This window comes from uncultured Cytophaga sp., from assembly GCF_937863595.1.
Taxonomy (GTDB): domain Bacteria; phylum Bacteroidota; class Bacteroidia; order Cytophagales; family Cytophagaceae; genus Cytophaga.
Map to the genome: position 1 here is coordinate 1 of NZ_CALMGQ010000146.1, position 52,200 is coordinate 52,200.

The 52,200-nt window shown below is 35.3% G+C and carries 47 protein-coding genes; 9 read left to right on the forward strand and 38 right to left on the reverse strand.

Going from position 1 to position 52,200, the window contains the following annotated elements; all coding sequences use genetic code 11:
• Positions 1–142 precede the first annotated feature (142 nt).
• From Q0543_RS12605 to gldC, 5 genes are all read right to left on the reverse strand, one after another.
• Positions 143–772 carry a TetR/AcrR family transcriptional regulator gene (locus Q0543_RS12605; protein WP_299253572.1) on the reverse strand — a complete coding sequence of 210 codons (630 nt, stop codon included), beginning with the start codon at positions 770–772 and terminating at the stop codon, positions 143–145.
• 49 nt (positions 773–821) lie between these two features.
• Complete coding sequence (locus Q0543_RS12610) at positions 822–3,977, reverse strand: multidrug efflux RND transporter permease subunit (protein WP_299253575.1); 3,156 nt, start codon at positions 3,975–3,977, stop codon at positions 822–824.
• Positions 3,978–3,991: 14 nt separating this feature from the next.
• A complete protein-coding gene (locus Q0543_RS12615; protein ID WP_299253578.1) occupies positions 3,992–5,161 on the reverse strand; it encodes an efflux RND transporter periplasmic adaptor subunit in 1,170 nt (389 codons plus the stop codon).
• Entirely contained in the window at positions 5,130–6,500 is a 1,371-nt protein-coding gene (locus tag Q0543_RS12620; RefSeq protein WP_299253581.1) for a TolC family protein, read from the reverse strand. The genes Q0543_RS12615 and Q0543_RS12620 overlap by 32 nt, the downstream gene beginning before the upstream one ends.
• A 206-nt stretch (positions 6,501–6,706) precedes the next feature.
• Complete coding sequence (gene gldC / locus Q0543_RS12625; RefSeq protein WP_299253584.1) at positions 6,707–7,042, reverse strand: gliding motility protein GldC; 336 nt, start codon at positions 7,040–7,042, stop codon at positions 6,707–6,709.
• Positions 7,043–7,116: 74 nt separating this feature from the next.
• On the opposite strand from gldC, the gene Q0543_RS12630 reads away from it, so the two are divergent.
• Positions 7,117–8,172 carry a hypothetical protein gene (locus Q0543_RS12630; protein ID WP_299253587.1) on the forward strand — a complete coding sequence of 352 codons (1,056 nt, stop codon included), beginning with the start codon at positions 7,117–7,119 and terminating at the stop codon, positions 8,170–8,172.
• 1 nt (position 8,173) lies between these two features.
• Here the strand turns inward: Q0543_RS12630 and Q0543_RS12635 are convergent, their stop codons facing one another.
• From Q0543_RS12635 to Q0543_RS12680, 10 genes are all read right to left on the reverse strand, one after another.
• On the reverse strand, positions 8,174–9,103 hold the full coding sequence (locus Q0543_RS12635) for a bifunctional riboflavin kinase/FAD synthetase (protein ID WP_299253590.1): 930 nt from the start codon (positions 9,101–9,103) through the stop codon (positions 8,174–8,176).
• Positions 9,100–9,780, reverse strand: a complete 681-nt coding sequence (truB, locus tag Q0543_RS12640; protein WP_299253593.1) for a tRNA pseudouridine(55) synthase TruB — start codon at positions 9,778–9,780, stop codon at positions 9,100–9,102. Before truB ends, Q0543_RS12635 begins: the two co-directional genes overlap by 4 nt.
• A gap of 30 nt (positions 9,781–9,810) precedes the next feature.
• Positions 9,811–10,602, reverse strand: a complete 792-nt coding sequence (locus Q0543_RS12645) for an undecaprenyl-diphosphate phosphatase (protein WP_299253596.1) — start codon at positions 10,600–10,602, stop codon at positions 9,811–9,813.
• Positions 10,603–10,604: 2 nt separating this feature from the next.
• A complete protein-coding gene (locus Q0543_RS12650) occupies positions 10,605–10,817 on the reverse strand; it encodes a DUF3098 domain-containing protein (RefSeq protein ID WP_299253599.1) in 213 nt (70 codons plus the stop codon).
• A gap of 6 nt (positions 10,818–10,823) precedes the next feature.
• Entirely contained in the window at positions 10,824–11,726 is a 903-nt protein-coding gene (locus Q0543_RS12655; RefSeq protein ID WP_299253602.1) for a permease-like cell division protein FtsX, read from the reverse strand.
• 79 nt (positions 11,727–11,805) lie between these two features.
• Complete coding sequence (locus Q0543_RS12660) at positions 11,806–12,732, reverse strand: hypothetical protein (protein ID WP_299253605.1); 927 nt, start codon at positions 12,730–12,732, stop codon at positions 11,806–11,808.
• A gap of 4 nt (positions 12,733–12,736) precedes the next feature.
• Positions 12,737–13,276 carry a sigma-70 family RNA polymerase sigma factor gene (locus Q0543_RS12665; protein ID WP_299253608.1) on the reverse strand — a complete coding sequence of 180 codons (540 nt, stop codon included), beginning with the start codon at positions 13,274–13,276 and terminating at the stop codon, positions 12,737–12,739.
• Positions 13,277–13,363: 87 nt separating this feature from the next.
• Positions 13,364–13,816, reverse strand: a complete 453-nt coding sequence (locus tag Q0543_RS12670; RefSeq protein ID WP_299253611.1) for a MarR family transcriptional regulator — start codon at positions 13,814–13,816, stop codon at positions 13,364–13,366.
• A gap of 4 nt (positions 13,817–13,820) precedes the next feature.
• A complete protein-coding gene (gene folE / locus Q0543_RS12675; RefSeq protein ID WP_299253614.1) occupies positions 13,821–14,507 on the reverse strand; it encodes a GTP cyclohydrolase I FolE in 687 nt (228 codons plus the stop codon).
• On the reverse strand, positions 14,470–14,877 hold the full coding sequence (locus tag Q0543_RS12680; protein ID WP_299253617.1) for a 6-carboxytetrahydropterin synthase: 408 nt from the start codon (positions 14,875–14,877) through the stop codon (positions 14,470–14,472). Before Q0543_RS12680 ends, folE begins: the two co-directional genes overlap by 38 nt.
• 227 nt (positions 14,878–15,104) lie before the next feature.
• On the opposite strand from Q0543_RS12680, the gene Q0543_RS12685 reads away from it, so the two are divergent.
• The 4 genes from Q0543_RS12685 (at position 15,105) to Q0543_RS12700 (ending at position 19,616) form a co-directional block, all read left to right on the forward strand.
• The gene (locus tag Q0543_RS12685) at positions 15,105–15,764 is read left to right on the forward strand and encodes a phosphoadenylyl-sulfate reductase (RefSeq protein WP_299253620.1); all 660 of its coding nucleotides are present in this window, start codon (positions 15,105–15,107) and stop codon (positions 15,762–15,764) included.
• Between the two features lie 16 nt (positions 15,765–15,780).
• The gene (locus Q0543_RS12690) at positions 15,781–16,716 is read left to right on the forward strand and encodes an NAD(P)-dependent oxidoreductase (RefSeq protein ID WP_299253623.1); all 936 of its coding nucleotides are present in this window, start codon (positions 15,781–15,783) and stop codon (positions 16,714–16,716) included.
• Positions 16,717–16,749: 33 nt separating this feature from the next.
• Positions 16,750–18,315, forward strand: a complete 1,566-nt coding sequence (locus Q0543_RS12695) for an alpha-amylase family glycosyl hydrolase (RefSeq protein ID WP_299253626.1) — start codon at positions 16,750–16,752, stop codon at positions 18,313–18,315.
• A 92-nt stretch (positions 18,316–18,407) separates the two neighbouring features.
• A complete protein-coding gene (locus Q0543_RS12700) occupies positions 18,408–19,616 on the forward strand; it encodes an MFS transporter (RefSeq protein ID WP_299253705.1) in 1,209 nt (402 codons plus the stop codon).
• A 140-nt stretch (positions 19,617–19,756) separates the two neighbouring features.
• Here Q0543_RS12700 and Q0543_RS12705 read toward each other — a convergent pair whose 3' ends face one another.
• From Q0543_RS12705 to Q0543_RS12725, 5 genes are all read right to left on the reverse strand, one after another.
• Positions 19,757–20,212: a cold-shock protein gene (locus Q0543_RS12705; protein WP_299253629.1), complete on the reverse strand. Its 456-nt coding sequence runs from the start codon at positions 20,210–20,212 to the stop codon at positions 19,757–19,759.
• A gap of 230 nt (positions 20,213–20,442) precedes the next feature.
• Positions 20,443–21,162 carry a class I SAM-dependent methyltransferase gene (locus Q0543_RS12710; RefSeq protein WP_299253632.1) on the reverse strand — a complete coding sequence of 240 codons (720 nt, stop codon included), beginning with the start codon at positions 21,160–21,162 and terminating at the stop codon, positions 20,443–20,445.
• 31 nt (positions 21,163–21,193) lie between these two features.
• Positions 21,194–22,237 (reverse strand): porin, encoded by a 1,044-nt coding sequence (locus Q0543_RS12715; protein ID WP_299253635.1) that lies wholly within the window; start codon positions 22,235–22,237, stop codon positions 21,194–21,196.
• A 112-nt stretch (positions 22,238–22,349) separates the two neighbouring features.
• Positions 22,350–23,432 (reverse strand): PAS domain-containing sensor histidine kinase, encoded by a 1,083-nt coding sequence (locus Q0543_RS12720; protein WP_299253638.1) that lies wholly within the window; start codon positions 23,430–23,432, stop codon positions 22,350–22,352.
• Between the two features lie 52 nt (positions 23,433–23,484).
• A complete protein-coding gene (locus Q0543_RS12725) occupies positions 23,485–23,700 on the reverse strand; it encodes a hypothetical protein (RefSeq protein ID WP_299253641.1) in 216 nt (71 codons plus the stop codon).
• Between the two features lie 321 nt (positions 23,701–24,021).
• On the opposite strand from Q0543_RS12725, the gene Q0543_RS12730 reads away from it, so the two are divergent.
• Positions 24,022–24,771 carry a TylF/MycF/NovP-related O-methyltransferase gene (locus tag Q0543_RS12730; protein ID WP_299253644.1) on the forward strand — a complete coding sequence of 250 codons (750 nt, stop codon included), beginning with the start codon at positions 24,022–24,024 and terminating at the stop codon, positions 24,769–24,771.
• Positions 24,772–24,806: 35 nt separating this feature from the next.
• Here Q0543_RS12730 and Q0543_RS12735 read toward each other — a convergent pair whose 3' ends face one another.
• The 11 genes from Q0543_RS12735 to Q0543_RS12785 form a co-directional block, all read right to left on the reverse strand.
• Positions 24,807–25,397, reverse strand: a complete 591-nt coding sequence (locus Q0543_RS12735; RefSeq protein ID WP_299253647.1) for a 2OG-Fe(II) oxygenase — start codon at positions 25,395–25,397, stop codon at positions 24,807–24,809.
• Positions 25,398–25,595: 198 nt separating this feature from the next.
• Positions 25,596–26,213 carry a hypothetical protein gene (locus tag Q0543_RS12740; RefSeq protein ID WP_299253649.1) on the reverse strand — a complete coding sequence of 206 codons (618 nt, stop codon included), beginning with the start codon at positions 26,211–26,213 and terminating at the stop codon, positions 25,596–25,598.
• 209 nt (positions 26,214–26,422) lie between these two features.
• Positions 26,423–26,830: a BrxA/BrxB family bacilliredoxin gene (locus Q0543_RS12745; protein WP_299253651.1), complete on the reverse strand. Its 408-nt coding sequence runs from the start codon at positions 26,828–26,830 to the stop codon at positions 26,423–26,425.
• 148 nt (positions 26,831–26,978) lie between these two features.
• The gene (locus Q0543_RS12750) at positions 26,979–27,305 is read right to left on the reverse strand and encodes an SUF system Fe-S cluster assembly protein (protein ID WP_299253653.1); all 327 of its coding nucleotides are present in this window, start codon (positions 27,303–27,305) and stop codon (positions 26,979–26,981) included.
• A 12-nt stretch (positions 27,306–27,317) separates the two neighbouring features.
• Positions 27,318–27,743, reverse strand: a complete 426-nt coding sequence (locus tag Q0543_RS12755; protein ID WP_299253656.1) for a SufE family protein — start codon at positions 27,741–27,743, stop codon at positions 27,318–27,320.
• A 3-nt stretch (positions 27,744–27,746) separates the two neighbouring features.
• Positions 27,747–29,006 (reverse strand): cysteine desulfurase, encoded by a 1,260-nt coding sequence (locus Q0543_RS12760; RefSeq protein ID WP_299253659.1) that lies wholly within the window; start codon positions 29,004–29,006, stop codon positions 27,747–27,749.
• Positions 29,007–29,174: 168 nt separating this feature from the next.
• Complete coding sequence (gene sufD, locus Q0543_RS12765) at positions 29,175–30,452, reverse strand: Fe-S cluster assembly protein SufD (RefSeq protein WP_299253662.1); 1,278 nt, start codon at positions 30,450–30,452, stop codon at positions 29,175–29,177.
• Positions 30,453–30,466: 14 nt separating this feature from the next.
• Complete coding sequence (gene sufC, locus Q0543_RS12770) at positions 30,467–31,228, reverse strand: Fe-S cluster assembly ATPase SufC (protein WP_299253665.1); 762 nt, start codon at positions 31,226–31,228, stop codon at positions 30,467–30,469.
• Positions 31,229–31,392: 164 nt separating this feature from the next.
• Positions 31,393–32,838, reverse strand: a complete 1,446-nt coding sequence (gene sufB / locus Q0543_RS12775; protein ID WP_299253670.1) for a Fe-S cluster assembly protein SufB — start codon at positions 32,836–32,838, stop codon at positions 31,393–31,395.
• Between the two features lie 199 nt (positions 32,839–33,037).
• A complete protein-coding gene (locus Q0543_RS12780; protein WP_299253673.1) occupies positions 33,038–33,505 on the reverse strand; it encodes an Lrp/AsnC ligand binding domain-containing protein in 468 nt (155 codons plus the stop codon).
• Between the two features lie 762 nt (positions 33,506–34,267).
• On the reverse strand, positions 34,268–34,594 hold the full coding sequence (locus Q0543_RS12785) for a T9SS type A sorting domain-containing protein (protein ID WP_366800174.1): 327 nt from the start codon (positions 34,592–34,594) through the stop codon (positions 34,268–34,270).
• Positions 34,595–35,062: 468 nt separating this feature from the next.
• Between Q0543_RS12785 and Q0543_RS12790 the strand changes: the two genes are divergently transcribed.
• Positions 35,063–35,653 carry a helix-turn-helix transcriptional regulator gene (locus tag Q0543_RS12790; RefSeq protein WP_366800173.1) on the forward strand — a complete coding sequence of 197 codons (591 nt, stop codon included), beginning with the start codon at positions 35,063–35,065 and terminating at the stop codon, positions 35,651–35,653.
• Positions 35,654–35,852: 199 nt separating this feature from the next.
• Here Q0543_RS12790 and Q0543_RS12795 read toward each other — a convergent pair whose 3' ends face one another.
• The 7 genes from Q0543_RS12795 to Q0543_RS12825 all read right to left on the reverse strand — a co-directional run bounded on the left by Q0543_RS12795 (position 35,853) and on the right by Q0543_RS12825 (position 47,411).
• Positions 35,853–36,506, reverse strand: coding sequence for a glycoside hydrolase family 16 protein (locus Q0543_RS12795; RefSeq protein WP_299253679.1), 654 nt, complete (start codon positions 36,504–36,506; stop codon positions 35,853–35,855).
• 600 nt (positions 36,507–37,106) lie between these two features.
• Positions 37,107–40,070 carry a DUF4132 domain-containing protein gene (locus tag Q0543_RS12800; RefSeq protein ID WP_299253682.1) on the reverse strand — a complete coding sequence of 988 codons (2,964 nt, stop codon included), beginning with the start codon at positions 40,068–40,070 and terminating at the stop codon, positions 37,107–37,109.
• 4 nt (positions 40,071–40,074) lie between these two features.
• On the reverse strand, positions 40,075–41,214 hold the full coding sequence (locus Q0543_RS12805) for a VWA domain-containing protein (RefSeq protein WP_299253685.1): 1,140 nt from the start codon (positions 41,212–41,214) through the stop codon (positions 40,075–40,077).
• Positions 41,211–43,502, reverse strand: coding sequence for a DUF5682 family protein (locus Q0543_RS12810; RefSeq protein WP_299253687.1), 2,292 nt, complete (start codon positions 43,500–43,502; stop codon positions 41,211–41,213). The genes Q0543_RS12805 and Q0543_RS12810 overlap by 4 nt, the downstream gene beginning before the upstream one ends.
• A gap of 27 nt (positions 43,503–43,529) precedes the next feature.
• Positions 43,530–44,606 carry an AAA family ATPase gene (locus Q0543_RS12815; protein WP_299253690.1) on the reverse strand — a complete coding sequence of 359 codons (1,077 nt, stop codon included), beginning with the start codon at positions 44,604–44,606 and terminating at the stop codon, positions 43,530–43,532.
• Between the two features lie 9 nt (positions 44,607–44,615).
• On the reverse strand, positions 44,616–46,091 hold the full coding sequence (locus Q0543_RS12820; RefSeq protein WP_299253693.1) for a DUF5691 domain-containing protein: 1,476 nt from the start codon (positions 46,089–46,091) through the stop codon (positions 44,616–44,618).
• 15 nt (positions 46,092–46,106) lie between these two features.
• Complete coding sequence (locus tag Q0543_RS12825) at positions 46,107–47,411, reverse strand: SWIM zinc finger family protein (RefSeq protein ID WP_299253696.1); 1,305 nt, start codon at positions 47,409–47,411, stop codon at positions 46,107–46,109.
• Positions 47,412–47,852: 441 nt separating this feature from the next.
• Here Q0543_RS12825 and Q0543_RS12830 point away from each other — a divergent pair, with 441 nt between their 5' ends.
• Together Q0543_RS12830 and Q0543_RS12835 are read left to right on the forward strand one after the other, a co-directional pair.
• Positions 47,853–48,821, forward strand: a complete 969-nt coding sequence (locus tag Q0543_RS12830; RefSeq protein WP_299253699.1) for a tail fiber protein — start codon at positions 47,853–47,855, stop codon at positions 48,819–48,821.
• 17 nt (positions 48,822–48,838) lie between these two features.
• The coding region (locus Q0543_RS12835; protein ID WP_299253702.1) for a LamG-like jellyroll fold domain-containing protein at positions 48,839–52,200 on the forward strand (3,362 nt) is incomplete at its 3' end.

A 52,200-nucleotide genomic window follows, 5' to 3' on the forward strand; every position in this document is an offset into this window, starting at 1 on the left:
CCCTAATAAATCTATTCCCTAGATTTGAAAAAGTGGCTTTTTAAGGGACGACTAAGTAGGCATATAATCCAAACCTTATTGGTTATAAAAAAAACCTCCGAGATTTAATCTTGGAGGTTTTTTTATGACCAATAAAGGATTTTTATTTCACGCTTTCAGATTGTATTTCTTTTAAAAACATGCCGGCAACTTTGCAACATTTTTTTTCTAGTTCTTCGTAATCCGATTCTACAAATGCATTGATATCTGTATATTTCAACTTTACCATTCGTACGCCAAGTAATAACTCTACAAGAAATTCTGCATATTCAGTTTTGTTTATGCGCTTAAATTCTTTTGTCGATATGCCATGCTGAATGATAATTGAAACCATTTCAATTTCACTTTTATTAAAAGTGTCAAACGCTTTTGCAAAAACGGGTCTGCCATTTTGGAAAAAATCAGATCGTAGGTTGGAAAGATTTAATAAATGCCTGAAGTGTTGACTCCTTAATTTAACGTACTTTTTGAGTTGTAGCGTAGCCTCCATATTGGTATTGATGAATTTGTACATTTCATCAAAAAAGACCTGTTGTTCTTTCGTAATTACAGATTCAAACAACGTTTCTTTGTCTGGGAAATAATAGTACAAAGAGGCTTTACCCATGCCAACATCGGATGCAATTTCATTCATGGTTGTTTTAATCAAACCATAATGCGCAAATCTTTTCTGAGCGGCATTAATGATGGATTCTAATTTCCCATCTTCATTTTTATTTTTTAGTTCACTCATAGTAATGAAAGAATGCCCTATAGGTATACTATAGGGCAAGGGTTAAATTTTACGAGTGCTTTGGTAAATTGATATCCGTAGTTTGTTTTTTCTTGTATGCAATTTTTGAAATGTCTACATATAATACTGGAACGAAGAAAATGGCTAAGCCAGTTGCTGCTAGCATACCGCCAAATACGGTCCATCCAATTGTTTGTCTGGATACAGCACCTGCTCCTGAAGAGAATACCAATGGCAATACACCTAAAATAAATGCCAGAGAAGTCATTAATATAGGTCTCAATCGTAATTGCACTGCTTCAATTGTAGCTGGAATTATTTCCATGCCTTTATCTACACGTTCTTTTGCAAACTCTACTATTAGAATTGCATTTTTAGCAGCTAATCCGATAAGTGTAATCAAACCTATTTGTGCGTACACGTTATTACTTAATTTGGGTAAGAAGTATAACGTTAAAATTGCTCCGAATGCGCCTAAAGGTACTGCAAGCATGACAGAGAATGGGACAGACCAACTTTCATACAATGCAGCAAGAAATAGGAATACAAATAGAATGGATAGACCAAATATATATATGGCACTTGAGCCAGATTTTATTTCCTCTCTACTTAAACCAGAAAATTCATATCCATATCCTGCAGGTAACACTTCTGCAGCAACTTCCATCAATGCTTTGTTTGCATCACCACTACTGTAACCTGGTTTAGGAGTACCGTTAAATTCAGCAGACCTAAATAAATTATAGTGCGAAATTAATGGAGCGTTTTCTATTGGTTCATAACTAATCAATGAACTTAAAGGTATCATGCTTCCACTTACATTTCGAACATAGAATTTAGTCATGTTTGAAATGTCTTTTCTAAATGCAGTATCAGCTTGTGTAACTACTCTAAAATTTCTACCATAAATAGAGAAGTCATTTATATATCTACTACCCATTAATGTTTGAATCGTACCAAACACATCTGCTGTGGATACACCCATGCGTTCACATTTTACACGATCTACATTGATTTTATAACCAGGTGCGCGAGCTGTAAAGAATGTAAATGCGCGTGCAATTTCTGGTCGTTTATTTGCTTCCATCATGAATTTTTTAACAACAGCTTCAAATCCTTTAATGTCATCGTTGCTCTGTTGTTGTTCAAGTACAAAGCTAAATCCAGAAGCTGTACCCATACCAGGAATTGGAGGAGGAGGTATTACAATAATATTTGCTTCTTTGATACTAGAAAATGCTTTTTGGAATTGAGCGACGATTGAATCTACTTGCATGGATGCAGCTTTTCGTTCCGCCCATGGTTTTAATTGACAAAATATGGTGCCACTGTTTGATTTAGATGTGAACGTAATCGCATTCAATCCGCCTAGTGCGGCAAAATGACCAACGGATGGATTCGCTTTTACAGTAGCCATCATTTTCTCCATCACTTCTAATGTTCGTGTGGTTGAAGCTCCATCAGGTAATTCAAATGCGATAATCAATCTTCCTTCATCTTCCGTTGGAATAAAGCCCGTAGGTTTTGCTTTAAACAATCCAAATGTTGCTACAAAAATACAGATCAATATAATTACAACCATTGGTGTTTTACGAATACAGTATTGTACACCTTTAGAATAGGAAGCAGTAACTCGAGCAAACCAAGCATTAAACTTGAAAAAGAATTTATTTATCCCTTTAGATTTTTCATCCAAATGCATGGGTTTTAATAGCAATGCACATAATGCGGGAGTTAAGGATAATGCTATGAATGCAGATAACAATACAGAAATTGCGATGGTGATTGCAAATTGTTGGTATAGTCTACCAACGATGCCAGGTATAAATCCTACTGGAACAAATACGGCAGCTAATATAAGTGCAATCGCAATTACAGGACCTGATATATCTTTCATCGCTTTTATAGTAGCTTCTTTCGCGGAAAGTTTTTCATGGTCAATATAATGTTGCGTTGCTTCAACAACAACAATAGCGTCATCTACAACAATACCAATGGCTAATACAAATCCAAACAAGGTTAAGGTATTCACAGTGAAACCAAGAGGGATAAAGAATATAAATGTACCAATAATGGATACAGGAATTGCTAAAATAGGGATTAAGGTTGCTCTCCAACTCTGTAAGAATAGGAATACAACTACAATTACAAGAAGTAGTGCTTCTATAAGTGTGTGCAATACTTCATTGATGGATACACTTACAACTGAAACGGATTCAAATGGAACAACATATTCAATATCTGCAGGGAACGATTTTTTTAATTCATCCATTGCTTTGTAAATACCTTCGGCAGTTTCTAGTGCGTTACTTCCGGGTGATTGATATACCAATAAATACGAAGACCGTTTTCCATCTACAAAGTTGTTACTTGCATAATTGAATTTACCAAGTTCTACTCGTGCTATGTCTTTTAAGTATACAATAGAGCCTTCATCTGGCTTCGTACGAACAACGATATTCTCAAAATCAGTAACTGTTTCAAGCATACCATTTACCTGTAAGGAATATTCAAATGCTTGATCCGGTGTTTGTGGAGACGAGCCTATAGAGCCAGCTGCTACTTGTACATTTTGCTGTTGTAATTTTGTTACTACTTCGGTAGCTGTCATTCCGTATTGTGCAAGCTTATCTGGATTCATCCAAATACGCATACTAAAGTTATCTGCACGTGTGAAAATATCACCCACACCTTTGACACGCAACAAAGCATCCTTGATATAGATGTTTGTATAGTTGTCCATGAATTTTATATCGTGTGTACTTTTGGGCGAATATATTGCCACCAACATTAATATTGTTGGGTTTCTCTTACGTACTGTTAAGCCTGTTTTCTTTACATCGTCTGGTAGTTGAGGTGTTGCGACACTTACTCTGTTTTGTATATCCAGCGTTGCAATATCGATATTTGTTCCTACGTCAAATGTAACATTCATCGTCATGGTACCATCATTGGTACTATTCGATTGTAAGAATGACATTCCAGGGCTACCATTTACTTGCGATTCAATCGGAGTTGCAATCGTACGCTCAACTGTTTGTGCGTCCGCTCCTGCAAAATTACCTGTTACTTGTACAATTGGTGGAGTGATATCCGGGTATTGACTTACTGGTAAATTCATCAACGAAAGTAAACCTACCAATGTTATTACAACCGATACTACTATCGCAGTAACAGGTCTTTTAATAAATATATCTGCAATCATAATGTTTTAGATGTTTATTTTTTTGGATTGCCGACCTGAACAGGAACGCCATCTCTTAATTTTTGAATTCCTTCTGTAACGATATGTTCGCCTTCTTTCAAGCCTGAAAGTATAATGATGTTTTTACCAACCACTTTACCAGGATGCACTTTGTGTTGTCTTGCAGTATCTTGATCTACCACATATACAAAATACTCACCCATCTGTTCCGTCATTGCTTTGTTTGGTATTACGATTACTTTCTCTGTGTATTTATTTTCTACACGCACATTGCAACTCATACCATCTTTAAGAGAACGATTTGGATTTGGAAATTCAAGTCTTACTTTTAACGTTCCTGTTTGCATATCAACTGCTCTGTCTAAGAATAATATTTTACCAGGGTAGGGGAACGTAGTCTTATTTGGTAGTGCTAACGTAAATAATGAATCTGTTTTTGTTTGTTTTTTATTTTCTAATTCTACAAATCGAGCAATCTCTTTTTCATTAATAACAAAGTCAATTGCTATCGGATTGTTGGATGATACTGTATTTAATTTTGTTTGTCCGGCTGTTACAAAAGCACCTTGTTTTACTTGTGATATCCCGATTGTTCCATCAAATGGAGCGGTTATTGTTGCATGTTGTAAATCTATTTGTGCTTTTTGAAGATTTGCTTTTGCAACGGCTACTTGGCTTTCAGCAGATTCTAAATCAGCTTCAGAATATTCAAGCTTTTGTTGGGTTGTCATACCTTTATCGCCAAGTTGTTTATAACGCTCTGCATCTTTACGTGTTATTCCATATTTGGATTGAGCCATTTTTAAAGAAGCTTCAGCGCTTGCATACGCTGCTTGATATTTGCTTTGTTCAATTTCGTACAGCTTTTGACCTTTACGAACCAGTTGTCCTTCTTGAAAATAAATTGCGCTAATGAAACCGCTCACTTCACAATTGAGATCAACCGTATTTAAAGCAATTACATTACCAGGATAGATATCATAATATGTAGGGTTTTGAAGTTTTACTGTATCTATTACTACGCCTGCAATAGGGGGCATGTTATTTTGTTTCGGTCCTCCGCATGATGTTACAAGGATTGGAAATAGTAAAGTGAAAATTCCTAATTGGATTAATCGATTCATATATGTAACTGTTAATTTCTTTTTATACTTATTTATTGATACTTCCAATTGCTTTTTCATAATCTGCTTTTGAAATTAAGGCTGTATATACAGCACGGTAATAATTTGTTTGCGCTTCAATTAAATCGGATTCTGCTGTTGTTACTTCTACGTTCAACGCAATGCCTGCTTGGTACTCCGCTCTTAGTACAGCTAGATTTTGTTTTGCAAGTGTCAAGTTTTCTCTTTGTATATTAAAGGATTGAATGCTGTTATGTAGATTTATAAGTGCTTGCTCAACTTCCAAGTTAATTTCATTGACCAATGACTTCTGGTTGTTTTCTGTGATTTTTAATTGAATCTGTTTTTGTTGTACTTTATAGTTTGTCGCAAAGCCAGAAAATATAGGAACTTGTATTCGAAGACCTAATGTTGAATAACTATACCAACGATCGGATTGTGTTAAATTAGAAAAATTACTTGCAGAAGGGTTATAACCAAAACTACCAATAGCCATTAAGCGAGGATAGTGTCCTGCTTTTGCACTTTTCAATAAATAGGTATTGTATTTTTGTTGACTTTGAATGATTGAATATTCAATTCTGTTAGAATAACTAGCTTCTTTTTTATCTACTAACAGTTTTTGAATATCATCCATCATAGTTGGATATAAACTATCTGTTAAAATGAGCGGATTTTTTTCTGATATATTCATTTGGTATCTTAATACAGAACGACTCATTGCAACCATTCGTATTATTTCTTGTTGCTGTTCTCTTACATTATTTAAACTTACTAAGGTTCTGCTAACATCTATATTTCTTGCCAAACCAGATTCGTAACGGGCAACCGTTTCTCTATAGGTAGAATCTAGACTGGTTAAATTTGCTTCTATAGATTGAAGTTGTTTTTCATTTACCAAAACCCCATAATAGGCTTTTGTTATATTGACTGTAACATCTATTTTACTTCGAACAATATTTTTTTGTGATATTTCCTCATTGGCTTTTGCAGCTCCCTGTGCAGCAAAAAAAGATTGATCATATAATACTTGCGATCCAAATACGTTTGGTGTGAAGACGTTTCGTAAGCCCAATTGAAATGCAATAGGTGTACCTTTTGGAAGTGTTGAGTTTTGTTGAAAACCAATACCACTTTCCGTAATGTTTTTCTGAACATCAAAACTATGCACTAAATCTGCATTAGCAGATATTTGAGGGAGTAAATTTGATCGAGCCTCTCCTTTTTGTGCGGTAGTTAGTTCACTTTGTAAGCTTGAATTTTTAATGCTGAAATTTTCAATTAAACCGTAATCGATTGCTTGATTTAATGAAAAATTGGTTGGTTCAGCATTTTGATCTTGCCCTTTAGCGCCAGAGCAAAAGATAATAAGGCAGAAAATAATACTTAATCGTTTCATCGTATTTTTTTATTTTTAACATGCAATAAGGTTTTGTAAGTCTTATTGTACTATCAAAAATAAACAAACTTTTCGACCAGAAAGTATTATTAGTCGAAAACTTTTAAAATAAATTAGCCCTTTATATTATTTTAGGAATAAATTTGATTATTCAAAGAAGGGTATTTGAAAAAAAAAACTCTTAGAGTATATCTAAGAGTTTTAACTTATTTTGAAGTGTTGTCTTTTACGTGAATTACAAGTTTTTTACATAGGTCTCGTATCATTTCTGCCATTTTGATATCTCCTGTTGCATTTTCAATTGAATCTGCCATTCCACCAATACCTTCTATAGCGAAACGTTTCATTTCTTCAACAGGCATTTCTTTTGTCCAAATATTAATTTGCATGGTATTCATTTGAGAATGATCCCACAAAGACAATGCGATCGCATCTGTTGGTAAAGGCTTATCAGACGGGCCGTCTGTTGCTTCCCATAGAATTGATTCTGGAACGTTTTTATCGTCAAGTTTAATGCTAAACTTTATTTCTGAATTTTTCATCTCTATTTAAAATATTTCTGCTAATTTCTTGATGATTTAACTCTAAAGCAAGTTATAAATTGTAATTTATCCGTATGAAAGGTCTTAATTTATTGTGCGTATTAAAACGTTTGAATTTCAATAACATAGCAGTTGTTATACTTGTAGTGTGTAATTTTTCCTGTTCTGTACCTTCTGAACGCATTCACAAACCCCATAAAACGAATGTATCTGTATGTAGAATCGGTTTTTATAATGCAGAAAACCTATTTGATACAGAAGATGATAAACATATAAATGACAATGATTTTCTTCCTGAAGGGAAACTTAAATGGACAGATGTGCGCTATAAACAAAAGTTAGAACATACGTATAGCGTTATTCAAGGCTTAAATGAAACTCAATCGCTTGCCTTGCTTGGATTGGCAGAAGTTGAAAATAAACAGGTATTAGAAGACTTATTACATACAGATTCTACGTTTGAAATCGTACATTTTAACTCTTCCGATACCCGTGGAATAGATGTAGCTTTATTATATAATCCTCAATTTTTCACTCCACTCACAACGTATTTATCAAGTGATAAAAAAACGGATGTTTTTTTACGCGAAGTACTTGTTGTAAAAGGTGTTTTGTGGAAAGATACTGTTCATATATTAGTCAATCATTGGCCTTCGCGCAGAGAAGGTGAACGTGAATCTGAACACAAACGTCTTGCGGCGGCAATATTAAATGTACGTTTAATGGATTCAATTTTAGCGATTAATCCAGACGCAGCAATTTTTGTAATGGGCGACTTTAACGATCAACCTAGTAATAAAAGTGTGGAAATGTTAACAAAACAACCTGTGATGAAATCGAAACAAAAGGATTCTGTATCTGCAATGATGAACCCTTTTAAAGCCTTACAACAAGATGGGGAGGGTACGTGTAAATATAAAAAAGATTGGCTCTTATTTGATCAAATAGTGGTTAGTAATTCTGTAATGGATAAAAAAGGTGTCCAATTTGTTACAGCTGAAATTTATGATCCTATTTGGTTGTATTATAAACAAGATTTAAATTCAGGACCGTTCAGAACATATGTAGGCAATAAATACGTAGGCGGTTACAGCGATCATTTTCCTGTATTTATTGAACTAAAAAAATAATTTATTTCAACAATAACCTACTCGTTATTTCATCTTTCTTTAATTGCTCAACGAGCGCTTCTAATCCATTGAATTTTTCCTCCTCGCGCATGAACGTATGTAATTCAAGACGAAGGGTTTTTCCATAGATTTCTTTATCGAAATCAAATATGTGCACTTCAATGGTTTTGCGTTTGTCGTTATTGATGGTTGGGCGCACACCAATATTTAGCATACCCTTGTAGCGTTCCCCTTCAAGATATACATGTACCGCATACACGCCATTTTTAGGTATGAGTTTATCTTGATCTTCAATAAATATATTGGCAGTTGGAAATCCAATTGTTCTGCCCAATCTATTGCCTTCAATTACAAATCCTCTAAGTAAATACGGGTAACCTAAATTTTGATTTGCTGTTTTGCTATCACCGTTTAATAAGGCTTTGCGAATTAGGGTAGAGGATATTGTTAACGATTCTATTTCTTGTTTGGGAATTTCAATGGCTTCAATGCCGAAACGATCTTTATGCGCATTCAAATAATCAATGCCACCTTCTCTGTTATTTCCAAAGCGATGATCATATCCTAATACCAAATACTTTGTACCAATCGCTTTGATTAAAATATTATCAATAAACGAATCTGCCGTTAATTTTGAAAATTCTTCATTGAAATTTAAAATCAATAAATGATCGATGTTGTAGGTATCGAGTAAATGAATTTTTTCTTCTAATGTATTTAAAAGACCAATGGGCTCAGCATCTTTTTTTAATACAAATCTTGGGTGAGGCCAAAAGGTAATTAAAACACTTTCGCCATTTACCAAATTAGATAATTCTGTTAAACGGTTTAATATTTTTTTGTGCCCAATATGAACACCATCAAAAGCGCCTATCGTTACAACAGCTTTTTTAACTGCCTGAAATTCCTTTATGTTTCTATAGATTTTCATTGAATATTAAAAGTAGCTTCGAGTTCTTCAGGTGTTTGTGCATTCAATACCGAATACATTCCAATACGTTCTCTTCTGAGTGCGTGAAGATGTGCACCGCAATGCAAGTATGCTCCAAAGTCATGTGCTATGGTACGTATGTAGGTGCCTTTACTACAAACAATATTGAAGTAAACCAGAGGCAATTCTATTCTATCAATCGTAAAGGATTTAACAAAAACGTTTCGTTTCTTTAATACTACTTCATTTCCTTTTCTGGCTTCATCATAAGCTCTTTTACCATCTACTTTAATAGCGGAATAGATAGGAGGCGTTTGTGTAATGGTACCTAAAAATTGTAATACTGTTTTTCGTATTTCGATTTCTGTTAAATGAGAAATGTCTGTTATGTTTTCTAAGGGTAATTCAAGATCGTAGGATGCCGTTGTTGCGCCCAAGCTTATAGCACCTGAATATTCTTTTTCGTCATCCATTAATGATTCAATAGTCTTCGTTTTTTTTCCACTACATACAATGAGTAAGCCTGTTGCTAATGGGTCTAGCGTGCCTGCATGTCCCACCTTTTTCATTTGTAATACTCTACGTACTTTTCTGACAACGTCAAAGGAAGTCCATTGATATGGCTTGTCAATACACAAAACCAGATCGTGTTGTATTTTTTCTATTTCGGAAGGCATAGTGGTAGTAAATTTCAGAAGGAGGTACTTTTAAACGACAGCTAAATCTACATTCATAAGTAGTAGTGTCAATAATAAGAGGCCAAGTACAATTCTGTAATAACCAAATACTTTAAAGCCATATTTGGTTAGAATGTTAATGAAGAATTTTATGGCAAGCATTGCTACAATAAAGGCTATTACATTTCCGAATATAAGTAATGGGATTTTATCTGCAGATTCAAGTATGAGATCTTTTTCATCGTACAGACTTTTTGCTGTAGCAGCAAACATAGTTGGAACAGCTAAGAAGAAAGAAAATTCAGCAGCAGCTTTGCGTGTTAGTTTTTGCGTTAAGCCACCAATTATAGTAGCAGCAGATCTAGACATGCCTGGTATCATTGCAAGGCATTGGAAACATCCGATTAAGAATCCTGTTTTGTATGAAACTTCTTCGATGCCTTCTGTTTCATTTTTTTCAAACCACTTGTCTACAAAGATTAATACAATGCCACCAAGAAGTAAGGTCGTCGCTACTACCCAAACGTTTTCGAGTAATGCATCAATATGACTTTTTAAAAGCAGCCCAACAATTGCCGTTGGAAGAAATGCTACAAATAGTTTATAATAAAAATCTAAGCCTTTGAAGAAGCGTTTAAAGTATAACACAACTACCGAAAGGATTGCTCCAAATTGTATAGCTACTTCAAAAACTTTTGTGAATGGGTCGTTTATTATTCCCATAAAGGCAGAAGCAATAATCATGTGTCCAGTAGAGGATACAGGTAAAAACTCTGTGATGCCTTCAATGATTGCCAATATTAATGCTTCAATCCAAGTCATTATTAAACGTTCTTTTTAAAAGAATAAAATATGGCTACAAATTCTATGATTAAACCAAGTAATACAATCAATGGGCCTACTGTTAATCCTCTTGTTCCGAAACCATATTGTTCAGTATCTGAAGCCATAACGAAATAGCCGAGTACCATTAATAATACTCCAGCAACCATAATGATGTAATTGATATTTCCGAAAACTAATTTTCCTTTGCTCATTTTATTTTAATATAAATCGTCTAAAGATAAGTACATGTATTTACGTACAGAAAGGTACGAACTAATTAAGCCAATTATTGCTCCTGTAATAATAAGTGCTCCATATAAATAATAGGTTAATTCAGGAGCATAAATTTTTCTCAAATCTTCTATAACAGTAAATGCATATTCTTGTAACACAAATAATAGGATGGATGCTAACAGTCCGCTAACCATACCTTGTACCATGGCTCTGTAAATAAAGGGCTTTTGTATAAAGAAAGGTCTAGCGCCAACCAATTGCATGCTACGTATTAAAAAGCGTTGAGAATAGAGTGCAAGTTTGATTGTGTTATTAATTAAAAAGAAGGTTACAATTGTTAGGAGCAATGCAAAGGCGCCTAAAACAATACCTGCATTCTGAATGTTTTTAGTTACTTTTTTTAATAGTGCTTCTTCGTAAATTACTTCGTAAACGGCTGGTTGTGCATTTAAATCTTGAACGATAAAATTCATCGATGCTGAATCTGTATTGTTTTCGGATATATGTAGTGTATAGGATGCACGCAGTGGATTTTCCTCAATGATTTTAGTGAAATCTTGCCCAGTTTGTTTGATATAATCTGCTTTGGCTTCTTCTTTTGAAATAAAGGTTATTTCAGGAACACCTTTTGAATCTTTAGCTAAGTAATTTTTTTTGTATAACGTGTTTTTAAAATCAAGCATCATGGAATCATTGATGTGATTATGTACATATATCTGTACTTCACCAACTTGGTTGTTGATGATTTTTTTGATGGATTGCGCATTAATTAAAATTAATCCAAATACACCAATCACACTTAATGATAACGTAATGCTAAAAATAACGGTAGCATACGGAAAGCTACCAAGTATTTTTTTTCTCTTTTTTGTTGTTGTCTCTGCCACGTATTGATTTAAAAAACGAATAGGTCAAATTTACCGAAGAAATTTGACCTATCCAATTTGAAAGCATTATCTTATCCGATTAATGTGCTCTCAATTGATTTAATTGTAATAATACAGTAGAATCTTTAATAGGGGACAATGGAGTCGTTTTAGTTTTACCCTGAACGAGTTCATAATAATTGTTTTCAAAGTATAAAAACAATTGTTTAGACGGTTTATTGTTGAGTTCTAATAACTCATACGTGCTATTAGAGAAATTACCGTGCAAGAATAATTGGTTGTTGAAGAATTGGTAGCCCAAATTGTTTTCTTTAACAATGTTTACTTTGATTTGAGGTGATGATACAGAAGAAGAGTTTACATCTGTATTCATGCTAGGCATTTCAAAGTTATCGTTAATGCCGTTAATCATGTTATCTGATTCCATTTGTGGATCAGAATAATCTGTTTTAACACTCGATTGCGTATTTGATTCAAACGCTTTGGTGGAAGTCGTAACGGGTTTCTTTTTTGAATCTATACCATTGGCAGGTGTTACAATGCTGTTTCCTTGCGTAGACTTAGTTGTGTTGGATACCTTATTCAGGTTTTCAGTGGTTTGTATTGGTACAACTTCTGTAACAGTTGTCTTATCTGAATTTGAAGAATTATTGGCTATTGTTTCACTAGATGGATTCTTTAAAACAACATCTTTTGTTTTGCTTGTAACGTTATCATAAATAGCATAGCTTCCTAACAAAATAACTACTGCGGTAATAGAAGCTGCAATTTTTGCGTAATTTGAACCCAACAGTGACACACCTATAGGTTTAACTGCAATAGCGTTTAATCTACTTTTTAACTGTTGATGACGGAATTGGTTTATAGAACCGACAATTTCTTTCTGAAACGATACCTGTTGTTGCAATTGTGGGTCTGCAGCTACAGAGTTGTTAAAAGCATCTAATTCTGATCCTTTTAACTCCCCACGCACAAACGAATCAATTATTTCTTCTGAGATATTCATACTATTAATCTAGAAAATCACTTTCTTTATATAATGACTTAACAAGGAGGTCTAACTCCTTTTTACACTTGTATTTTTTTGTTTTTGAGGTATCCGAGTTAGCAAAACCCATTTTTTCTGCTATTTCAACCATCGATAATCGATCGAAATAATAGTACGTAAGTATGTCTCTACACGTTTCTCCCAATTTTTGAATACAGCTATTGATGATTTGAATGCGCTCATCTTTATCTATATCCATTATTTCAGTACCTTCTTTCATTTCATGCGAAAAACGTTTTTTTCGCTCTAATTCTTTTCTCCAAAGATTTAAACAAATACTGTATAGGTAAGTGCTTATTTTTGAAGATAGTACAAAGTTTGGATCATGGGATTTTTGCCACAATACAATTAATGACTCTTGGTAAATGTCCTTCGCTTCTTCTTCACTACCACTATTTTTGATGATTAATTTTACCATCATTCGATAATGTTGCTTATAAAGTAAGTCCAAGGTATTCTCATCGCCCTGTTTTAGTCGCACTAAAATCTCTTGGTCATTCATGTTTTATATACTTTTGCAATCCTATTGGTAACCCTTTTTAATTCGATTAGATATGGGAAACGGTCATTTTGTGGATAAGTTGGTGGATTACCCTCTTAATTTGTCCAATAACGAATTCAATATAACTACTTCATCATCTGTTAATGTTTTAAATATATCTTCAAAAAAAGGCATTTTAAGATCAATCTTACTTAATAGTTTCTCTCCTTTAGGGGAAATGTAAATATCAACAGCACGTTTATCTGTAGATGCTTTTGTTCGTTCAACCAATCCTTTTATCAGTAAACGTTCAATCAATCTAGAAGCATCGCTCATTTTATCGAGCATTCGTTCTTTTAATAAATTAATGGTCGAAGGCTGAGGGTGTTGTCCTCGTAAGATTCGTAAAACATTGAATTGTTGTGAAGTAATATCAAACTCTTTAAAAAAATCTTTCGAGTGTGAATCAAACCAATTATATGTAAAAATTAGATTTACTATTGCTTTGCTGTATTCACTTCTAAACGCTTTTACTTGCTTTATTTCGTCTTCTAATTTCATTTTTTTATTTTTTAATAAAAGCTAGAAATTCATTTTTAGTTTGATCTTCTTTAAACTTACCCGAATAGTATGCTGTTATGGTAGTGCTTGCAGTGTCTTTGATGCCTCTTGAAGATACACATAAATGTGCGGAGTCAATTACGATAGCAATATCTTCTGTTTGTATTGCTTCTTTTAATGCTTCTGCTATTTGTACAGTAAGCCGCTCTTGCACTTGGGGTCTTTTCGAGTAATATTCTACCAATCTATTAATTTTAGAAAGACCAATAACTTTTCCTGCAGAAATATAGGCTACGTGTGCTTTACCAATGATGGGTACAAAGTGATGTTCGCAATATGAATAGAGTGTAATGTCTTTCTCTATGAGCATTTCATTGTACTGATATTTATTTTCGAATAATCGTACTTTTGGTTTATTCGCAGGATTTAAACCGCTGAATATTTCTTTTACATACATTTTTGCAACTCTATTGGGAGTGCCCTTTAAGCTATCGTCTGTTAAGTCTAAGCCAAGTATATGCATGATTTCTTTAAAGTGTTTTTGAATCAACTCAATTTTCAAGTTGTCATCTTGTTCAAAAGCATCTTTTCTAAGGGGTGTTTCAATTGAAGAAGAAACGTGATCATCACCTAATTCGTCCATTATCATTTTTTTATGCCGGGTATTCAACGAAATTTCGTTCTGTTTCATATAATATTACTTTCAAGTCAATTGATGGCTCAATTAACGCGCGTAATGTGATGTATATTTGTTGCGCTATATTTTCGGCAGTAGGATTAAGGTTTTTGAATTCTTCACAATCCAAGTTTAAATTTTTGTGATCGTACCGATTTAAAATATGTTGTTTAATTAAATCACTCAATAATTTTGTATCGTAGACGTAACCTGTAACCGGATCAATATCACCTGTTAATTTAACAATCAATTCGTAATTATGACCGTGATAATTTGGGTTGTTACACTTGCCAAATATTTCATCATTTTTTTCATCACTCCAATTCGGATTAAATAACCGGTGCGCAGCATTGAAATGTTCTTTCCTAAATATAGCCGTTTTCAAAATATAGCAAATTTGAAGTTTATCTGTATTATTCAAAATTACACTTTCAAATACTTGAATCCTTTTCTTTTTGCAGAATTTATATTCGACTTTTTAATAAATATTCCTTCTTTGGCGTGAGAAACATTTTTTTTCGAAATATTATTTCTTATTTGGAACTAGTTAGCTTTAAAATTTTGTTGAGAGGTACTAATTTACTAATTTGCAAAATTAAATTTTGTTTGGAGATGATTAAAGAAGAAATATATCAAAAACTAGATGCGTATAAAGAAAAGGGCTTAACGCTTTTTACGTCCTCTTCTTTTCAAACACATAGCATCGTATTATTACACTTATTAAGTGAATACGATGCATCTATTCCAGTATATTTTTTAAATACAGGATATCATTTTCCTGAAACATTAGCATACAGAGATCAAATTGCAGACTTATATAAGTTAGATGTGCGCGTTATTTCTTCATCTATACCAAGAAATATGCAAAAAGATGCTGAAGGGAGATTGTTGTTTACCTCAGATCCGGATCATTGTTGCTATATCAATAAGGTGCAACCATTAGATGCTGTATTGACAGAATATGACATATGGATTAATGGTGTACGTGCTGATCAAAGTGCCGTTCGTAAAGGGTTTAATATAGAACAAGACGCACCTCACAATACAACACGTTTCCATCCTATGTTGGATTGGGATGTACGCATGATTGAAAAGTATATTAAAGAACATAATATTCCGCGCCACCCCTTAGAGGCAAAAGGATATTTAAGTATTGGATGTGAGCCGTGCACACGTAAATTTGATATTGATTCATACAACCGTCAAGGACGTTGGTTTGGATTGAATAAAACAGAGTGTGGCTTGAATACAGAATTGATTACAAAAAAATAATAATAAGTTTATTTATATGAATGTATTAGTTACAGGTGGTGCGGGATATGTGGGGACAGAGTTGGTACTTAAGTTAGCAGAGAATCCTATTGTATCAAAAGTTATCGTTTATGATAACTTATCTAGAGAGAACTACAACTTATTTATAAACGCTACCAAACAAATCCGAACAGATAAAATTCAGTTTGAGTTCGGTGATTTGTTGGACACCCGAAAAATTAAAAAAGTACTTAAAGATATTGATGTCGTTTATCACTTGGCCGCTCGTGCGTCTACTCCTTTTGCGAATAACGATAGTCATTTGTTTGAACAAGTGAATCACTGGGGTACTGCAGAATTGGTGTATGCAATTGAAGAATTAAAAACGGTTAAAAAGTTAATTTATGTAAGCAGTTGTTCTGTTTATGGCTCGGGAAAAGAAATGATTGATGAAAATACAGTTGTGAATCCTAAGACGATTTATGGTATTTCAAAAATGCGTGGTGAAGAGCATGTAGCGCGCTTGGGATCTAAGATGAATGCGATTATTATTCGTTTAGGAAATATATATGGCTATTCTGCTTCTATGCGTTTTGATGCTGTTATAAATAAATTTATGTTTGAATCGCATTATAAAAATAGAATTTCAATACATGGAAATGGAAGACAAAGTCGTTCATTTATTCATGTTGATAAAGCGGTAGATTCGTTACAAGCAATTTTAACAAAAGATATTCCTTCTGACATTTATAATTTAACTGAACGTAATTTAGAAATATATGATTTGATAGATGAAGTGAAAGATTTATATCCTTCCTTAGAATTTATCTTTATCAATCAACATTTAGAATTACGAGAACAAAAAGTGAATCCAGAAACGAAGTTACTGAAATATATACCCCTGCAACTAACGAATTTCACAGAAGAGTTGGCAGCATTTAAGACAAAATTTACGTTTCAATCTTCTAAATAAGTAAAAAATTATAAGCCCTAAGGGGCTTTTTTTATGGAGTCTATAAAAGATATTCAGTTAGCTGCGATTACTAATGATAAAATCTATTGGAACTGCTCTAGACCAATACAAGAGGAGTGTATGTATTTTTTACTCATTGATCGATTTCATGATGGTAAAGAACGTACTACCACTACTTCTCAAGTAGGATATGGATCAGCAGAAGAATTGCAACGTAGATGCAAGGGTACTCTTAGAGGAATAATAAAACAATTGGAGTATATCTCAGAAATGGGAATGACTTCTATTTGGCTTAATCCTTTTCAACAAAATAACTTTGAATCGTATCACGGTTATGCAATTGAAAATTTTTTAGAGGTAGATAAAGAATGGGGAACTAAAGATGATTTAATAGAATTAGTAACAAAAGCTCATGCATTAAACATGCGTGTATTTTTTGATGTAGTTTTAAATCATACGGGCGACAATTGGTCTTATATAAAAAATCAACCCGTTTATCAAAAAGGGAAAACCTACACAACCAAATCTTGGCGTTATAGCGATAAGCCTATTCCTTCAGAATTAAGAAACTTTAATTGCTACAACCGTAAAGGTAGAATTAAAGATTGGGAAGCAATACCCGAAACATGGGAAGGCGATATTTATGAATTGAAAGATTTGATTCAAGATGCATCCTCACAAGGTGATTCAAACTTAGAAGTAATGGTTGCAATCTATTCTTATTGGTTTGCATTGACAGATTGTGATGGTTTTAGAATTGATGCGGCAAAGCATATACCGCCAAATTGGTTGAATACATTTATTGAAGAAATTAAAAGACTAGCCTTAGGTGTGGGTAAAAAAAATTTTTTCATTTTTGCAGAAATTATTTCGAATCTATCTGTAGTGGAGAAGTATAAGGCGATTGATGGGTATTTAGATTTCGACTTTTACTTTACATCCGTTGATCGTTTACTTCATAAAAATGAAAAACAAATAGGTATCCATCAAACGTCTCTAGATGCAATTCCAATTCGTTTTTTGGATAATCACGATCAAATAGGGCAAAAGATTAAAAGACGAATCGCCTCAAATACCAACAAATCTCAGTTTTTGAATTTATTAAAAGTTTTTTTGATGATGCCAGGTGTTCCGTGTATTTATTATGGAACAGAGCAAGGATTGAAGGGAAAGGGGAAGAATGATAGCGCCATTCGAGAGTGTATGTTTGATCCATTTGGTTCAACGGATGTTTTTAATAAAGAGTCTGTTTTTTATAAAACTATAAAACAGTTTTCAAAATTTCGAGAAGAATGGGGAATGCAATTGGGGATTGTTGAAAGTTGTATCGTGGAGCATTTATATAAAGGCGATTGTATTGCCTTACAAATAAGCAACTTAACTCAATCGAAGCTTGTTTTGTACAATTTAAATTCTGAAAATGAGTTAGTTAACGTTAAACTTGCGCGCCCAATGTCACGTAATAATAAATTAGTTGTATATTTATCTGCCGATTCTAAATGTTTAATTGCAGATTTGAAGGTAGAGGGTGATACGATCACTCGTATACCAATTGCTCCAAACGACTTTATTGTGTTAGATATTGGAATGTTGGCTTAAATGAAAATAAGAATAATAAAATAATAATAGTTTAAATGAAAGAAATAACACTTCATATCAGTACAAAACAAAGATTCGTATTGATATTTGTTATGGCTGTACTTTTTTTTATGTGGGGTCTTCTAACAAATCTAAATTTGTTTTTATACCATCACTTTAAATTCATTTTTGAACTAAATTATTCAGTTGCAACATTTATAAATTTAACTTTTTTCTGCACCTATCTTGTCGTTTCCCTTCAAGCAGGTAGGATGATTAAAAAAATTGGCTACAAAAAAGGCATATTGGTTGGGTGGTTGTTGGCTTGTGCAGGGTGCTTTTTGTTTCTGCTCGCTGTAAGCTATAAACTATATTATGTGTTTTTAGGAGCCTTGTTTTGTATGGCTGCAGGCATTACGATTTTACAAGTGGGTGCTAATTTGTACGTTGTGCTTTTAGGCGGAGTGGAAAAAGCTGCAAGTCGGTTGGTATTTGTTCAAGCCTTTAATTCTCTCGGTGCTGTTGTAGGTCCAATTATATCAATGGCATTATTAGGACACTATATTGATTTGCCGATCGAATACTTAGAAACATTGCCATTGGTTGATAAAGTTTTAATCGAGGCTGCTTACATTAATTATTTGTATTTGTTCTTTGGAATATTAATGGTCTTGTTTGCAATTTTTTTAATGTTAACATATTTACCAGAATTGAATACTCAAAATTTAGAACCACTTAACAAAGTTACTTCCAAACGTCGTCGACATGTATTGCACTTTTCTCAATTACGTTTAGGTGCTTTTGCTATTTTTGCATATGTGGGCGCAGAAGTATCCTTAGCCAATTATTTAGAAGACTTTGCTCCATTAATGGTTAGTACTTATTGGGAACTCGCTATGGTTGGGCGCTTTGTAGGGGCGTTATTATTACTCTATGTACCTACAAATAAAGCCTTAGGTGTTGCAGGGGCAATTTCTACGGCATTGATTTGCGTTGCCATTCTAATGCCAAAAGAGCATATAGAGATGAATTATTACTTGATCATGTCTGTTGGTTTGTTTAACTCTATTATGTTCCCAAGTATATTTACCTTAGGTGTAAATGGATTGGGTAAGTTCTCCTTAGATGGTTCAGCAGTACTGATTATGTTTATTGTTGGCGGAGCAGTATTGCCATTCAATGTCCGTAATTTTGCCTATGCGAATTATGATTTTGCCTTACTTATTGTAATTATTTGTTATTTGTATATATCGGTTTACGGCTTTAAATTATCAAGATATGTGAAACGTAAAGATTTAAGAGATGATGAAATGTTGGCATAACATCAATCTTTGTTTTTAATTAAGCTGAAAAAACTAAAAAGGAGTGTATTGGTTTAATGTAAATCAAAAACTCTTCTATAACTCATAAAAAAAGTCCCAATATAATTGGGACTTTTTTTATATAAGAGTAATGAATGATATTACTTTGATTGTTTCACATTTACTGCGTTAGGGCCTTTGGGTCCCATTTCTACCTCAAATGTTACTTTGTTATTTTCTTTGATAGCGTCAACTAAGCCGTTCACGTGTACAAAAATACTTTCCTGTGTTTCCATATCCTTAATAAAGCCGTATCCTTTTGAATCATTGAAGAATGTTACAATCCCTTTACGAATCAAATCAACTGGCGCCATGTCTGCTAACTTAGGAATTGCAATCTGAATATCTTCTTCTTTGATAACAATTTTCTTAAGTGGATCTGGTGGAGTAGAAGTGATGTTGCCATATTCATCAACATAAGCAAGCATATCTTCAAAACTACTTCCTTCTTTGGCATTTGCTTTGCGATCTTCTTTCTTTTGTTCTTTATCTTGCTTTTTCTTTGCTCTTTTTTTCTCTGCCTCTTTTTTGTTCCAGGTCTCTTGTGATTTACTCATAGTGTGCTAATGCGATTGATTCTAATAGTTTTTAATGGCTTGATATAAAATTGAACTGGTAGAATTTCGCTGCCACTTCTGGATTTATATGATACTTGTGCAATGTACGACAAAATTCATTAGTAAGTAAATCTAATCCTTGATATGTAAGTACATAGGTTAAAATAGAACAAATGAAATAATATTTAATAATTTATAACTGCAACTTTCATTAAAGTTGCAGTTATAAATTATGATTTGAGCTGAAAACAGATCATAAAATCGTCGTCACTTCCATGTTTAATCTCTTTTAATTGAAATCCGGATTGGTCTGCACAATCTGTAAGTAAATCAGAAGATATATAAAGCCATGGAAACCAATCACCAACAGTATTTTTGTAGGTCATTTTATAGGTCATTTCTCCATAGTAAACACCATTGATATCTATTGCGCAAGATCCATCATCTTCTTCAAATAAATATAAGATATCTGCAGATTCTCCAATGATGATTCCATTCGGCTTAAGCAATGATTTACATTTAAGAAATAGAGGTTCTAAGTTCTCTAGTGTACCTGCGATCCCGAACCCATTCATTAAAAAAAGAATGGTGTCAAATTTTTCTGTGTCCTGATATTCGAAAAAATCAACGCATGCAGTATATTTAATTCCTTGTATTTTCATTGCATCAACGCATAATTCTGAGATGTCAATAGCTACTACTTCATGTCCTTGTGCTTGCAGTAATAAGCTATGTGTGCCAGATCCTGCTCCAACATCTAAAATTCTACCCTGTACGTTTTGAAGTGCAAATAATTCTTTTTCGGGCAAGTCATTTTCTTTTCGAAATAGATAGGATACAGGAATTTCTTCATCTTCTGTTAAATTACTTTCAACGGTAATTTTTGCATCGGATTTGTTGGAAAGATATTCTATTACGGCGTTGCCAAAAGGATCTGATGTTGGTTTCATTTTTATAAGAATGTAATTTTTAGCAAATAAATTAAAAAGCAACTTCAAGTGAAGTTGTAATGAAGTAATTGTGATTGCTGCTTTTATGATTTAATTCAAAGATTTGATCTTTGCTTGACAAGGTGCGTGCTTCAATTCTCCATAAAGCATACTTTGTAATAGGTATATCGGTGTTGATCGAATAGCCGATTGTTTGAAATCCATATGCCGTTCCTGTTTGAATGATTACCTGATTTCTATCCTTGTAATATTCCACTCGACCAGCTAGAGTTAATTTTGGTGAAACATTGTATCTCACTTGCAAAAAAGGCGAATACCATACGTTATATGAATCACTGCCTTTACTTTTTTGTTCTGCTCCAATGTCAAACCCTGCAATTAGACCAACAGATTTATTTACTTTATATATGGTATATAAATCATGGAAATAGCGCATTCGTCTCACTGAATCTGGTTTGTCGTTTCCGATAAAAGAACTGCTGTTAATAGTTAATTTTGATGATGGTGTATAGGTGATTTGATGCCCTAAGGCGATGGTATTGTTGCCATCAATTCGTTGTATTCGTTGCCATCCATTTAATATGAGTGCACTGATTAACCATTTTGAATTGTCACTTATGTACGTTCCTTTAATACCAGATTCATAGTAGGGGGAATTGTCTGCAGCAATACTTCGCGTTAGGTTCCAGCAATCTTTACCTATAGCACCTTCTACACCAATATGCGAAGCAAAAATACCCGCATCTATCCAAATATTTTTGGTCTTATGTATTTTTACGCCAGCATTCGCTTCGAAAATATTTTTCAGTACACCCGGCTCTGATGCTAATGTTGCGTTAGCATACGTACCAGTCATGATTGACAAATTTGCGCGTACATTGGTATGTTCAAACGCAGCTTTTATAAAACCGATGTTTAAGTTTACTTCGTTACTTCGATTGAATGCATAGATGAAGGCTGGTCTGTTATGGTCTGCAGGTTTCCCAAAATCATAACAATAATACGTTTCTAAGTATCCGCTAATTTTAAAACTTGGTTTCAATGTGTCTTCTTGAGCGAATGTATGAATGCTCATGAATAGGGAAAGTATATAAATTAGTATTCGTGTTTTTTTTTCGAGATACATATTTATTATAAAATAGAATTAATTAAATCAGAAACTTTTATTTCAATGAACATAAATAGAATTATAAATTATTTATGAAGCTAATTGTAAAAGTTGTTCCAATATTTACTTCACTTTCTATTTCAATTTTCCCTCCCATACTATGTATGTGGTTATACACTAAATACAAGCCAATCCCATTGCTATCTGGGTGATCGTGAAATTTTTTATTGAAGCCAAAAAGTTCATCCTTCATTTCAGATAGATTAAAACCTAAGCCATTGTCTTGAATAATAAGTTGATCTATATTATGCTGTTTTCTTGATGAAATATGGATAGTAGGGGTGTGGTCCTTTCTTGAATATTTTATTGCATTCGTAATTAGATTTAAAAAAATACTTTCTAAATAAATTTTATTGAATTGTATGATTTCTGTTTCCGAAAAGTCTATATGGATTTTTGTATTTGAACTTGTAATGAATGTATCTATCGAAGTTAATACTTCATTTAATGACTGCGTTAAATTTAATTCCGTACATGTATTTTGAATGGATTTGTTAGAATTTAAATTGTCAATATAATTTTCTACCGTATCTTTTAAATGTGTACTGCTTTTTTTTAACATTGAAAAGGATTCTTGCGTTTGCTCGTCATTTATTTTTTCTATGTTAATAAAATCTACGATGCTAATTAGATTATTTATGGGAGAACGGAGGTCATGCGAAATGGTATATGAAAAGTGCTTGAAATTGTTGTTTTCATTTGTGTATTTTATTATCAAAGATTTTTTATTCTCTTCTTCAATTTTTTTGTGGGTAATATTTTTTGCAACGGCATAGACTAATTGCTCTTCATCTGAAGGCATTGACGTCCAAAGTAGCCAAACAATAGAACCTTTTTTTGTTAGATATCTATTTTCGAAATTTAATAAGGGTTTGTTTTGATGTACGTGCAATCTACTTGCAATGGTGGCAATCTTATCTTCAGGGTGAACAAAGTCATTGATGGGTTTTGAATACAACTCCGATTCTGAATATCCCAAATGCTTCGTTACAGCAGGATTTATTTTTTTGAAGAATCCATCATACCCAGCAATGCACATCAAATCCATTGATAAATCAAAGTGCTTGTCTGTATTATAGGACTTGTTTCGGATGTTTTCCATATGCTTTATTGTAACGAGTAGTGGGTAATGTTTTTATCTTTATAAATCAGTGTTATTTTTTTGTTCGATGTGTTTCAATATGATGCTCTAATAGAACCTTTAAGGTTGATAAATAATCTGAAAAAAGTCTTTTATTTAAATCTGGGTGATTTTCAGTTGGTATTGTTATAGGATTCTCATCTAAATAGACGTACAATTCAGGATATTCTTTTTCAATTTTATATGTCAATTGTGTAATTTCTTTTAAAAGATCTAATGACTTTTTCATAATGTTGCTATTAATTAATGGCTGTGTTTAAAGCTATTACTATATATAAAGGTTTTACTTGCTTGAAGACGTATATATTGTTGTGTAAATCCTATAATTGGAGAAAGTAAATGAAAATATACAAATGAAGAAGTATTCATTTGTGGTTATCTGTATGAAATTACAAAAAAGGCTTTAATTATTTCAATTTGAATGTATTATATTCTGTTATTCAATGAACTCTCTTGTAAAACCATAGTTTTTTAGCTTTATTTCGTCTTTAATATTTAATGCATACATATTCTATTTATATTCGTTCTTATTCCATTCAGTACTATTTCTATGATATTAGCCGTTTCAACCGTTCAATTTATAAGCTTAGCGTTAATTTTGATATTATTTTTACTTGGCTTTAAATTTTTAGAAACAAATTGGTCGTATAAAATTAGCAAACCCTATAAATGGGAAGCAGCCGTTAAGGAAGGAATTGTTTCAAAAGAACTGATTAAGATTGAGCGTAATTATAGAGATAAAGTTCGATTTTATAATTTTTGGTTTCAAGTAGATCGATTAAAACGAATGAATGTAAAAGGCGCATTTGCTGAACTTGGAGTATATCAAGGTGAAACGGCAATGATGTTGCATCAAATGGATGAAAAAAGAACACTACACCTTTTTGATACATTTGTAGGGTTTAATGATGCAGATTTGAAACAGGAAAAAAAGATTGACGATCGCTATACAACTACGAATTTTGCAGATACAAACATTGATTCTGTAAAAGGTTTATTTAGCAATGTAAAAAATGTTCATTTTTACCCAGGGTATTTCCCTGATACAACCAAAACATTGACAGAAAAAACGTTTGCACTTGTTCATATAGATGCAGATTTATATTTGCCGACGATAGAAGCCTTGAAATTCTTTTACCCTAAAGTTTCTGCGGGAGGTGTATTAATCATTCATGATTACAATCATACCTGGGAGGGAATCAAACAAGCACTCGATGAGTTTTTACCAACGATTCCAGAATCCTTAATTGAAATAATTGATTGGCAAGGAAGTGTTATGATTATAAAAAACTCAAAATAAAATATTTTTTTTGTCCCGATAAAGATGGGGTTTAATTATGTTTTCAACCATCCAGTAATACTTAAACGGGTTGCATGTGTGGGTAATACTTCATGTTCCAATTCATTACTTTTAAAAAATACCGTCTTTCTATTTGTGGGTTCTATGCGTTGTTCGCTAGAGGGGTGATAGATGCTTAATTCTCCACCATCAGATTGTTTCCAATCTACATTGAGATAGGTGATAATTGAAAAAGCTCTGTTGTTGCTATTTTGAAACTGATCTAAATGTCTTTTATAAAAAGTGCCAGGTTCGTAAAGGGTGTAGTGAAATTCATAGCTTTTTATTCCTGTATAGCATTGTTCATTTAGATACGCGACAAATGTATCGATTCGGTCAAAAAAATCATTCTCGTCTTTATTGTTGTGTGACCGATCCAACCATAAAATAGCATCACCTCTATTTTTTTTATCGTGTAAAACTTGACCTGCACTGCCTGTTCCCGCAGGGCGCATTTTATTTTGATTGTGAAGGCTTATTATATTAGATGCTAAATTTTTAGCTAAGTCTGCAGATAAAAAATTGTTTGCAATCCCTACTTTTGTTTCAAGATAGCTATTAATAAGGTCCTCAAAGGATGATTCCATTGGTACACGTTTAAAGGTAATTAACCTTAGAAGTACACACTTCTAATTGATGAATTAATTACCCAAACCTGTTTTTAACCTTGGGGGTATAATGCGTGGCCGATTTGTCAGATAAACAAATGTAGTATTTTAGTTTGGAATTATAATGTTTGAGTGATGTTGGGATAAGATTTTATTTATAGGTTTAAATAAGGTTATTTAATTTCCACAATTAGCATTATAAAAAGAAACAATCTGTTCTATATCACCTCTTTTGTAAATTTTGTCTTGAATCAGTTTTACCAATGCAGGGCATTTTCTGACAAATACGGGCATGTCATTTTTAAAATTCATTTTGCCATAACGAACTAAATCGCCTATGCCTTTTTGTAATACATATTTTTCATATGTCGTGCTCATCATTATTGGTGAGGCACCGGGAGCTCCACCCATACCAGAGCCTGTAACTGCAGTATTTTTTACATAATATGAAAACAATTTCATTGGACCATCTATTATGAGTTCTAGGAAAATTTTTGTTGATCCATCGGAATAAGATGAAAGGTTGTCATATCTCGATAGCATTCGAACAGGTTGTCCATTGTATTCAAAACGAATTTCCTTGGCATCTTCTGGCTTAAGTTTGCATTTATTGTCTAAGCTGTCAACATATTTAACTCCTCTTTGAAGCATGGTGAAATCAATTCCGGTAAAAGGTACTACAAAGCGTACATGCAACGTGTCTTTTTTAGTTATGATGATACCATCTATTTGCGAAGCTTGAAGAGCATGAACGCTCAAACATAAAATAGTAATAAACAGAATTCTATATTTCATTTTTTAATTGAGTATAATGTGGGGGTTGTTAAAATTTACGTAGTATAAGGTACTGCAATTTTCAAAGTTAAATATAAGAATTCACTAAATCCATAGATTTTAATTTACTAGATAGAGCTACAAAAAATAAGTCCTCTGTTAAAATATAGCAGAGGACTTATTTGTTAATTTATTTTCTAGCAACTAGTGCCTAGAAACTAACAACTATCTTATAATTCGTCGTAAACCATTTTAAGATGTGTTGCAATCATATCTGCAGAGCGACCTTCAATGTGATGACGTTCTACAAAATGAACTAGATTGCCATCTTTAAAAATAGCAATAGCAGGAGAGGATGGAGGGTAAGGAGCAGTATACTCACGCGCTTTACTTACGGCTTCTTTATCTACACCTGCAAATACAGTACCTAGGTTAACAGGTAATATTGCGTTTGCAAGTGATTTTACAACACCTGGTCTAGCTGTGCCAGCAGCACAACCACAAACAGAGTTAATAACAATCATTGCTGTACCTGGCTTCTTCATGAAAGCTTCTACTGCATCTGCGGTTGTTAATTCTGCGAAACCTGCACTTGAAAGCTCCGCTTTCATTGGTGCTACTAATTGATCTGGATACATATATTTAGGCTTAATGCAGAAGGCTTAAGGCCTAATGCTTTTTTCTTTGTTAATTTATTCTTCTTTTCTTATTTAATTATTCAATGAGTGAAATAAGTTTTATAATTAAGGAATCGATAAGCTTTAGGCCTTAAGCCTTCGGCTTAAATTACATGAATCCCAACTCCAATTTCGCTGCTTCGCTCATCATTTCTTGACTCCATGATGGATCGAATGTAATTTCAACCGTTACTTCGTTTACGCCTTCAATCGCTTTGATTTTGGTTTCAACTTCAGCGGGCATAGATTGTGCTGCAGGGCAGTTTGGAGAAGTTAATGTCATCTGAACAAATATATTGTTGACAGGGAAAACACTAACTTCATATATTAAACCCAATTCAAAGATATTAACGGGTATCTCTGGATCGTAAACGGTTTGTATTGCCTCAAGTGCTTTGTTTTTTAATTCTGTTTGATCTATCTCTACTTCGCTCATAATTTAATTCATTTATGCTTGTGTGCTTTGATATGCTAGTGCGTGCATTTTCATTTGTTTTACCATTGATGCCAAGCCGTTAGAGCGTGTCATTGATAAATGTTGTTGCATGCCAATTTTATCAATGAAGTACATATCGCTTTTTGCGATATCTTCTGCCGGTTGATCGCTTAATACTTTTAATAAAAGTGCAACCAATCCTTTTACAATAATTGCGTCACTTTCGCCTTGGTAGTGAACAATGCCATCTTGATAGTTGCTAGTCATCCATACTAAAGACTGACAGCCTTTAATGATATTTTCTTCAATTTTATATTTTGGATCAATTCCTTGAAGTTTCTTTCCTAGGTCAATGATGTAGGCATACTTTTCGTCCCACTCATCAAATAGGTTAAAATCATCAATAATTTGATCTTGAATTTCATTAATTGTTGCCATGTATTATCTAAATAATTTTATTGCCTTGTAAATTGCGGCAATGAATTGATCGATTTCTTCTTTTGTATTATAGAATGCAAAAGAAGCGCGAGAAGTTCCCGTAAGGCCTAATCTTCCCATGAGCGGTTGCGTACAATGATGACCCGTGCGTATTGCAACACCTTCTTTATCTAAAATAATAGCTAAATCTTGATGATGTATATCAGAAAACACAAAAGACTGTACGCTTACTTTATTTTTTGCTGTACCAATTAAACGAATGCCTTCAATGTCTTTTAATTTTGAAACGGCATAGTCAAGCAATTCGTGTTCGTAAGCACGAATTGTAGGTTTGCCAATAGAATGTACATAATCGATTGCTGCTTTGAAAGCAACCACATCCGCAATGTTCGGTGTTCCTGCTTCAAATTTATAGGGTAATTCGTTGTAGGTGCAGCTTTCATAACTTACGTCACTAATCATTTCGCCGCCGCCTTGGTAAGGTGGCATTGCTTCTAACAGTGCACGTTTGCCATACAAGACACCAACACCTGTTGGTCCATATAATTTATGTGCAGAGAATGCATAGAAGTCAGCATTCAAATCTTGCACGTCAATATCTAAGTGCGAAACAGCTTGCGCTCCATCGATCATTGCTACAGCACCTACAGCATGTGCCTTAGCAATTAATTCTTTTACAGGGTTGATGCTTCCAAGTGTATTGGAAACATGTACACACGAAACAAGTTTTGTTTTGGGAGTAATGATGGTATCGAATGCTTCGGTAAGTAATTCGCCGGCATCATTCATGGGCAATATTTTCACAACCGCTTTTGTGCGTTGCGCCAACATATGCCAAGGTACCATGTTGGAGTGGTGTTCCATTGCTGAAAGAACAATTTCATCACCTTCTTTTAAATTCGTTGCACCCCAAGTAGCAGCAACTAAATTAATACCTTCTGTAGTACCGCGTGTGAAAATAATTTCTTCACGTTCATTGGCATTGATAAATGTTTTTACTGCATCGCGCGTTGCTTCAAAACCTGCAGTAGCACGTTCTGCGAGTGTATGTATACCGCGATGTATATTTGCGTTGTCGTTTAAATAATAAGCCGTCAGTGCTTCAACAACTTGTAAGGGCTTTTGGGTAGTAGCAGCATTGTCAAAATATACCAAGGGCTTGCCATTCACTTCTTGATATAAAATAGGAAAGTCTTCTCGGATACGTTCGATGTTTAACGTTCCATCTAAGTTGAATAGGTCGGTGTTTATAGCGTTAGTCATTTGAGAACAAAGTATAGAGTACTGAGTACATAGTACAAAGTACTGGGTGAATGAATTATCTAGTCTCAACTAAACAATTTTAAATAAAATAAAGATTCCATTTTGAATGAAATCTTTATTAAAATATTTTGTACTTAGTACTATGTACTCGAACTCGATACTCAGTACTTATTTCAAACGTGCTTCAATTTCTTGTTCTAAGTACGCACGTAATTCGTCGTGTTTTACTTTTTCCAATACATCAAATGCGATTGCATGCACCAACATTTTTTTAGCAGTATCTTCACCAACGCCACGTGCGCGTAGGTAGAACATTGCTTCAGGATCTAATTGTCCTGTAGTTGCTCCGTGCGAACATTTTACATCATCTGCATAGATTTCTAATTGAGGCTTTGTATTAACGGAAGCATCTTTCGAAAGCAATATGTTTTTATTTGATTGGAAGGCATTGGTTTTCTGCGCGTCTTTACGTACCCAAATTTTACCATTGAATACGCCTGTAGATTTGCCGTCTAAAATACCTTTGTATAACTCGTTGCTATAGCAATTTGGCATTGCGTGATCCACAAGTGTGTGGTTATCGACATGCTGTGAACCTTTTTCAAGGTATAATCCATTTAAATATGCTTCGCAATATTCAGCCGCTAACGTTACGTTTAAGTTGTTACGAACCAAGCCACCATTTAATGTTATAGTTGTTGTATACGAATTGCTTTTACCTTCATGTACAAGTTGAGAATTGTGAACGAAGTTGCTGTTATCAATATCGTTTTGAATTTTGTATTGTTCTAGGTATGCATCTTTTTTTAAGATAGCATGTGTGAAAGCATTGGTAAATGCAGTGTTAGAACCTAAACTACGATTCAATTCAACAACAATTGCATTAGCAGCTTCTTCTACAACAATCAGTACACTTGGTTGTGCAAATACATTTGCATTGCGAACATCCGCTAGATAAAAACAAACAATCGGTTTGTCAACCTGTTGTTTCGCTTTTACATGAATTAGAGTTCCTGTTGTTGCAAATGCTATATTCAAGGCAACCATACTATCGTTGTATGGAAGATTTTTTCCAAAGTACTTCTGTACTAATTCTTGATTGCTTGTTTGAAAGGATTCAATCGTAACTCCTGCAGCATCTATAGTAGATAGGGAAGGAGAGAAGATTCCATTAACAAATATTATTTTATAACAATCAATTGGTAAAGCTGTAAGTGCTTTAAGATCTTCTGCAGAAAAAGTTGCAGCAGATTCAATTGCATATGGTTTTGCAAGGGTAGTCTTCAAGTTGGTGTATTTCCATTCTTCATGCTTCGTGGTAGGGAAGCCTAATTGTTGAAATGCACTTATTGCTTCTTTGCGTGTATCTGCCAATAAAGAAGCAGAGGTCGTTTTTTCAAGCGTATTAAATTGCTGTATCAGCGATTCTTTCAATTCTGTAGTCATGTGTATAGGCGGTATTATACCGTTTGTGCATCTGCTTCAGCTTTGATCCAGTCGTAGCCTTTTTCTTCTAATTCCATTGCTAATTCTTTTGTGCCAGATTTAACAATACGTCCTTTGTATAAAACGTGTACAAAATCAGGAACAATATAGTCAAGCAAACGTTGGTAGTGTGTAACTACGATTGTTGCATTGTTAGCAGTCTTTAATTTATTTACTCCATTGGCAACAATACGTAATGCATCAATATCCAAACCTGAATCTGTTTCATCTAAAATTGCTAACATGGGTTCAAGCATTGCCATCTGGAAGATTTCATTGCGTTTCTTCTCGCCACCAGAGAATCCTTCGTTCAATGCACGTTTCAATAAAGATTCGTCGATTTCAACCAACTTCATTTTTTCTTTCATCAATTTCAAGAAAGAAACTGCATCCATCGGCTCTTGACCTCTGTATTCGCGAACTTCGTTCACAGCTGTTTTCATGAAATTGATGGTGCTTACACCAGGAATTTCAATTGGATATTGGAAAGCAAGAAACACACCTTCACGAGCGCGATCTTCTGGAGACAAATCCAATAAATCTTTGCCATTTAATTGAACCGTTCCACTTGTTACTTCATAATCCGAACGACCTGCTAACACAGAAGCGAGTGTACTTTTACCAGAACCATTGGGTCCCATGATTGCATGCACTTCACCTGCTTTTACTTCCAAGTTGATGCCACGAAGAATTTCTTTTTCTTCAATGCGTGCGTGTAGATTTTTTATAGATAACATAATTTTTGCTTAACGCTTAAGGCGGAAAGCCTAAGGCTGTCCACTATTATTATATGATTAAATTATTGAGGTCTGCTATTAATATATTTGACTTTATTATTAAATAGCTAACGTTTATTTAATGCTTGAAAGCTTTAGGCCTTAAGCCTTCGGCTTTAAGCTTTTTAGCCTACGCTTCCTTCCAAGGAAATTGCAAGAAGTTTTTGTGCTTCTACTGCGAATTCCATTGGTAATTGTTTCAACACTTCTTTGCAATACCCATTCACGATTAAGGCTACCGCTTTTTCAGTAGCAATACCACGCTGGTTGCAATAAAATATTTGATCTTCTCCAATTTTAGAAGTCGTTGCTTCGTGTTCTACCGTAGCGGTATTGTTGTCTACTTCGATGTATGGGAAGGTATGTGCACCACATTGGTCGCCCATTAATAGGGAATCACATTGTGAGTAGTTACGTGCGCCTTCTGCACGCTTCATTATTTTTACCAAACCTCTATAACTATTATGGCTTTTACCAGCTGAGATACCTTTAGAAACGATACGCGACTTGGTGTTTTTGCCAATGTGTATCATTTTTGTGCCGGTATCTGCTTGTTGGTAATTATTTGTTACTGCAACGGAGTAGAACTCTCCAATAGAGTTGTCGCCTTTTAAGATGCAACTTGGATATTTCCATGTAATGGCAGATCCTGTTTCAACTTGTGTCCAAGAGATTTTAGCATAGTCACCCGCACAAATACCGCGTTTTGTTACAAAGTTTAAAATACCACCAACTCCGTTTTTATCACCTGGATACCAGTTTTGAACGGTAGAATATTTAATCTCTGCTCTTTCCATCGCTACAAGTTCCACAACGGCAGCATGCAATTGATTTTCATCGCGCATAGGAGCAGTACAGCCTTCAAGATAACTAACATAGCCACCTTCGTCAGCAATAAGCAAAGTGCGTTCAAATTGACCTGTGTTTGCTGCATTGATACGGAAGTAGGTAGACAATTCCATTGGGCTACGAACACCTTTCGGAATGTAGCAGAAAGATCCATCACTGAATACGGCAGAGTTTAATGCCGCATAGTAGTTGTCTGTTACCGGAACAACACTACCCAAATATTTACGAACCAATTCAGGGTGTTCCTGAACAGCTTCACTCATAGAGCAGAAAATAATTCCGAGTTCTGACAATTTACCTTTAAAGGTAGTCGTGATCGAAACGCTGTCAATAACAGCATCAACTGCTACACCTGTCATACGTTTTTGTTCATCCAAAGAAATACCAAGTTTCTCGAACGTTGCACGTAGTTCTGGATCTATATCATCCAAACTATCTAATGTAACTTTTTGCTTTGGCGCGGAGTAGTAAATAATATCCTGAAAATCAATTTTTGGAAATTTTACATTAGACCATTCAGGCTCATCCATTGCCAACCATTTACGGAAAGCATCCAAGCGCCATTCAAGTAACCATTCTGGTTCATTCTTTTTTGCAGAAATGAAACGTACGGTATCTTCCGATAAACCTTTCGGTAAGGAATCGTTTTCAATGTCCGTTACAAATCCCCATTTATATTCTGATGAGGTTATGTCTTCAAGTATTTTATTACTATCACTCATATTTTCCTTTATCTATGTTTAGACTAATTCTATACTATATATACAAAAATAGCACAAATTTGCTAAGTATGGCTTCTTTTACATACAAATATTAATATAATATGAGTTAAATCAATACATACATGTATGTTCTTGATTATCTTATATAAAAAGAGACAAAATTGTCCTTTATTATGAAAAATAATTGTTTTTTATCATTTTAATGACCCAATTCTAGGGTTCTGTTTATCGATTCTTCTAAAGAAATACTCGTTTCGGTACGTTGAATGCCGTATACTTTTTGAATTTTATCGTGTAGTACTTCCCTTAAGTGTTGGGTATCTCGACAAATAATTTTAACAAACATACTAAAGTTGCCTGTGGTATAATGAACATTTACTACTTCTGGGATTTTGCGCAAATCATCCACTGCTTTGTCGTAGAACTCACTTTTGTCAAGATAGATACCTAAGAATGCGGTGATGTCGTAACCCAAACGGGTATAGTTAATGTCGAGGTGGGAGCCTTTTACGATTCCCAGATCCATCATTTTTTTCATCCGCACGTGAATGGTTCCGCCAGATACACCAATGTTTTTTGCAATTTCTGTATAAGGAATGGAGGCATCTAGCACCAATTGACTTAAAATGTTTAAATCAACGCTATCAATTTCGGAATGTATGGCCATAATCTTAGGTATTTATTATTGAATTATTAATAATATGTCTAATTTATTGATAAAATGATAAATATTAAAATATTTTATAACAATATTTGCAATAAATGATTCAATCTAGTACATTTGTCTTGTTGTCAGTCGGACAATTATACTGTAGGGTGTTGAAATTGGCAGACATGCCCTCCTGTCTCGGGGGTGGAGATTTCAAAATAAACGTAGTGTAAAGCACCAAAGCTAGGGTTGACCACTTATTGTTATGCATTATGGCTAATTGCTCCGTGGGTTGGTTCGAATCCCCCTCCTACAGCTTCAAGTCTAAAAGGCCTTTTATCGAAAGATAGAAGGCCTTTTTTTGTTTAAAATGGAAATTGATCTATATTTTTTTATTCTAAGTTGGCGATATACACGCTTGTCCAACCACCCCCTCAACCAGTCCTTGTTTCTTTTGTGGTTAACAACTTACAGACTCTAATGTTATAGTTGTGGGTCATATAATTGCTTTCATAATCACCACATTTTTGCCACATCCATTCTAAGAGCAAATAGGATTGATAATATTATTTTTTTTACCTGACTTGTTTCCTTTTTTTTATTTAATGTGAATGATCATTTCTCCTAAATACACCAAATGTTAAAACCCAATTTCATACACTCCTCATACACTAGCCATACAGTTCCCATACACTAGCCATACATTTTCCATTCAGTACCTATTCAATATCCGAAGAAAGCATAGTCGTATTTTATAGGATAAATGTAACTGAAATACGGTTACTTTTTAATGATTTGAGAACAATATGAATTGCGTTCACCTTGAAGTTTCATTATATATATGCCAGGTGTCAAAAAGGTTAAATCGTTTAAAAGTATTTCTTGATTTGAAGAATTGACGTCACTTATTGAGTAAACTACTTTTCCTTGAGAATCGTAAATGCGCAATGTGTATTCATCTTTTTCAATTTGCCCTAAGGATATTGTCATCTTATCATTAAATGGGTTTAGATAAATTTGTGTCTTTAAATTGTTGGTTAAAGATGTAACCGACAGTACGGATGATATATTACCGCGGCAGTTTATTACATAGAATTTTGTAGTTATTCGTTACTAATAAATACTCTTACCTAGTCAACATGCATGGTGCTGGTTACAAACGTTCATGGGGTTAGTATTATTAAATAAGTACCGCCAACAGCAAGGTTTAATACAATATTTTGATTTTTACTAAACATGCCTTTTACTGACTTAAATGTTTATAAATAAAATGTTAAAAAAGTATTTTAACTTGTTTCGTTCAATTGATTAGATTTACTATGGTTAATGGTATTTTATATTGAGATTATAAGCTTTATTGAGGAATTATGAAGAAAGAGATGGTGTCCTTTGTTGGCTTTGAACTGAATTTGAAAAAAACTATTTGACAAAAAGAATTTACAATCATTAAACAGTCACAAACCAACATTTTTAAGGGATGTAGATGCCTTATTCAATAGCTTGCCAGTAGCGGTCAGTATATTTGACCATAAAGAATTAAGTTGTACGTATTGTAACGAAAATCTTTCTAGTCTCATGGGATATTCAAGGGCGTTATTTATGGGCGAAAATGGAATGCAAACAATATACAATACTTTCCACCCCGCTCACATGGCAATTTATAATGCCTATATATATCCCAAAATAAGTGAAACAATGGCAGAAGCTTTGGCCAATAATGAAGATGTTAAAAGCTATAAGTTCAGCACTACCTTCAAAGCAGTTCGGTCAAACAAACAAGAATTTTGGTGTCATATCCAGCTAGCAGTTATTGAAACGTATTCAGATGGAATCCCCATGTTTACGTTGTCTTTATTGAGTGATGTAAGCCATATAAAAAAAGACAACAACATCGATTTCTTAATCTATAAAACGGCAAGTGACGAAATTCAACAAACCATATCTTATACTTCTTTTAATGAAGATAATTCTCAATTGAAATTATCAAAAAGAGAAATAGAAGTACTAGCTCTAGTAAAAAAAGGTCATACAAGTAAAGAAATTGCTACTAAGTTGTTTTTGAGCGAACATACTGTTCACACTCATCGCAAAAACATGTTGCATAAAACCAATACTAAAAACATGGCTGAATTGATCCAATTTGCACATTTGAAAAATATATTCTAGTAAATTTGTTTCCAAGTGGGTGGGTTAGTATCCACTATTTATTTCCAGTTAAAAAATTAAACGTTGTCGATCTCAGAGAGAGTTTTTTTATGGAATATCTCAGATGGAAAAAATAGTAGGGTTTGAGAATAATGAATTTAAAAAAAGCACCGGAATTGTTTTTTACAATGCCGGTGCTTACATGGAATTTTTTTAGTTATTAGTCGTTTGTAAATACTCTAACCCAATCTACTTGCATCGATCCTGTTACAATTGTGGCGGGATCGGGATTGTTAAAGTAATCGCCGCCAACTGCAAGGTTCAAAACAATATTTTGTGTTTTGCCAAACATGCTGCTAACGTATTCTCCATATTGGCTTGTATTGGCTAGTGTTCGAATCACTTTCCCATCGAGCATAAAGGTCAATGAATTTTCTTCCCATATTACTTCATATACATGCCAGTATTCTGTTAAGCTTTTTGTTCCGACGTAATTTATTCCACTTTGCCAAGGAACATCGCTTGTTCCAGCTTTAGCACCATAAAAGTAATTGGTTCCAAATTGTAATGGTAAATTACCCTTCGCTTCCATTACATCAATTTCTCCGTTAGTAGGCCAATCTGCTCCCGCACTCCAAAATGCTGGCCACATGCCAAAACCTGCAGGTAATTTAATGCGTGCTGCATATCGAATTTTGGGAGTAGAGCTATTTGCCGAAATGGTTGATATGGTTTCCATTCTGCCTGATGTAAAATCAAATGTTTTTTGTGCAGAATTATAGGGGTCTGTATTTCCTGTAACGGCTTCTTTAATTGCAGTAATTACTAGAATTCCATTTTCTAAATGAATATTTTTTACCCATGTTGGCGTCACGCATTCTTGCCTCACCACAACCCTTTGTTGGCCTCCGCCGCGGCGGAGGCCAACAAACAGCTTCTGTAAGATGTTAAATCAATATTATCTTTACAGTAAGAAACATAAACAGAAATTTAGTAGTCATGATTCTTTCGAAAATACATTACACTATTCGGGAGCGCGTGTATGTTTTGGTGTTTTTGTTATGCTATAAATAGTTGACTACTACCGGAGTCAGTGCGGGGATAGAGGCAGTAGTTGGTAATTTATTTTATAAAAAATAGCGCACAACATTATACTAGCTATGGTTGTTGAAGAGGCTGCCTGTTAGGATACTGTTTTGCCTAAATCATACTTTGTTTTAAAAAAACATATATAGCAAAAAGTACTAATGAAGTCAAAATAATGAACAGCATTATAGTAATATCCGTCGATAATTGAATGTTTTTTTTATCTAACAACTTACATATTCTTTTTAGTGAAAAATATATAAGTATTGGAATTGAAACAATAACTAGAATTAAGAGAATGATATATGTTAGTACAACCATTTTTTTTATTTTAATAATATTAACAGGCCTTGCATGCGCACACACAAGACCTGTTAATACCATTGCTTCACCCAACCAATTCTTTTATTTTTATTGCATGCAGATCCGAAAGGATTTCTGAATACAACACCGGTGGTACAGATCCGAAAGCAACCAAACGTTCATCCGTTTCATTTTTTGGAGACATCAACCACATCGGTTTATTTTTGTATTTCAAGGATAAGAAATAGAAGCGACCAACGGTCGGTTCGTGGTCGTAGTCAAAGCCTGCTACGCTAACGCCTGAAACCTCTACCATTGCACGAACTCCGGATTCTATATCTTCTTTGTAGAAGCATTCAATCATGCCACCTTCTGTATCGCCGCATTTTCCCCAACCTCTTTTTTCAAGGCTTGAACGGATGGCGCCACTTTCTGCTTTGTTGCCTTCAACCTCCGTACCGATTTTTGTTTGTTTATTTTTTTCTTCAATCGTATACAGCGTTCTTCCCAATTGCGGAAATATTTCTTCCATCTCTTGATCGAAGTACCAACGTTTCCATTGTTCCAATTCAGTGGCATCTATGCAATAGGGGTGAGCCATGACTACAGAGTCGCCAGCCTCAAATTGAATTTCTTCTTCAGACTTATTTAGCAGCGTTGTATCTTCCTGGCAAATGAATCGCAATGCAGATCCATCAGCGCGACGCACTTCCCAAAGCAGTCGGGTTGCGTATGTAAACATGATTGGGTTTTGTAGGAAGAAACCAGACCATGCTTCTGCATCCCAAACACGTTGGCTCACCAAGTAATGTTCCAAACGCATGGATTGCGACTTAACCACATCTCTCAATTCTTTTGCGATGTCTTTGAATGTTTCTTTTAATTCTGCAGACGCAGCACTTGGTAAGGATTTTAATTTTTTATTGTCTTCGTTGAAAAATGCAATTTTGAATTTATTATCAATGAACGCACGATACTCTTCGCCATTGATTTCAATTTGTTTGAACAAACCTTCAAAACCAAAGTCAGGAACAATACGATCGCCTAGTTCATTGCGACTGATGTTTAATTCAGCAGCGGCTGCATCCAAGGCCAATAAAGCTGTTTCTCCAACAAATGCTTTTTTGCTTTTATATTTACGTGAATACCATTCCACCCAACGCAAGGCTTTGTTGCTTCCTTGAATAGCTAAGGCAAGAATTCCATATTCGGCCATTGCTTTGCGTCCACCGTCTATCCAAAGATTGATTGCAGACCGAAGTTGGTCCACTAGATCATCTCCACCAATCAAGGCAGCGATGGTCATTACATATTTCTGCTTTACATCACAGCCTTTATCTGCATACGTTTTAAATAACTTTTGCGCAAACGCATCCGACTTTTCTGTGTCGATTAATCGCAACATCGGCCGTGCTTCCGGATCTGAACGCATTTCTTTGCTTCGAGACATGCGATAAAATAAGAAGCGTGTTTCCTCTTGTGTAGCTGTTCTGCCAGATGTGAAATAAATAGGCGGTAAGCCAACTTCTTCGGTCCATGCAATTACGGCATCTTTTAATTTGCCTCTGTTGCGCGTGGCTTCAATAAGTTGCGATAAAAGTTGTTCGTCGTTTTCTGTAATTTCTTCGCCTTCTAAGCTATGCATCATGGCATCGCGCGTATCGTCGTTTTTCTCTTGATTTAGACCTTGGCGGATTGCTTCGATTGCTTCTTCTGTACCCACACTTCGCAAGAGTTGTACGGCAACCAAACGCATGTCGGCTTTTTTGTGATTTAATAATAGTAAAGCTTCTTTAATTGGGTTTGGATCGTGTTGGATGAGATGTTGAACAATTAAATTTCGAACAGGCTTTGATGTGTATTGTTCAAATTTGAATAATTCATCTTTGTAGCTTTCGAACGGATATGTTTCAATAAGTTCTAGAATATATCTGTAAACACTTCCTTTGTAGCTTGTGTCTGTTGATAAGCGTGTAAGTGCTGTTAGGAGGGTTGGTAATGTGCTTTCTGGAATGAATTGATACAAGAGTTCAATATGGTACGGATTAATTGCTTGTCCCAATCCATTTATTTTTTGTACCCATTCAAATCCTGTCTGTTTATTGTCTAAAAAAATATGATAAAGTGCAATCGTACTTAGTTGATAATACATGTAATTACCAATAATCGGTGAACTTAAATAGAAAGACTGTTCGTATGCATCTCTAAATGCTTTTTTTGTAAATATTTGTAGATAATCGTTTGCCTGTTGCAGAACTTCTTTGGGTTCTGGCTTTGGATTGTATTTATTTTTTACCAGTTGCAAATAATACCAAATTTGTGCGCTTTCGATATCTGTAACGTTAACGTATAAATCCATTAATTTTTCAATAATATCTATATTATTAATATAATCAATGGATAGTATGTCTTCAGTACAAATAAATTTACTACGTAAATTTGTATTTGAATAGCTGTTTTCTAAATAGGAATATGCGTGGGTAGGATCAATTAAATTAAGCCAAAAATAAATGGAATATTGAAACCTATATGTCTGCTGATGTATTCCATTTATTAAATGATCAATCCCAAATTTATCAATATGTTTTAATTGCTTGCTAATAAACGTGTAATATGGGGAGTCGGTGTGTAAATAGGATACATTTTTATTAACCCGAACGTTGCATATAAGTTTTGTTGTTATTTCTTTGTCAGACAAAGAAAATTTCCGAAAGACTTTGAGTATTTTATCAAATGCTTTTTGAGAATTTAATTCTAATAAATCATTTATATTAAAATCGTTTGTATCTATAGTATGGCTAATTGTCGGGTGCCAAAGAATATCGCACAAAAGTTCTTCATTTGAAGTCCAGTTTTCTGTTTCATCAATAAGTGAAAACAATCGGCTGAATTGATCGTTTCTCGTATTACTTGTCAATGCAGAAAGGTCTGTTGATGCTCCGGATAAATATTGAATAATGATGGTTTTATTTTTGTCATAATCTTCATCATTATCATAATAATATAAATATTTAGTAATGTCTTGTATTTGTTCAATTGAAAAAGCCATAGCGTTATTTTTTTATTGAAATATTTTCTTTTGCAGCCCATTGCTGTAGATCTTGTTTTTGTAAAGCAGCTGCCATTAAATCGGGGAATTTATCGGGCGTGCAAGCAAATACCGGCACACCATGTTCGGCAAAGAAATGTGCTTGTTGTGAATCGAAAGACGGTGCACCATCGTCGCTCAAGGCTAATAAAATAATCATCTGAACACCTGAAGCGAGGATGTCTAATGCTTTCTTTTGCATCTCTGCAACATTACCTCCTTCATACAAATCACTGATTAAAATTAGAATGGTGTCCGCAGGTTTTGTAACAATGGAATGACAATAACGCAATGCCTTATTGATGTCGGTTCCACCACCGAGTTGTACACCGAATAATAAATCAACAGGATCTTGCAAGTCTTCTGTTAGATCTACCACTTCTGTATCAAACACAACCATACGTGTTTTTACGGCAGGCACAGACGACATCACAGAACCGAAAATTCCTGAATACACAACAGATGTTCCCATAGAACCACTTTGATCCAAACAAAGAATAATATCCTTCATGGATGAACGCTTTCTTCCGTAACCAATTTTTGTTTCGGGTATAATTGTTTTGTGTTCGGGTTGATAATGTTTTAAATTTTTAAGAATGGTTTTATGCCAATTCATTTCATTCAACTTTGGATTGTTGTTCCGAATGCTGCGGTTAATGCTTCCTTTGATTGCTTGAACCATTGGCTGCGTAAGCTTTTGAAGCAACTCATTTACCACCAATTGTACAACCATACGGGCTGTGTCTTTTGTTTTGTCGGGAATGACATTTTTTAGCGTCATTAATGTAGCAACCAAATGTACATCGGGCTGCATATTCTCCAGCATTTCTTTTTCAAGCAACAGTTGTTTCATATTCAACCGTTCCATGGCATCTTTCTGCATCACTTGCACAACCGAAGAAGGGAAGTACGTACGTATGTCGCCCAACCAGCGATTTACATTTGGTGCGGAACCTCCAAGTCCTGCTTTTTTATTTGAATCGTAGAGGTCATTCAGTGTGCGATCGATGCCCATTAGATCACCCGATAAGGTACAACCTGTGCCATCGTTTTCATCGGACCCTAAAATCAATCTCCATCGGATCAGTTTTTCTTCCTCGTTCATGCAGGTACAGTGTTTAATGTATTGTGCGCGTCAACGGTATCAATGCCGAATAGTTGCATCAATGTAGGGATCGGTTTCATGCCACGTGTTTGATCGATAACGTCAGAAGCATTGCTGTTTGATACCCTCGTTTGAGGAATGTTATTTCCATCTTTTGCTTTTTCTCCAAGTTTTCTTCTTTCGGGAGAAGTAAACTCCGAAAATGTTCTTCGTAAGAGTGGAAGAATTTCTTGAAACGTATCGGTACTTAAACTACCAACCCATTGATCCAATAAATTCCATAAAGTGTTGTCTAATAGTAATATTGTTCCTGCTCCTTTTAAGAAGCCTTCGATCCATGAAGCTGTTTCGTTTGCTGTTGTAGAGAGTGCGTAATAAAATACTTTTTCCAGCGCTTCTTGAGGCAGCAATTCAAAATCGTAGGCTATACGTGTGCAATAGCCTTTGATTAAAGGAGGGATGCTGTCGTTTTCTATGATTTCAATAATGGATTTTTGCCATTGTTCAATTAACTGTTCTTCATTTAATAAACGTACAGCATTGTTTAATTCTTGAAACTGATTTACATGTTCGGATGCTGCATCTTCGTTCATACCCATACAAGACGAAGGGAGATTTACACACATACGAATAATCATGGGGCGCACAATATTCAGAATCATTTGCTCATCTGTATTCCGCACGTTTCCGTATCGTACAATGGTCACCAATTTGGGTATGACAAGCATTAAGTCAAACACGTCGGAGCTGGATGCCGCAAGCGAATCTGTTTTGAGTATGATTTTTTGAACTGCATTGGGCAGATCCGCTGGTATGATTGTTTTTAACAGTTGGGTGATTTGAGTAAGCTGATTTGTTTCATTCGCTTTTTGCTCAACGAACCGAACCGCTGCTTCCTTCAATGTGTTGCCTAGGTTGGCAGACTCAGCTATTTGAATCACAAAAGAAGGGTTCCATGTTAATATCCATTGTTCTTTGAACGTTCCTTTACCCGAAACCATTCTGATTTTACCCCACTCAATGCCGAGTAATAACAGGCGATGTAGAAATACACTGCGTTCTAAATCAAATTCTTTTCGTAAGTCAAAGGTATATTCTTTGGCTTCGGCTTGTACCGTTAAACGAAGTGTCTTCTGTTGTTTTTCAATATCAGTTTGTAAAGGTGATTTTGGGATGGCATCGGGTACGGTTCCAATGCGATTGCTCACGATAAGTTCTGTGTTGATTAAACTCATTCGAATCGATTCTCCTTGGCATAAAACTGAAATGGTAGCCTCGTTTAATTCTTCAAGCCCAGGTTTGGATAAACCTCTGAGTATGGCTAAGTTTTCCGCTAAGCGAAAGGCTTCAATGACACTTGCCACAGAAACATCCATTTGTTTTTCGCGTAACAATCGCGCTACTTGAATCATCCACAATGCTCCCGTATCTTCAGGGTGTTCCCAAATATGGTGGTACCAGCCGGGCGATTGAATGCCTGCGCCATACCCACTGGAAGCACTGAGTCTGCTGTAGGTCCAAGGTGTCCATGTTGTAGCTATTTTAACTTTTGGCAAGCCTTTTAATAAATCGGTATCTTGTTTGATCGTATCTCTATTTGTTAATGCGGGTACATGCCAGGCACCACAAATCACAACGATACTTGCAAATAATTCTTTTTCAGCTTCGCGAATAATTTTGCGCATGTATGCTTCGCGAAGTTGCTCGTTATACTCTTCTGTACCGGCGTATGTTCGCATTACACCCATGACTTCTCCAATGGCTTCAAAGACTTCATCGTGGTCTTTGCGGTACTCTATCTGATGTTCCCACCAACGTTCGGGTTCTGCAAAACCAGCAGCGTTTGATAATTCTTTTAGCGGGTTAAAATGAATCGCAGCTGTGGTGTCTGTTTCAGTATTTTCAGTATTGATTTCAGCATGTACTTCTGTTTCGGTTTTTAAAAGATGCTCTTCTTCTTGTTTTTTCTGCAAAGCAAAAACATGCTGTAAGGGAAGGTCCATAAAGCGTACCGGACGATTATTTTTCTTCGCATATTGAAGCGCTTGCCATTCGGGAGAGAATTCTGCAAAGGGATAAAAGCTCGCACGTGCGGGCTCTTCGGGTTGATAGAGCAATAAGGCAACCGGAGGTTTCATTTGTTCGTCCTGAATCCAATCCAACATTGCATCGGCATCGGGCGGACCTTCAACCAACACAATATCGGGATTGTGTAATTCAAGAAATGCTTTTACATGTTGTGCACTGCCCGGACCATGATGCCTGATTCCTAAAATATGTACTGCCATAGTATTCGAATGGTTCGAAGAATTTGATTAAAAATCACGACATGCTCTGTAAATATCTTTCCACTCGTCGCGTTTTTTTACAACGGTTTCCAGATATTCTTTCCAGATGATGGTGTCTTGAACAGGGTCTTTAACTACAGCACCTAAGATCCCTGCAGCAAGATCGGATGCTGTTAAACGGCCATCGCCAAAGTATGCTGCAAGGGCTTGTCCGCTGTTTACAACCGAGATTGCTTCTGCCGCACTTAGCGTACCGCTTGGAGATTTTAATTTTGTTTTTCCATCAATCGTTACACCATCACGCAGTTCGCGGAAGATGGTTACGATTTTTCGTATCTCTTCCAATGCTGGTGGTTGCACGGGTAATTTCATTACTTGCTCATAACTGGCAACTCTGCGTTGCACAATATCAATCTCATCGTTGATGGTTTCAGGTACCGGAAGAATTACCGTATTGAATCGTCTTTTCAAGGCACTTGAAAGATCGTTTACACCTTTGTCTCTGTTGTTGGCAGTTGCAATAACATTGAAGCCACGCACGGCTTGTATCTCCGTGTTGAGTTCAGGTACCGGCATGGTCTTCTCTGACAAGATTGTAATCAGCGTATCCTGTACGTCAGAGCCCATACGAGTAAGCTCTTCAATACGCGCAAGTTTACCGTCTTTCATGGCACGAATCATGGGTGTTTCTACCAAGGCTTTTTCGCTCGGACCTGCAGAAAGTAATTGCGCATAGTTCCATCCATAACGAACCGCTTCTTCACTTGTGCCTGCAGTTCCTTGAATGATCAATGTACTGTCGCCTGAGATTGCTGCTGCAAGATGTTCGCTCACCCAGCTTTTTGCTGTACCCGGCAGACCATACAATAGAAGTGCTCTATCGGTAACTAAGGTTGCAACGGCAATTTCCATCAATCGTTTGTTGCCTATGTATTTGGGTGAAATTTCAAAACCATTTTTTAATTTTCCACCCATTAAATACTGAACAACAGCCTGCGGAGATAACTTCCAGTTTTCGGGCTTTTCGCTTTTGTCTTGTTTCGTAAGTTCATCCAGTTCGTGCGCAAACAATTGTTCCGCATGTTTTCTTAAAAGTTGTGTCATACTGATGTGTTAAAATATAGTTTCTTGAATGTCTTTTTTTAGTTGCAATTGATGCATCATCATCGATCGGTGGTTGTTCCATAAATGCTCAATCGACTCTTCTACTTTAATGGCAGGTAAGATTGCCAGTGTTTGTATCGGTAACTGTTTTAGGCAACGTACATAAAATGTTTTTGTATAACTGTAGGGGTTTTTTGATGTGAATGTAAATAACTGTGTACTCAGTTCTAACGGCCATTCCCTGAGGTTTGCTTCAATTGTAGGAATAATCATTGAAGGATCTGATTTTAGGTGCTTCATGAAATAGTTTAATCGAAGGGATTCTGGAAGTATAGGGATGAGCATATTCATTTCTGCATCCGGAAACTGTTCTAAGAATTGTTCGGCCCAGTGCACATCCTTAAACGTAGCAGTAGCCTGCGTAATGGATTCGATTAAATTTTTCCCTATAGAATCATTTTGTAATAGATTTAATAGTTCTTTGGGAGTACGTGCATACATGGTTTCAAGCAGCTTAGGAGGGGTTCGACTCAGTAGTTGCATCACTAAAAATACCGCATCATCAATCCCTTTTATGTTGCTTAATTTTTCAATACCCGATTCCCACAAAAGAGGATTTGGGTTTTTAAGTTCTGTTATTTCTACCTGCATTGCATTCAATAAGCCTAATAAACTTTTTCCTTTTTTTATAGACAATACTGCTTTGAGTGATTTGCTATATAGTTCAACAAGGGAAGAGTCGGGTAAGCGCCCTTGCAATTCAAAACTCTTAGTTTTAATTTTTTGACTTTTATCTTTTTGAATACTGATGAGCCATTCTTCGTCGGATGCATTCAGCGTTTGTTCAATAGCCTGCAATAAAATTAGACGTGTTGATGCATTCTCTGCGCTCCACACTTCTTGCAATAGATTTAAGCCTTCTTCGTGATTACTTAAGCGAACGCGTACTAATTCTTTTATGCGTTCATCAATTGTTCCATGTGCCCATAGGTTGGTCTCCAGTGAATTTTCTTTGGGTTGCCATGACTTATTGAATCCTGCAAGCCATATTCCACGTTCGCCACTACATGCTATTGTTTCTTGGAAGAGTGTAGAATTATTTTCTGTCAATTCGAATAATGTTGGAAGCCATTCTGGAATGATAATGTGTCCTGAATTTTTGGCCTTTTCCAACCATAGTTTCAAATAATAGGTATCTTCCGTTTCTAAGATTGATGAAAGGAGCGCAATCCCTTCTTTGGAAATGTATGCCAGTGATTCTGTATTACAAATTTTAACGGTTTGATTATTGATCAACTGAGCTTGTTGTCCGCTTTTGTTATACAGCAAGTTTGCTGCAAGTATTTGTAAAAAGGCGTCTTCTGGCTCAATCGATTTTTTAGTAATGATGTTGCAATATGCCTGCAAAGGAATAGGAAAGTCGGATTCTTGCAATACTTTTCTAGACGTGCCGAGCATTGCAGTTTGTTTTAACGATTCATTCATAACGTGCAATGTGTTTTATAAAGAATAATATGCTTCTTGATGCCAAATTCCTAGTGGCATAAATTTATTCGTTTCCAATGCCAGTAGCGACATGGAAACGGGCACGCCACCGCTTATAGATAACCATTTGTAAATACCTGTACATTCAATAGGGATAGGTATAGCACGTTGGTCTTTATCAAATATATACCACAAGCCATTTTGATTCATTGCTTGAACGTTTTCAATAATAAATGGCTGTGTTGGCAGAAAGGGGAGTAGAGATAATAGGTTACTTCTTTTTTCGAATACCGCATCCCAGTTTTCAAGTCCTGCAACTTCAATAGGTATAGAACTGTTTACTTGCCTTTTTATGAGTGCTCGTAAGGGTGCTGCAGATGGATAGAAGACCAGCTCTGCTTCAATCTGAATCCCCTGAGAAAGTAATAATTGTTTTCCTTGCCCTCTTACAATAAATTGAAGCACCAAGGCAAAGGTATTTGTTTGGCTTCCCCAAAGCCAATAGCGTTCCGTGGTTATTTCGTCTTCCGTTTGTATTTGAACCGATAAAACGAGCCAATGATCTAAAATGCCTTTTTGTTCTTTTAACGCTTCTTGCGATTGCGTAAAACCAACAAAACTGCGAATGTCATCTGTGAGTGCGGATGGTAAGGACGATAGGTGCGTGAAGCCTTGAATGAGCATATACATGCGTGCCATTAAATCCAAATACGCATACTCCCAATGCTCTTCAAAAAAGTTTGTTTCGCCAAGTTGTCGTACCATTCTAGATAGGCCCGGCGCTTGTGCATCTATCAATCGGCGCGCCATGTTTTCAAAATATGATGCCGGTTTAGAAGGAAGATCAATTAAGCCATTCCGAATCATGTCTTTCATCCAGAGATGTAATTCTGCAATGCCGTCTTCTACATTGGCTTCGCGTTTCTTTGAACGTTTTTCTTGAGCGACTTCGTCGGGAACGCTGTCTGTTGTAGTTGTTTTCTTTTCGCTTTTTTCTTCGCGTTTTTTCAACCAGTCGCTTACCCATTCTGGTGCTTCGGTTTCTTTAAGTAGGGAAGTATCTCGGACAAAAAGTAAAAACAAACCAAGTCCATGTTTACATGGAAACTTTCTGCTGGGACACGAACATTTGAAAGCAATATTGTTTAGATCAATTTGGGTTTGATAGGGCTTTGCACCACTGCCTTTGCATTCGCCCCAAATGGCTTTTTTAGATTTTTGCAGCAGTTGCCACTTATCTGCTTTTGCTAAATCCTTTCCAGATTTTAGAGAGCTATCATCTGGTGATAAAGCAATTACTTGTTCTTCCTGCCAATGCATAAAAAGCGTAGAATAAAATATGAATCAATTAAAATTCCTTGTATCGAGTCATTTTTATGAATCAATTATAAAGAATACGAACTAAATAAAATTTACCTAAAGTTCAAAGGATGTGGAATACTAATAATTTTACCTACATAGCTCTGTATCAATTATTATGATGTTTTAAAGCATCGCTATTTGTGAGGTGGAGTAAGCTTATAGCATAAAGGTGTTATCGTAATAGTGTAGGGTCGAATGAATTATGAGATGTAACGCGTATTGGATAAATTTATACACAATGCATACATGCCTTCTATGTCTTTTTTATATAGTTAAATAAAAAAAATATATGTTAATCTGTTGATGGTTATGATTTAATGACTTTTTTTTTAAAAAATGAATTTCAACTTGTCCTAAAATATTAATTCTTCGTACAAGACGGTAACTAAAAACTATTTTATGCAAAAAGCATTTACTCATTCCATTTCAATCGCTATTTTATTTTTTACTTCATTTTTAACTTTCGCTCAATATTCCACCAAAGGTTTTGGTTTTCAAGGCTATGCTGTTGGTGCCGATGGGAAGGCGATAGCATCTACAGGTATTACGGTAAAGTTTTCGTTATCACCCAATATAGGTTCAGGAATAACCTACACAGAAGAGCAAGTATTAACCTCTGATATTTACGGTGTCTTCACTGCAACCGTAGGCACTGGTACCAATAAAACAGGAGGTCCTTTTGAAGTATTAAATTTTACATCTGTTTATTATAAACTTAAAGTAGAAGTGAAGAAGACTACAGGTGGTTCCTATACTACCATCAGCGATCAAGCTTTAAATGCAGTTCCTTATGCACGTGCTGCTGAAAACGGTGTACCTGTTGGAAGCATCATGCCATTCGCTGGTCCGGTTAGTGCAATACCTGCTGGCTGGATTCAATGTAATGGACAAACATTGGATGGGACATCTGCTATGTACTTACAATTGTATAATGTTATTTCAACTACCTGGGGTGGCACAGGTCAAAATAGTTTTCAAGTACCCGATTTGAGAGGTGTTTTTTTAAGAGGTATCAATGATGGGAGAAGTGATACATACGCAGATCCAAGTACACGAGCAATAGGATCCATGCAAGATGATGCATATGCAACCCACAATCATGGAGTAACAGATCTTGGACATACGCACGGATACAGAGATCGTTATTTTAGAGAAGCGCAAAATGCCCCTACAGGGACTGGTTATGAAAGATTTTCAGGTGATAATAATGCTGGATCAGGTAATGGCGATGGGGATAACTGGACGTGGTATGTGGATGGAAGTACAAATAACAGTACCACAGGCTTGACTGTAAATAATAGCGCTAACGGGAATGTTGCTGAAACGCGTCCTGCCAATGCGGCCGTTTATTACATCATAAAATACTAATCTTAAAGATATATCATATGCTGTATTCTCTCCAAAAAAATGGAAAGAAATGGATGAGTATTTTCTTTTTAGTACTGCTCCCATATTCTTTTCTGCACGCACAAACTACAATACCGCAAGTGCTGAATTATGTGTCTGGACAATCTGTATCTCATAAAAGCGCGGCACTGGGCGATACATTTTCGGTTTCTTTTCATGGTGGTTCTGTAGTAGGATCGCAACATATCAATGCACCAATCAATGTAACGGGCGACCAGGCAATGGCTGGTTTTAAATACGGACTTGTTTATGCACCCAATGCGTTTGACAAAGACATGTTTGTATCTAAAGGTTATTATCCAGACTATGTACAGTTAAGTTGGGAGATTGCACGCTATCAATCGGATGTAACAGCCTATAAAATTTATCGTCGTGAATTGGGTAGCACTGCTAATCTGGTTCAGGTTGCAAACATTTCAAAAGATGCGACATCTTGGCGTGATGAATATGCGGAAGCAAATGTGATGTACGAATACAAGCTTTTTGCTGATGGATTGTTTCCACAGCAAATTTCATATTTAAACATCTTGAGTGGCGTAGGATTTAGATTGCCTTCCGGTAAAGTTTCGGGTAGAGTAACTTTTCAAGGTGGCGGTGCTGTACAAGGTGTTAGTTTAATTGCTCAAACGAGTGATAATTTCAGTGGCTCAAGTTTATTGCTTGATGGAACGCCAACATCCTACTTAGCTGTTTCTCCTCCCTTGAATGATGTACAATTTAAATTCTCAAGTCAATTTACATTTCAGTCTTGGGTAAAACCAACCGGAACTGGTATATCAACAATTTTTCAGAAAGGTTCACAATATAAAATCACTCAGTCTCCTGGTAAGGTATCCTTTACGGCTGGCACAACAACCATCAATGTTCCGTTTACTCAAAAGATAGATACGTTTTTTAATATTACAGCGGTTCGCAGCATTGACTCGTTGATGCTGTATGTGATGTACAGCGACCAACTTATTTATAAAACAAAAGTAGCTTTTGCAGGAACAACAACTTCAAATGACGATGAATTATTGATTGGTAAAAATATCTTAGGTAGCGAAAATTATAAAGGCTTTATTGACGAGGTTCGCATCTGGCAAAAGTCTTTGTCCGAAAGTGATATTTTGGTGAATACGTTTTTGGTGATCTCTGGAACAGAAACAAACTTGTCTGGGTATTATCGGATGAACGAAGGAGTTGGAGAAAACTTCTATGACCTTTCTCGTAAAGGGTTTTCATTCAATGAAAAACATGGGTTTATGTCTGGTGCAAGCTGGTCATCTGTTGTGCCAAACTTAAATCAGTTAGCTGTAAAAGGGGTTACCGATATCAATGGTAATTATTTAATCACAGGGATTCCATACTCATCAGACGGTTCAACCTACAGCATTGTTCCCGCTTTCGGCATTCATAGTTTTGACCCAACCCAACGATTGATGTTTGTTGGTCCGGGTTCTAATGTTTACAGTGATGTGAACTTTACAGATGTTGCTTCATTCCTTGTACAAGGACAGGCTTTTTATGAGGGTACACGTTTCCCGGTAGATGGGGTACAAATCACAATTGATGGTAAATTAGCATTAACATCTTCAGGAACGCCAATAACAACAGATGCTTCAGGAGCATTTAAAATTGATGTGCCAATCGGTAAGCATCAACTGCAGTTGGTAAAGTACGGGCACGTATTTAAAGGCGGGGGATATTTTCCATCTGCTTCAAGCTATTATGATTTTCAACAGCCTGTAACCATTCAGACTCGTTTTCAAGATTCAACACGTATAAAGGTAATTGGTAAAGTTGTTGGTGGTCCTGTACAAGCTTCAAAAGTAGAAGGCATGGGCAAAACGCAGAACAATATTGGCAATTCAGTAATTGTTTTGACTACTCAAAAGGAGTGGGACTTAAAAAACAGTGCCGGCGATAGCATTCGTACCTGGGATAATGGGTACTACGATCACAAAACAGGCTATAAAAAATATGGCACCACGGGTTATAAAATAGCAGAATTAAAACCCACACAAATAGAAATTACACCAGATCCTGAAACAGGGGAATATGTAGCGTATTTGCTTCCAGAAAAGTACATCATCAAAAGTATTGTTGCGGGTAATCCAACGGGTGCAGCACCTGCATTTCCGAATTATACATTTGGTCCGAGTTATTTAACAACCTTAGATTTTTCAAATGCATTTACAGTTAAAAACGCAACAGACTCTATTGTGGATGTGACGGATTTTACTGTAAATCCATCTACTAAAGATACTACCTACGCAAAGTTTATTGATAGTGTAAATTATCAAGTGATTCAAGATTATATTTTAAGATTAAATCCAACGGTTGCGATTACTTCTCCAAACAAGTCCATAGATCGCTTTTGGGAAAGTCAAGTTACTGCACAAGATGGTTCTGTAGTGCCTGTAGTTACAGGAGATACATACGGACAATGGATTACTCCTGCGCCGATATTTATTCAACGAAATGAATATAAAACAAAGGTTGCTGTTTTTGAACAATACATAAACGTAGATAAATCAAATGCTATTGACAAAGTACCAGTGATTGATGGTAAAGTAACGATTCAAAATGATTTAGCCGTTACAACCAAAGTGCAGAATTTTGCTTTGAATAGTGCCGGAGAATTGGATTATACATTCAGTGGTGGTTTGCCAAATACGACAACAGGTGGCATTGGCGATTTTCAAAAAAGTATGACTGTAAAAGTATTTACAGGAAAAAATGGATCAATCGTTTCAGATTGGCCTTCAGATGGCAATGGCTTTAAAGGATATGTATTGGGTGGTATGCCAACGGGCAATAACTTTGTAACAACAGGGCCCAATGTAGTGAATATGATTATCCGTGATCCACATGGGTCTAATAGCTATGCGTATTATGAAGCAGGAACTTCATCCAGTACAGAAATTTCTTATGAAGTTGAAAATGGGGAAGATGTAGATTCTAAAATTACAGCCAGTATGGGTGTAGATGTAATTACGTTTGCTGGTGTTGGAGCTGGGGTTATTATTGAAACGCAAACAGATAATGATTTAAGTGTTGGTATTCAACAATCCACTACTTGGACTGACAATAATACATCTGTAGTTACCACAAGTAATACTAAAAAATGGTCTACGAGTTCAGAGCCTGATTTTGTGGGGGCGAATGGAGATGTGTTTATTGGTAATTCTACAAATATTGTATATGGTAAAAATGTATTTGTAGATGTGATTCCAACGTCTCAATGTGATGCAACTGCAAATTGCTTGGATTTAGGAAATGGATATAACATTGGCTTGTATACAGGTTTGCGTATGAATCCTCAGTTTTCTACAGCCTTTCAATATTCTGCAAATCA

What these genes read in the sequence shown, in the direction of transcription:
- Q0543_RS12605 (WP_299253572.1), bottom strand. Translation starts at nt 772, where the DNA reads ATGAGTGAACTAAAAAATAAAAATGAAGATGGGAAATTAGAATCCATC.
- Q0543_RS12610 (WP_299253575.1), bottom strand. Translation starts at nt 3,977, where the DNA reads ATGATTGCAGATATATTTATTAAAAGACCTGTTACTGCGATAGTAGTA.
- Q0543_RS12615 (WP_299253578.1), bottom strand. Translation starts at nt 5,161, where the DNA reads ATGAAAAAGCAATTGGAAGTATCAATAAATAAGTATAAAAAGAAATTA.
- Q0543_RS12620 (WP_299253581.1), bottom strand. Translation starts at nt 6,500, where the DNA reads ATGAAACGATTAAGTATTATTTTCTGCCTTATTATCTTTTGCTCTGGC.
- gldC (WP_299253584.1), bottom strand. Translation starts at nt 7,042, where the DNA reads ATGAAAAATTCAGAAATAAAGTTTAGCATTAAACTTGACGATAAAAAC.
- Q0543_RS12630 (WP_299253587.1), top strand. Translation starts at nt 7,117, where the DNA reads ATGAAAGGTCTTAATTTATTGTGCGTATTAAAACGTTTGAATTTCAAT.
- Q0543_RS12635 (WP_299253590.1), bottom strand. Translation starts at nt 9,103, where the DNA reads ATGAAAATCTATAGAAACATAAAGGAATTTCAGGCAGTTAAAAAAGCT.
- truB (WP_299253593.1), bottom strand. Translation starts at nt 9,780, where the DNA reads ATGCCTTCCGAAATAGAAAAAATACAACACGATCTGGTTTTGTGTATT.
- Q0543_RS12645 (WP_299253596.1), bottom strand. Translation starts at nt 10,602, where the DNA reads ATGACTTGGATTGAAGCATTAATATTGGCAATCATTGAAGGCATCACA.
- Q0543_RS12650 (WP_299253599.1), bottom strand. Translation starts at nt 10,817, where the DNA reads ATGAGCAAAGGAAAATTAGTTTTCGGAAATATCAATTACATCATTATG.
- Q0543_RS12660 (WP_299253605.1), bottom strand. Translation starts at nt 12,732, where the DNA reads ATGAATATCTCAGAAGAAATAATTGATTCGTTTGTGCGTGGGGAGTTA.
- Q0543_RS12665 (WP_299253608.1), bottom strand. Translation starts at nt 13,276, where the DNA reads ATGAATGACCAAGAGATTTTAGTGCGACTAAAACAGGGCGATGAGAAT.
- Q0543_RS12670 (WP_299253611.1), bottom strand. Translation starts at nt 13,816, where the DNA reads ATGAAATTAGAAGACGAAATAAAGCAAGTAAAAGCGTTTAGAAGTGAA.
- folE (WP_299253614.1), bottom strand. Translation starts at nt 14,507, where the DNA reads ATGAAACAGAACGAAATTTCGTTGAATACCCGGCATAAAAAAATGATA.
- Q0543_RS12685 (WP_299253620.1), top strand. Translation starts at nt 15,105, where the DNA reads ATGATTAAAGAAGAAATATATCAAAAACTAGATGCGTATAAAGAAAAG.
- Q0543_RS12690 (WP_299253623.1), top strand. Translation starts at nt 15,781, where the DNA reads ATGAATGTATTAGTTACAGGTGGTGCGGGATATGTGGGGACAGAGTTG.
- Q0543_RS12695 (WP_299253626.1), top strand. Translation starts at nt 16,750, where the DNA reads ATGGAGTCTATAAAAGATATTCAGTTAGCTGCGATTACTAATGATAAA.
- Q0543_RS12700 (WP_299253705.1), top strand. Translation starts at nt 18,408, where the DNA reads ATGGCTGTACTTTTTTTTATGTGGGGTCTTCTAACAAATCTAAATTTG.
- Q0543_RS12705 (WP_299253629.1), bottom strand. Translation starts at nt 20,212, where the DNA reads ATGAGTAAATCACAAGAGACCTGGAACAAAAAAGAGGCAGAGAAAAAA.
- Q0543_RS12710 (WP_299253632.1), bottom strand. Translation starts at nt 21,162, where the DNA reads ATGAAACCAACATCAGATCCTTTTGGCAACGCCGTAATAGAATATCTT.
- Q0543_RS12715 (WP_299253635.1), bottom strand. Translation starts at nt 22,237, where the DNA reads ATGAGCATTCATACATTCGCTCAAGAAGACACATTGAAACCAAGTTTT.
- Q0543_RS12720 (WP_299253638.1), bottom strand. Translation starts at nt 23,432, where the DNA reads ATGGAAAACATCCGAAACAAGTCCTATAATACAGACAAGCACTTTGAT.
- Q0543_RS12725 (WP_299253641.1), bottom strand. Translation starts at nt 23,700, where the DNA reads ATGAAAAAGTCATTAGATCTTTTAAAAGAAATTACACAATTGACATAT.
- Q0543_RS12730 (WP_299253644.1), top strand. Translation starts at nt 24,022, where the DNA reads ATGATATTAGCCGTTTCAACCGTTCAATTTATAAGCTTAGCGTTAATT.
- Q0543_RS12735 (WP_299253647.1), bottom strand. Translation starts at nt 25,397, where the DNA reads ATGGAATCATCCTTTGAGGACCTTATTAATAGCTATCTTGAAACAAAA.
- Q0543_RS12740 (WP_299253649.1), bottom strand. Translation starts at nt 26,213, where the DNA reads ATGAAATATAGAATTCTGTTTATTACTATTTTATGTTTGAGCGTTCAT.
- Q0543_RS12745 (WP_299253651.1), bottom strand. Translation starts at nt 26,830, where the DNA reads ATGTATCCAGATCAATTAGTAGCACCAATGAAAGCGGAGCTTTCAAGT.
- Q0543_RS12750 (WP_299253653.1), bottom strand. Translation starts at nt 27,305, where the DNA reads ATGAGCGAAGTAGAGATAGATCAAACAGAATTAAAAAACAAAGCACTT.
- Q0543_RS12755 (WP_299253656.1), bottom strand. Translation starts at nt 27,743, where the DNA reads ATGGCAACAATTAATGAAATTCAAGATCAAATTATTGATGATTTTAAC.
- Q0543_RS12760 (WP_299253659.1), bottom strand. Translation starts at nt 29,006, where the DNA reads ATGACTAACGCTATAAACACCGACCTATTCAACTTAGATGGAACGTTA.
- sufD (WP_299253662.1), bottom strand. Translation starts at nt 30,452, where the DNA reads ATGACTACAGAATTGAAAGAATCGCTGATACAGCAATTTAATACGCTT.
- sufC (WP_299253665.1), bottom strand. Translation starts at nt 31,228, where the DNA reads ATGTTATCTATAAAAAATCTACACGCACGCATTGAAGAAAAAGAAATT.
- sufB (WP_299253670.1), bottom strand. Translation starts at nt 32,838, where the DNA reads ATGAGTGATAGTAATAAAATACTTGAAGACATAACCTCATCAGAATAT.
- Q0543_RS12780 (WP_299253673.1), bottom strand. Translation starts at nt 33,505, where the DNA reads ATGGCCATACATTCCGAAATTGATAGCGTTGATTTAAACATTTTAAGT.
- Q0543_RS12790 (WP_366800173.1), top strand. Translation starts at nt 35,063, where the DNA reads ATGGGATATTCAAGGGCGTTATTTATGGGCGAAAATGGAATGCAAACA.
- Q0543_RS12800 (WP_299253682.1), bottom strand. Translation starts at nt 40,070, where the DNA reads ATGGCTTTTTCAATTGAACAAATACAAGACATTACTAAATATTTATAT.
- Q0543_RS12805 (WP_299253685.1), bottom strand. Translation starts at nt 41,214, where the DNA reads ATGAACGAGGAAGAAAAACTGATCCGATGGAGATTGATTTTAGGGTCC.
- Q0543_RS12810 (WP_299253687.1), bottom strand. Translation starts at nt 43,502, where the DNA reads ATGGCAGTACATATTTTAGGAATCAGGCATCATGGTCCGGGCAGTGCA.
- Q0543_RS12815 (WP_299253690.1), bottom strand. Translation starts at nt 44,606, where the DNA reads ATGACACAACTTTTAAGAAAACATGCGGAACAATTGTTTGCGCACGAA.
- Q0543_RS12820 (WP_299253693.1), bottom strand. Translation starts at nt 46,091, where the DNA reads ATGAATGAATCGTTAAAACAAACTGCAATGCTCGGCACGTCTAGAAAA.
- Q0543_RS12825 (WP_299253696.1), bottom strand. Translation starts at nt 47,411, where the DNA reads ATGCATTGGCAGGAAGAACAAGTAATTGCTTTATCACCAGATGATAGC.
- Q0543_RS12830 (WP_299253699.1), top strand. Translation starts at nt 47,853, where the DNA reads ATGCAAAAAGCATTTACTCATTCCATTTCAATCGCTATTTTATTTTTT.